Here is a 41173-nt window from a genome sequence, read left to right on the forward strand (position 1 = left end):
AAATAGTGGTAACATCTTAGTTTACAGGTTGAATAAAAAATAATGATATAATTTGCAAATAGAAAATAATTAAAAATAAGCTGTACAAAAATAATAAGACAGTGGCATAAAGAGAGTTTGGAAATAAGTCATTTCATTAAGACACTCTAAGAATAAAAAATAAAAAAACTCCTACCCAATTTATGCCCCGTACTTGGGGCGGAAATTGGCTCATCACGTCCTGTGATGAATTACGGAGTTTTTTTATTTTTTATTCTAAGATTGTCTAAAATTCATTCAAATTATTTCCAAACTCTCTTTATGCCACTGTCTTATTATTTTTGTACAGCTTATTTTTAATTATTTTCTATTTGCAAATTATATCATTATTTTTTATTCAACAATTTATTTATATTAAAAAAGTGCCAAAATGCTATAAATTATTAGAAAGAGTGTGTTAAATAATAATTTATGCATTTAGCACTTTAAAGCTTATTTATTATAATGAAAATTGATTTATCCTATCATTAAGTTGTTTGGCAAAGTTATTTAGCTCTTCTGCTAAATCTTTTATATAATTAAGATTTTCATTGGCTTCTACTGTAGAAGCTGTTATTTCCTCTGCAGAAGCAGATACTTCTTCTGTAACAGAAAGCACAGAATCCATAGAAGAATCAACTACATCTTTATTTTTATAAACTTCATCTATCTTTTTTACGTTTTCTTCAATAACTTCAGGCATTTTTTCTATAAAATCAATAACTTTTTTCAATGTATATTTAGTCTCATTAATGGTGCTTACTTGATTTTCAGCAACTTTTTCTGATTTTCCAACACTTTCTACAGAAATATTTATTACTCCTATTAATTCATTTATAAGCTCACTTATTTTATTTACTGCCACTGAAGTTTCATTAGATAATTTTTTGATTTCATCTGCTACTACTGCAAAACCCTTTCCTGCTTCTCCTGCTCTAGCAGATTCTATAGAAGCATTTAAAGCAAGAAGATTTATTTGATTTGATATTTCATCTATAGTACTTACTATTCCCACTATTGTATTTGATTTTTCTAAAAGATTTTGAATATTATTATTAGTTTCCTTTGAAACCTCTATACTTTCTTCATTTTTCTTTTCTAAATCTCCTAATACATTTATTATATTTTTATTTAAATCATTAGCTTCTTCAGCTTGATTTTGCATTGTAACACTATTTTCTTTAATTAAATTTACATTGTCTGATAAAATTTTTACAAATTCAACGCTTCTTTGCATTTCTTTAGCTGTATCATTTATACCTGCTGCTACTTCTTCCATGGCATCTTTTATGTTATTAGAATTTTCTAATGTATCATTACTTGAAGAATCTATAGTAGAAGTTTTTTCTTGTAAATTATTTGATATATACTTTATTGTAAGTAAAATATTCTTTATTTCTTCTAACATTTCATTGAAAACTGATGCTATATAACCCATTTCATCTTTATTATCAATATTTACTTTGCAAGTCATGTCCCCTTTTGAAGCTTTTTCCATAGAATTTACAATTTCATCAAGAGGATTTATTTTCTTTATAATTAAATTTCTTATTAATAAAAATGAAATTAAAATTATTAATATTGTTATAGATAAAATTACAAATAAAATTCTATAAGCAGGTTTATAAAAATCTTTATTATAACAACCTACATTTATGTACCAATCCCAAGGTTCAAAGTAACCTACTGCATTAACTTTAGGTTTTTCATTATTTTCACCAGGGTTTTTCCACCAAAAATGTATTATACCATGGTTTTTGGGATTTTTACCTTCATTAATTATAAGGTCTACTACATTTTTACCTTTAGCATCTACAACATTTGATATGTTCTCTCCTTCTTTAAAAGGATGCATTCTCTCTAAACCAGTACTATCAATAGCATACATATAAGCTTCAATATTTAACTCTAATTTTGAATTAAGACCTCTTGTTTTTCCATCACCTTGCTTATCGTTTAACATTTTAACTCTGATATTTCTTCAGCTTCTTCTCTAGTTAATTTTCCTTTTTGGACTTGAGTTTCTAAACTATCCATCATAGTTAACCCCATTTGTATTCTGTTTTTTAAAGCAGTTTCTCCTAGATTAGTAAGAGCTTTTTTAGCAGTAAAAAATGAAACACAAGCAATTATTAGTACAGAAAAAATTATCAAAATGAAAAAAGATAAGTAAGATAGTAAAAAACTTTTTTTTAATTCATTATTTTTTTTATTAGGTAAACCCTTGACCATATTATTCCTCCTAAAGTAAATTTATGTATAAAAAAATCCAACAATTAATTAAGAAATTAATTATTGGTCGGTTGCACCACTAACTCTAAATTCTCTAGGTGCCCAAAATACAGAGAATTCTTCACAGTTTCCAATTTAAATTGGTAAAATATTAAAATGAAATTACGCACTAATTATATCATGTAATTATTATGATTTCAATAAAAATATTGGAAATGTTTGTGTCAAGTTAAAGTGGGCAATTTTATTTTTTAAATTTTAAAAGGTATTGACTAAATTAGAAAAATTTAATAGAATGTATATAGCGTATATACACAGTATGTATACGATGTTCATATTATATAGAAACAGTATTTTAAATTATTAAATATAATGATAATATATTTTTAATGGGTAATCATTATGTTACATTTTGAAAGGAGATTTTATTATGGAAAATAAACCGAAAAGAGGATGTTTTTTAACAGGCTGGTTATGGATTGGACTAATAGGTAGCTTTTTTGGTATGTTTACAATTTTAACAAATTCTTATATGGTTAAAAGTATACCAGAAATGGTTAATATGCCACTTGCACAACAAATTCTAAATACAATTGTTTCAATTGTGTTTTTTGTAAGTATAATTGGAATTATGCGTTGGAAAAAAGTATATATATATGGATATGTAGCAGCAAGTTTGATTAGTTTTGTTTCTGCTTTTATTAATAATAAGTTTACAGTTGTGGTAGTTGCAAGTGCTGTAATAGGACTGATTTTAAATTTAGTAGTGGCTTATTTTATTATGAAACTTTTTAAAGAAATGGAAACTGAAGAAGAACAAGAAATTTAGAAAAGTATAATAAAAGCCTATAGTAGCAGTTTTATCTATGGGCTTATTGGGATTTGTGTATTATTAAATTAAAGTAAAAAACTTTAGGAAAGGTGAGCTATAATGAGTAAAAGAAAAAATAAGTTAAATAAAAAGCTTATTATTATAATTTCTTTAATTGTTTTTGTAATAGCTGTTCCACTAATAGCTTTTTTAGTACAGAAAAAGGGTGGAAAGGAAGTTAATACTCATATTATTTCAAATAATATTGATAATGCTACTATAATAAATGGAGTTGTATCTCCTGAAGATACTAATAGTATATTTTTAGACACTTCCAAGGGAAATGATTTTTCTATTAAGGTTAAAGAAGGACAATCTATTAAAAAAGGAGATACATTAATTGTATATAGTACTAATGCTATAGAAAGTAAAATATCTTCTATGGAATCTGAAATTAAAAATAATAAAGAGCAAATTAGAGAATTAAACAAAAGTGGTGCAGTAGCTTTAAAAGAGCAATCTAATATGCTTAAAAGTACTGTTAAATCTTTAGAAGATGAACTAAAAGAGCTAAGAAAACAAAAGGATTCGTACATTATAAAAAGTTCTATGGATGGAATAGTATCAGAAGTTAATAGTGGTAATAATAATCCAACTACTCCTATTATTGTTGTAGAAAGTAATAAAAAAATTATAAAGGGAGAATTAACTGAATATGAACTTCCTAATATTACATTAAGTACACCTGCATCTGTAAGCTTAAAGGCTTTAGGAGAAAAGTATTATAATAGTAAAATAATTAAAATAGCTCGCAATCCTTCAAATAATAGTGCTGAAGCTGCATCTAATCCTTTAGGAGGTACTGCCAAAATATCTAATTATGCTATTACATTTACTATTCCTAAAGATATAGAAGGAAAAGTGCAAAATGGATTTCATGCGTTAGTTAAACTAGGAAACACTGATAAAACTATTACCATACCTAAAAAGGCAGTTTATAAAGATGTAGATAAAAATCATAAAATGATTTGGATAGTTAAAGATAATAAGGCTTTATCAAAAAAGATAAAAGTTAAAGATAATGGTGCAGACTATATACTTTTAACGGATATAGAAAATGGCACAAAGGTTATAATAGATGCTCCTGAGAAATTAAAAGAGGGGGACGAGGTGACCTTAAAATAATGATAAGTATTAATAATGTTTATAAGTATTATGGTAAAGGAAAGGACAAGTTCCAAGCGTTAAAAGAAGTTAATTTAGAAATTAAAGAAGGCGAATTTGTTGCTATTATGGGTCCTTCTGGAAGTGGTAAATCTACTCTTATGAATATAATAGGACTTTTAGATAAAAACTTTGAAGGATCTTATAAATTAAATGGAGTTGAAGTTAAGGATTATAATGATGAAAAACTTTCTTTATTTAGAAATGAATCTATAGGTTTTGTATTCCAAAGTTTTAACTTACTACCAAAAATTAATGCCTATCGTAATATTGAATTGCCCCTACTTTATGGACCTAGAATAAGTAAAGAGGAAAAACAAAATAGAGTTTTAAAAGCTCTTGAAAATGTGGAACTTTTAACTCATAAAAAAAATCTTCCAAAAGAAATGTCAGGAGGACAAAAGCAACGTATAGCTATTGCAAGGGCATTGGTAAATAGACCTTCTTTTATACTTGCAGATGAACCTACTGGTGCCTTGGATTCAAAAACAGGAAAATCCATTATGGAACTTTTTACAAAGCTTCATAGAGAAGGAAAAACTATAATTGTAGTTACGCATGATAAAAATGTAGCAAGTTATGCAGATAGATTAATAACTATATTAGATGGAAAAATTCTTAAAGATGAGGTGTTAAAATGAAAAATTTAAAAGGTGTCTTAGAGATGGCTTTTTCCTCTATTATAGATAATAAACTTAGATATATATTAACTCTTATAGGTATTGTTTTAGGAATAAGCAGTTTAATTGCCATAGTTTCTTTAGGAAATGGCGTAGGAGATGATATTAAAGAATCTATAATGAGCAGTGATGGAACTCGTTCTATTTCTTTAACTTTTAATCCTTCAGAAAACTTTTCACCTATGGATAATACCAATGCTTTTAATGATTCTGTTATTGGAATTATTAAAAATGTTCCTGGTGTTAAAAGTGTAGAACAAGAATTTTCAGCTATTACAGAAATGAAAATTAAAGATAAATCTGTTGTGATTAGTGTAAATTGTACTCAAAAAAGTAACAATATTTCTATGAGCAAAATAATTGATGGAAGAAGTTTTAATAACCATGAATTTAATAAAGTTTCAAGAGTTTGTATTATAAACAAAACTTTAAAAGATAAGTTGTTTCAAAACGAAAAAGCTATAGGCAAAGTGGTGCAAGTTGCTGATAAACCAATGACTGTAATAGGCGTTATGCAAGAACAAGGAGCTACTTCATTTATGGATTTTGATAGTATCTACATACCAAGACCAACTTGGAGTATAACTTACGGAGATGATTCTGCTAGAAGTTTGAAAATAGCTGTTAAAGAAGATTATGACATGAAAGAAGTTTCTAAAAAAGTTGTGGACAAACTTAATAAAACTTCAAATTTAGATGGAAGATATGAAGTAGTTGACATGGAGAAAATAGCTAAATCTGTAGGCAAGGTAAGTTCTATTTTAACTGGTTTTATTGCTAGTATCGCTAGTATTTCTTTAGTTGTAGCAGGTATTGGTATAATGAATATAATGTACATGGCTATAATTGAAAGAACAAGAGAAATTGGCATAAGAAGAGCTCTAGGAGCTACTAGTAAAAATATTCTGTTTCAGTTTTTAATAGAATCTATAGTTATATGCCTTATAGGAGGAATAGTTGGAGTACTTTTAGGAATAGGACTAGCTAATGGAATAGCAGCTATAATAAAAATACATGCTAAAACTTCCTTTGGAATTGTAGCATTAGGGCTTGGAACAGCCATATTTATGGGTGTTGTATTTGGAATAAGTCCAGCACTTAAAGCAGCAAAGCTGAACCCAATTGACGCCTTAAGCTATGAATAATTGGAATTTTTTGGACCCTTGGGGTGTAATTATTACACCTCAGGGGTCCAAAAAATTCCAATTGCAATAATTCAAAAGGTATTGCAATAATTGCTTCAATATTATATAGTATTGAAATATAAATATTAAAATACTAAAAATATGGAGGATAAGTATGGAATTCAAAGAAGTTATAGCAAGAATTAATTTTTTGTATCATAAGAGTCAAGAAGAAGGACTTACAGAAGAAGAAAAATTAGAACAAAAAAAGTTAAAAACTTATTATATTGAAGTTATTAAAAATAATTTTAGGGCCCAATTAAATCAAGTTAAGAAGGTTAATAAGAAATAGTATTATTAAAAAAGCTGTAAATAGTATGAGAATTATATAAAGTATTAAACTAAGTTATATAGTTTGGTTCTATGTACAGCTTTATCTTTTTAGTTGAAAAATTTTCATTAAATGTATTAAAAAAGAAATAAAGTCTCTTAAATCATGGTTTTGCAAAATGAATTAATTTTAGGAAGTATAAACATAATAATGTATATAGAAGAAAGGTTGAATTTATATGAAGAACATATTCAGGATCTACAAAAGAGATGTAAAAAATGTAGTTTCTAATTGGGTAGCCTTAGTTGTGGTAATAGGGCTTATGATTTTGCCCGCTTTGTATGCTTGGTTTAATATAAAATCTTCTTGGGATCCTTATGGAAATACAAGAGGGATAGCTGTGGCATTGGTTAATGAAGATGAAGGTGCTGAATTTAGAGGTAAGAAAATAAATGTAGGGGAAGAATTAGAAAAACAATTAAAGAGTAATAAGAATATAGGATGGAAGTTTGTAGATAAAAAAGAAGCAGAAAAAGGAGTAATGTATGGCAAGTATTATGCTAGCATAAATATACCTAAGGATTTTTCTTATAAAATATTATCAATTGTTAGAGAAAAGCAACAAAAGCCAGAACTTATATATTCTGTTAATGAAAAAACTAATGCAGTTGCTCCAAAAATTACTGAAAAAGGTGTAAGTAGTATTCAAGCTCAAATAGGAAAAACTTTTGTTAAAACAGTAAATGGAATAATTTTTGATTTATTTAATAAGTTTGGAATTGAATTAGAAAAGGAAAAACCTCAATTAACAAAAGTCAAGGATTTGATATTAGAAGCAGACAGCAAAGTACCTGAAATAAATAAAGCTATTGATGAATTTTATAAAGGTGCAATAACCTTAGAAGATTTCATAAAAAGATTAGAAAAAGACATGCCAATTTTAGAAGAAACCATAAAAAAGAGTTCTGAAGTTGCAAAAGATGGAGAAGAATTTTTAACTAAAGGAAAAGAAGGAATAAAAAACTTATCTCCGTATATAAAACAAGATTTAATAATGTCAAAAGATATATGTGATGATGTAGAAATTTTAGCAGGTTATGCTGTAGATAGTATTTCTACTAATTCAGTTAGAACAAAAGAGTTTTTAATAAAAATTAACAACAAATATGCAAAAGCAGCATCTAAAATAGAGAATATTAATAAGGTTTTAGAATCTTTATATAATATTTCAAACAATAAAGTAATCTACAACATGATGAATAAATTAAATACTATTAAAGGAAGAATAAATAATCAAATAAACTTAGTTAATTCAGCTATAGCTGCTATTGATAGAGGAGAAAAACCTTCTGTAGATTTATTAAATAACATTAAAATAGGAGCTAGTGATATTAAAAAAGCTTTAAGCTATATAATAGATAATTATGATAGTGAAATAATTCCTAATATAAATAAAACTGCAGATAATTTAATTGTAATAGCAGATAATACATTAAAATTACTTCAATATGCTCAAAGGGACTTACCAATAGCACAAGACCTTATGGGAAAAGCTTATAAAGGAACTGAAAAAGGAATAGAAGATATAAAATTATTAAAAGAAAGAATGCCTGGTATTGAAAAATCTCTACATTCATTAGCAGAAAAACTTAAAAAATTAGACGATGATGAAAGTGTTAATGAAATAATAAAATTATTAAAAAATGATGCTAAAAAAGAAAGTGAGTTTTTAGCTAATCCTGTGGACATTAAAGTAAATAGGGTATTCCCAATTCCTAACTATGGTTCAGCAATGACACCATTTTTTACAACTTTATCTTTATGGGTAGGAGCTTTAATAATGGTTTCTATTATTTCAGTTGAACCTTTGGTATTAGAAGAGGGGAAAAAAATAAAGCCCTATGAAGCTTATTTTGGAAGATATCTAACATTTTTAACTATAGGTATTTTTCAGGCTTTAATAGTTACTTTAGGAGATATATTTATACTAAAAGTGTATGCTGTTAATAAGTTGTTATTTGTATTGTATGCATTATTTATAAGCATGGTGTTTTCTATGACTGTATACACGTTAGTATCTGTATTTGGAAATATAGGGAAGGCATTAGCAGTAATACTTTTGGTTTTACAAATATCTGCTTCAGGAGGAACTTTCCCAATACAAGTAACACCACCATTTTTTCAACACTTAAATCCTTTCTTACCATTTACTTATGCTATTAGTGGTATGAGAGAAGCAGTAGGAGGAGTACTTTGGAATCTTTTATACTATGATGCTGGAATATTATTAATATATTTTGGAGTATCAATAGTGGTGGCATTATTATTAAAGAAAAAGATAAATGCTTTAAACAAAGGATTTGTTGAAAAGTTTAAACACAGTGGCTTAGTAGGACACTAATGTTTTAGTAATCTATTAATAAGGACTTATAAAAAAATTTTCGTAAGAAAATTCATGCGATAGCATTTGGATTTATTGATTTTTTAGATTAATAACAGTACTTTATATTTTAAAATTATTTACGACGATAGCCATTTAGTTGTAAACTGTTATTACTTAAATTATAATTAGTGCATATATAAACTATAATTTAATACATACTTGTAAAATAAAGCCCACTAATTTAAATTATAAGTTATTAGAAAGAAAAATATAGATGTTTATTTTTTATAAAAATTTGATATAATATAAATAAGAAAGGCTTAGTGCGTCAACACTAAGCAATCCTTAGAACATTTATTTTGTTTTAGGGCTATTGAATAAAATTAATTAAATATTAATTAAGAAAAAGTGCTAATCTTGGTTGGATGGTGCACTTTTTTCTTTGCTTTTAACTTCTATGTGAATGCCAAGAAATTTAATCTTGATAATTAACTTAGAAACAAATAGATTATGTTTTAAAACTAATCTAATAATATAGATTGTAGCAAAACTTTTTATCATTAATTTTAGCATATTCAATACCACCCCCTAGCTATAGTGAAATAGTTCACCAATAGCCCAGGAGGATAAAACGTTCAAAACCTCCGTAGCCATCCTACTACGGCATTTCTATATTATAACTTGGATATTATACCACAATTATGTAGAATAAATATAGTGGTATTAAATGGAAAAACCTCATTTGTAGTAGGTACAGATAGCCTTATTATAAATAAATAATATTTTGGGTTTTATCCATTGAAATTACTTGGTCAGCGGTATTTTTACAGGATAAAATACCGTATCATAAGTAATCAAATATATTAAGTTAAGCAGAGAATGTTTTCAAAATATGTTGTATAATTGGAGAAGCTTAAATAAATATTAATCAAATTTTTAAGTATAAGGTAAAACTATAATTTAATACATACTTGTAAGAAAGTGCGACCTTATTTAATTAAAATCCAAATCTTTTGAAAAGTGATAATGGATGGAAACATTAAAATAAAGGAGTGGTGAGGTATGTCATTTAGTATTGTCCTTGTAATGTTCGCAATTATAGGCATAATACATGGAATAATTAAGAAAAATAAATCTTTAGGAATAGTTTCCGTAATTGTGTTGATTATGATTATTGCTGTATGGGTATATTTTTATAATAACCCTTATTAAATTTTAGAAAATAAATAACCCCAAATGCTACCGCATGAATTTTCTTACGAAAATTTTTTATAATCGTCATTAATAATATCCTACCTCTAACTTCGCAATAATTCTATTTTGAGGATTTTTCAACTTCTTTGTTAGATATACCTTTGTCGTAGCGTAATAAAAATTTATCTAAGTACATTTTTATTACTGCCATAATTGGTACAGCTAAAATCATGCCTATTGGACCATAAAGTCCTCCACCTAAAGTAACAGCAAATATTATCCAAAAAGGGCTTAAACCTACTTTTCCACCTATAAGTTTTGGATCTAGATACCATCCATCAAATTGTTGAAGTAAGAATAAAAATAAAAGTACAAATAAAGCCTTTATAGGACTAAAGAATACATTTATTATAAAACCTATCACCATACCAATAAAAGGTCCAAAATAAGGTATCATATTAGTTATTCCAACAATTAAAGCTATAAGTAGAGAATAAGGGGACTTAAGTAAGGTAAGTCCTATAAAAGCCAGTATAGCTATAATAGATGAATCAATGGCTTTGGTTCCTATATATAATCCAATCATGTAGTTTAAGTTTTTAAAGAAGTTTATAAATTTAAAACCTTTGTCCTCTTTTAATACAATATAAATAAATCTTTTGCCAGATTCTATGAATTTTTCTTTGTCTGCAAGAATGTATATGGATATTATAAATCCAAATACCCACTTTATAAAGTAGTTGGTAAAGGATAATGTTTTTGATATTAGTGCATTTAAAGTTGTAGATAATATATTACTTGCTTTAGAAATTAAAAAATCAGGTTTTAAGTCAAAATTTCCAGAGTAATTCATTAAATTATTTATTTCTTTATTAGTTAATATTTTATTAAACCATTCTTGGGATGCAGTTGCAAATTGTGGTATACTCTTTAAAATATCTAAAAGGTTAGAAGATATTTTAGGCAATAAGTAATTTATAAATAGAGAAAATCCTAATATAATCACTACATAAGTAAGCAATAAACTTATTCCTCTTTTTAATTTAAATCTTTTTTCAAAGCACTTCATTAAAGGATTTAGTATGTATGCTATTATAAATGCAAAAATAAATGGAGAAATTATAGAAATTATTTTGTTTAATGAAGTTAAAAATATTTGGTAATTGTTTATTAGTTTTATTAATATAAAGCTTATTACTACAGCTAATATTAAATCAAAATATTTAATTTTGTCTTTGTAAGTTTTCAAAACCGTCACCTCTTTTTACCAGATTTATTATAATTATAACCAAGTTTAAAGAAAAAGTATAACCAAGTTTAAGGAAAAAGGTTTAAATTTATTGTAAATTTTTAAAAATTCCACTTAGATAATATAAATCAAATAAAATATTTTGCTTTTAATTTATAATGTAAGCTATTTTGTATATAATAGAAATATGTTGTAATATTAAATTATTATTTTAAATATAGCTTAAAAGCCGTATTTGGTTATTGTATGAGGGGGAATAAAAATGGTAGATGAAGGAAAAATAAAAGAAGCAGTAAAAATGATAATTGAAGCTGTAGGAGAAGATCCAACTAGGGAAGGACTTTTGGAAACTCCAGATAGAATAGCTAAAATGTATAGTGAGATATTTTCTGGTATAGAGGAGTCACCTAAGAAGCATTTAAGTAAAGTATTTACAGTAGAAAGTGATGATTTAGTTATAGAAAGGGATATTAATTTTTATTCTATGTGTGAACATCATTTTTTACCTTTCTTTGGCAAAGCTCATATAGCTTATGTACCTAATGGAAAAGTGGCAGGTCTTAGCAAATTAGCTAGAACTTTAGAAATTTTTGCAAAAAGACCTCAACTTCAAGAAAGATTGACTTCTCAAATTGCGGATGCACTTATGGAAAATTTGAATTGCAAAGGTGTAATGATTATAGTAGAAGCAGAACATTTATGTATGAGCATGAGAGGAATTAAAAAGCCTGGAAGTAAGACTACAACTATGGTGATTAGAGGGATTTTTAAAGAAGATTATAAGCTTCAACAACATGTTTTAAATATTATAAATTTTAAAAGAATTGAAGATAGGGCTTAAATTCCTATGGAAAGATTTAATAGTATATTAAAACATGAAAAATTTAAAGAATATTTAAATAAAATAAATAATTTAGAAGTGGATAGAATACTATGTCACCATGATATACAACATTTTATTGATGTAGCTAGAATTATGTATATAATTGCTTTAGAAAATAATTTTCCTTTTAATAAAGATATAATTTATGCTTCAGCATTACTTCATGATATAGGAAGATGGCAGCAGTATGAGGAAGATATTCCTCATGAAATTGCTTCTTTTAACTTAGCAAAAGACATTTTAAAAGATTGCCATTATAATGAAGAGGAAATAGAAGAAATATTAATAGCTATAAAAAATCATAGAAATAAATATAATGAAAAAGGCTCTTTAAGTGAGCTTATTTATAAAAGTGATAAATTGTCTAGAATGTGTTTTAATTGTTTGGGACAAGAAGAATGTAATTGGTCAGAGTATAAGAAGAATAATGAAAATAAATTTAAATATTAATTTAAAGGGGGGAAACCGAATAAATTTATAATTCGGTGAAGAAAATGAAGATAGGAAATAAAGAATTTGAAATAGGAAAGAAAACTTACATAATGGGAATATTAAATGTAACACCAGACTCTTTTTCTGATGGAGGAAAATTTAACAGCATAGATAATGCTATAAAACATGCTAAGGAAATGATAGCAGAAGGAGCAGACATAATAGATATAGGGGGAGAGTCTACTAGACCTAATCATACTGCAGTATCAGAAGAGGAAGAAATTAAAAGGGTAGTGCCTATAATTGAAGCTTTGTCCAAGGAAATAGAAGTGCCTATTTCTATAGATACATATAAGAGCAATGTAGCAGAATTAGCTATTAAAGCTGGTGCTAGTTTGATAAATGATGTTTGGGGATTTAAAAAAGATAAAAACATTGCCAATGTAGCAGCTAAATATAATGTGCCTTGTTGTTTAATGCATAATAGAGAAAATAAAGATTATAAAAATTTAATAGAAGATATGGTAGAAGATTTAAAAGAAAGTATAGATATTGCTTTAAATGCAGGAGTTAAGAAGGAAAATATAATTTTAGATCCAGGTGTAGGTTTTGCTAAGACTCTTGATGATAATTTAGAAGTTATGAATAATTTAGAAAAATTTACGGAGCTAGGATATCCTGTTCTTTTAGGAACTTCTAGAAAATCTATGATAGGACTTACTTTAGATTTACCAGTAGATGAAAGAGTTGAAGGAACTGTAGCCACTACTGTTATAGGTGTTATGAAAGGATGCGATTTTGTAAGAGTGCATGATGTTAAGGAAAATTTAAGAGCTGCAGCTATGACAGATGCAATTGTAAGAAAATAATAGCAATGAATTTTAAGAGTAAATAATGTTACTAGAATTTAAAATGAATATTTTTATACAGTATAAATAAATTAAATTTTGTTATAAATGAAATTATAAAAAAGATAGTGGTGATAAAATGGACAAAATATATATTGAAGACTTAGAAGTATACGGTTATCATGGTGTAAATAAAGAAGAAAAATCTATGGGACAAAAATTTTTAATTTCCGTGGAAATATTCACGAATTTAAGAAAAGCAGCTTTAGAAGATAATATTGAAAGTACTATAAATTATGCTGAATTGTGTTATGAAATAGAGGAAGAATTTAAAAAAGAAAAATATGATTTAATAGAAAAGGCAGCGGAAAAATTAGCAAATTACATACTTTTAAAATATTCATCTGTAGAAAGAATTAAATTAAATATTAAAAAACCTTGGGCACCTATAGGAAAGCCTATAAAATATGCAGCAGTAGAAGTAGATAGGAAAATACATAAAGCCTATATTGGAATAGGTTCTAATATGGGAGATAAAAAGAAAAATTTAAATGAAGCTATAGAAATTTTAAATGATAATGAATTTATAAAAGTTACAAAGATATCTAAATTTTATACCACAAAACCAGTAGGATATTTAGAGCAAGATGATTTTTTAAATGGAGCTTTAGAAATTGAAACTTTAATGGAACCAGAAGAATTAGTAGATTTTTTACTTAATGTTGAAAAAAAGCTTAAAAGAGAAAGAATAATAAAATGGGGTCCTAGAACTATAGATTTAGATGTTTTGCTATATGATGATATGGTTTCATCTAATGAAAAAATAATATTACCTCATCCTAGAATGCATGAGAGAATGTTTGTGCTAGAACCTTTAAATGATATAGCACCTTATTTAATACATCCTTTACTCAATAAAAGAATATTTCAGTTGAAAAATATTTTAGAAAAATAAGTTTTAGGGGTGAATTGTTGTGGAAAAAAGAGTAGGTGTAGTTGGAATTGTTATAGAAGATAGAGAAAGTGCTACTAAAGTAAATTCTATATTACATGATTATAGTGAAATAATAGTGGGAAGAATGGGAATACCTTATAGGGAAAGAGAAGTTTCCATTATATCTTTAATTGTAGATGGAACATCAGATAATATAAGTGCTATGACAGGTAAATTAGGAAAAGTTCCAGGAGTAAATGTAAAATCAGCTATGGCAAAAAAATAGGAGTGAATTTATGAGTACTTATAAATTAATAGATAATATAGTAAATGGATATAAACCTAATTTAGAAGAAGTTAAAGGCATATTAGATTCTTCAAAAGATGAAACAGAGTATTTATTTAATGCTGCAGATAATATTAAAAAAGAAATTTATGGTAATGAAATTCATTTAAGAGGAATAATTGAGTTTTCTAATTATTGTAGATGTTTATGTGAATACTGCGGATTAAATGGAGAAAATAATGGTATTACAAGATATAGAATGGAATTAGATGAAATTATAGAAAATGCTAAAGAAGCAATAGATGCAGGTTATAAAACAATTGTACTTCAATCAGGAGAAGATTTGTGGTACACAAAGGATAAAATAACTTATTTGATTAAAGAAATAAAAAAATTAGGAGATATTGCTATAACTTTAAGTGTAGGAGAAAGGCATTATGAGGAGTATAAAGCTTGGAGAGAAGCAGGTGCAGATAGATTTTTAATAAAGCACGAAACAGCAGATGAGAAATTGTATAATAAACTTCACCCGCATTCTAGTTTAAAAAACAGAGTACAAGCGTTGAAGTGGCTAAGGGAATTAGGTTATGAAGCAGGAAGCGGTTTTATGATAGGACTACCTTATCAAACTACAGAAATTATAGCAAAAGATATACTTTTACTTAAAGAATTAGGAGTAGCTATGGCAGGCATAGGACCTTTTATACCTCACCCATTAACTAAGCTTGGAAATTTTCAAGAAGGCAGTATACTTATGACTTTAAAGGCAGTAGCTTTATCCAGAATAATAATAAAAAAAATAAATCTTCCAGCTACTACTGCTTTAGGAGTTTTAGCAGGAAACAAAGTAGTAGGAGATGGAGAAAGTGATTTTATAAATCCAAATTTACCTTTTAAATCAGGAGCTAATGTTTTAATGAAAAAAGTAGAGCCGTATAAATACAGAGCTTTATATGATATATACCCAAAAAAGCAGCCTAAAATTAAAACTATACTAGAAGAGAGAAAAGAAACAGAAGAATTCATAGAATCCATGGGATTTAAAGTAGGAAAAACCAAAAACCCTGAGTAAAAAATCTCAGAAAAAAGCAATAGGCACTATAGGTACTCAGCACTCTATAGAATAAGCTCTATAAACTCTTCAATAGAAAATTAGATTTTACGTGAAGAACTTTTCACTGTTTGAACGTAGTGAGTTTGAAAAGTTTAGTAAAATCTAATTTTCTATTGATTAGAGTTTAAGAGTGAAATTCTCCTAAGTGCTGAGTACCTATAGTGCTTATTGCTTTTTTCTGAGATTTTTTACTCAGGGTTTTTGGTTTTTCCTACTTTAAATTGGAAACTATGAATTCTCCATTATCACATTCCATGGCAGAAGACATTATTGCTACACCAGAGGCGCCAGATTCTATAACAGAAGAAACATTTTTATTGTTTATTCCTCCTATAGCTATTATAGGTATAGAAATATTGGATTTTATATTTTTTATAAAATCTAAACCTCTTGGCTTAAGACCTTTTTTGCAATTTGTTTCAAAAACGTGACCAGCTAGTACATAGTTTGCTCCTAATTTTTCTGCTTTTATAGCTTCTTCTAAGCTGTGAATAGAAACACCTATAGCACCTTTAAAGTCTATTTTTTCATTTTTAAAAGTATTAAAAGATAATTGAACACCAAAAGCTTTTGATTCTTTTGCTACTTCAATGTTATTATTAATTATCAGAGGTATATTATATTTATCTGTTACTTTTTTCAGGGATAAACATATAGATAAAAGCTCCTGTGAGGGTAAATCTTTTTCCCGAAGTATTATAGCATCAGCGCCTCCTTTTAAACATTGTTCTACTTTTTCGCATAAATTTCCACTTTTAATTAACTTTCTATTGGTAACTACATAAACTAAATTAGTCATTTATACATACTCCCAATCTTTAAATATTTTCCAATATAATTCTTAAAACAGCATTAGCTTGATGACTTGCTGCTATAGCTACTCTTGGAGCCATAAGCCCGCAGCCAGGTTTGCTTTCAGATACTTTATCACCAACTAAATAAAAATTATTCATTATTTTTTCTGTAACTATAGTGTTACTAGAAAAATATCCTGCCATACCAGAAGAAGCTATTATAATTTTATCCTTCATTTTTTGAAGAATAAAGTTTACAAGTAATGCTTTATATTTAGCATCATCTAAAGCTTCAATTACTATATCTGCATCTTTAAATAAAGAATTTATACTATTTTCATCTATAAATTCATTCCTTGTTTCTAGTTCTACATAGGGATTACAATTTTTTATTATATCTTTTATAGCTTCTGTTTTTTTCATTCCTATGTGTTTTATAAAATACTGTTGTCTATTTAAATTACTAGGTTCTACTACATCGTAATCTATTAAAATTAGCTTTCCTATACCTACTCTAGCTAAAAATATAGCAGCATTTGAACCTAAGCCTCCAAGACCAGCAATTGCCACAGTATATTTTTTTAGCTTTTCATGTACAAAAGGAGTGTGCCTAGATACAAGAGCACATTCTAGTTCTTCTTTAGAGGGCACTTCTCCTTTTTTAATTAAAACGATTTTATCATTTTCTTTTAAATTCACATTTTCTTTTATAGGAAAACTATTGTATATTACTATATCTGCATCCTTTTTTATATTGTGTTTTATATCAAGTACAGTGGTTTTTTCTGGCACATTATACTTTTTTTCATTTACATAAACTATCAATTTTAGATACCTCCTACAAAAGGGATTATTTTTACTAGGGAATCAAAGCATTTCTCATTTTATAATAGCTTTTAAAAGTAAATAAAAAACGCAAATTCATAGAGAATTTGCGAAGTTTAACAAATTACATCCCTACGTTAGCATTAACTAAATCAGGTTATGAGGGTAAAGGATAACATCCTACTCTCAGACTATCTATACAGTCTCCCCTAGTACTTGTTGCCCGAAATAAATATTTAATTATTCATACATAAATTAGCATAAAAATTCAGAAAAGTCAATAAGTAAAAAAAAGAGCTTAATTTTTCTTTTTACTTTACGAATACAAATAGTAGAGGATAATTTTAAAAAGAGAGGAAAAGCATATATGTTAAAAAATAAAAAAGCTTTAATTATTTCAATTCTTATTTTCATAGGTAGTACTGTAACAATAGGTAATAAAGTTCAGGCAAAATACATAGAAAGAAAGAGGATATGGGGAGAGGATAGGTATAAAACTGCTGTAGAAATATCGAAGGAGCATTGGAAGGAATCTTATTATGCAGTGTTAGTAAATGGAACTAACTTTCCAGATGCTTTAAGTGCAGCTCCTTTAGCTAGAAAATACGATGCACCAATACTTTATACAGATACAAATTATTTAAATATAAGTACAAGAAAAAGACTTATAGACCTTAAAGTAAGAAGGATTTTTATAATAGGAGGTAAAGGTGTAGTATCACAAAATGTAGAAAACGAATTAAATAATTTAGGATTTATTACAGAGAGATTTGAAGGAAAAGATAGATACGAAACTTCTACTAAGGTAGCAGAAAAGGTGGGAATTTCTAAAACTATATATTTAGCTACAGGAGAAGACTTTGCAGATGCTATATCTATAGCACCTATTGCAGCTAGAGATAAAAGACCTCTTCTTTTAGTTCCAAAGGATCATTTGCCTAATGTAACTAAGGAAGTTATAAAAAATAAAAAGTTTAGAAACACTTATGTAGTTGGAGACCATAATATAATATCCGATAATGTAGTTAAGGAATTTGATAATGTAGATAGAATAGCGGGCAATAGCAAATACGACAGAAATGCCAATGTAATTAATAAATTTAATGATGAATTACATTGTAAAAATATGTACATTGCTTCAGGAGAAAAATTTCCAGATGCTTTAGCAGGAGCAGCAGCTGCAGCTAAAGAAAAATCACCAGTTGTTATTATTAATCCTTGGGATACAAAAAAAGCTCAAGAGCTAATTCATGAAAAAAATGCAGAAAAAATAAAAATATTAGGAGGATACGGAGCAATACCAGATAGTGCTGTTACTGAAATAGCTGGAAATGAAGGTATAGTAGATGGCAGAGTGTCTTTTTCAGATGATGAATTAAAATGGGCAGTTGAAAATGAAGTAGGAAAACATTATGGTAATATATATAGGAGTGATGTGTTAAAAATAACTTCTTTAGAAGTATATGGAAGAGTAGAAAAATTAGATGGCATAGAAGAACTGAAAAATTTAAAAACTTTAAAATTAAATTATAGTAAAATAAAGAAATTAGAGCCTTTAACTAAATTAAATTGTTTAACAGAACTTGAATTAATTAGCGGAGAAATAGAAAATATAGATGAATTAAAAAAATGTTATAATTTAAAGAAATTAACTTTAAATGATAATAAAATAAAAGATATAACTCCTTTAGAAAACTTAGAAAATCTAGAGTATTTATATTTAGAAGACAATGAAATAAGAGATATAACTCCTTTGAGAAATTTAACTAATATTAGAGAATTAAGCTTAAAATACAATGAAATAATAGATATAAGACCTTTAGAAAATTTAAATAAAATAAGAATTTTATATTTAAACGGAAATGAAATATCAAACTACGATGCTATATCTAGATTTTATAAAAAATTAGATGAAAAAGATTTTTATCTAGAAGATTCAAACTCAGAAGATTATGATGATTTAGATGGTACTTCTGAGGAACAAATACAACTTTTTGAAAATAAGTATAACAATACTTATAATCCTTATAAAGTATTGTATCACTCTTGTAGTGACTACTATTTTGTAAAAGAGCTAAATAGATTATCTAAAATACGAAGTGAATTACTTAGAGAAATAGGAGATGAAGGCTTTACAATAAGCTTTAGAACTATAATAAAAGAAAGCTTAAAAAATACGGAAAATCAGTACAACTTAACAAATCAAGAATACAATATGAATAAAGAAATTAGAGATTTAGAACAACAACTTAGTATGGCATTAAAAGAAAAAGAAAAAAGAGAAATTAGAAATAAAATAAATGCAACTTATGCAGAATACAGATATAAATACTATAGTTCAAAATTAAATTACTTAGAAGAACAAAGAGAAAATTTAGAAAATAAAAAAGAACAGCTTATAAGAGAAAGAATTTACTCTAATGAAGATAAAATAGAAAATATAGAAGAAGATTTAAAAGACAATAAAAAAGAATTAAAAAAAGTAATAGATAAAAAGGATAAATATTATAAATTAAGAGAATTTTTTAATATAGTAGATTCAATATTATTTCAAGATTAGCAAAAAAGTGAGGTGTAATTTTGAATAAAAAGAAATTAACAGCATTAATAATAACAGCATTATGTATAACATCAGCAGCAAAGGTTTCTGCAGCACCTTCTGTAAAGAGAATTTATGGACAAACTAGATATGAAACTGCAGCAAGTATTTCTAAAGAAGGTTGGAAGGAAAAATCCAATTATGCAGTAATAGTAAATGGAGAAAACTTCCCAGATGCTATAACAGCAGCACCTTTAGCATCTAAATATAAAGCTCCTATACTTTTAACACCTAAAAATGAACTAAGTCCTTTTACTTCTGTAGAACTTAAAAGACTTGGAGTTAAAAATGTATTTATTATAGGTGGAAAAGGAGTAATATACCAAAATGTAGAAGACGGAATAAAATCTATGGGCATAAAGGTTACTAGATTAGGAGGAAAAACCAGATATGAAACAGCTCTTTTAGTAGCAGGAAAGGTTGGAAAATCCAAGCAAATTGCAGTAGTAGATGGCACATCTTTTGGAGATGCAGTATCTATAGCACCAATAGCAGCTTTAAAACAAATGCCTATAATATTAGCTCAAAAAAATTATATACCTGATGATGTAATGAAGTATTTAGATAAGCAAAAAAAGGCAGAACAAATTTATGTAATAGGCGGAAAAGACTTTATAAATGACAATTTAATTAAAAAAATTCCTAATAGTAAAAGAATAGCAGAAGGAGGAATGTATGATAAAAATGTTCAAATAATAAATGCTTTTAAAAATGAATTAAATTTAAATAACTTATACATAGCCTCTGGAAAAGACTATGCTGATGCCTTAGCTGGTTCTGCTTTAGCAGCACAAAATGCAGTGCCAATACTATTAGTAGATAATACTATGCCAGAACCTTCTAAAAGATTTTTACAATCTCAAGTTATAAATGAAATAGGAGTTTTAGGGGGACCAGCAGTAGTAAATAGTTCAGTAATACAATCATCTAAAGATTTACCATTAGAAGTAGCAGACGTTAATAATATAGTTAAAAATATATATCAAAATGAAGAATTTACACCACCTAAAACCATGATTATAACAGCATCAGATAATTCAAAAAAAGAAATGCCAGTTGATTGGAATCTAAAAAAAATAGACACTACAAAACCAGGCATATACACTTTTAAAGGTTCTATTGAGGATTATAACAAGGATATAATACTTACTTTAATAGTAAAACCTATACCAGACAAAATAGATGATATTAAAGCAGAAGCAGAAACTAGAAGCTCTTATAATTTACCAGACACAGTTACAGCTACTATGAGCGATGGAAGCTTAGGAGATGTGGATGTTAGCTGGGATTATGGAACTCAAAAGAAACCAGGAATTTATGAATTTTTAGGTACTGTAGATAGATATAGTAAGAAGATTAAGTTGACTTTAACTATTAAACAACAGTATGGCCAAAATATAAAAAGTATAAATAATTTAAAATATATAGTAGATAAAAAGTCTGATTTTACTTTACCAAGAGCTGTAACAGCTACAATGCAAGATAATTCAAAGAAAGGAGTAGCTATTAGTTGGGGAACTGAGAAGAAATATAAATACTATGATGGTGTATATATTTATGAAGGTATAGTAAAAGGATACAATAAAAAAGTTTCACTTATGCTTATAGTTAGAGATGAAAATGGTATAGATCCTAATGATCCTATATATCCAACTAAACCAGACGATCCAAACAATCCAACTAACCCAGATAATCCAGAAAATCCAGGTGAAAGCATTAAAAATATAGGTGAACTTGAACCAATAGTTCAAGGAGATCCATATCCAACTACAGTAATAGACCCTGATACAAAGAAACCTGCACAAGTTACTTGGACAAGATCTATAAATATTGATACTACATTTGTAGATGCTGACAATATAGATGATTGCAGAGTTGCTAAGGTTACCTTAGAAGGAACTATAGGAGGAAATAAAAAGGTTAAAGCTACAATTGGAATAATTCCTAAGATTTTAGGAATCACAACTGAGTATAATGGCACTAATATTGTACCAGCAGTTATACCTATAGAAAGTTCTGGAGTCTATGATATGTCTAATGCAACACAAAAGTTAAGAGCAGTTATAATTGGACCAGATGGACATACTAGAACAACTAAGAAAGTAAATGTGCTTTTATGGGATCCTCCATATATAGATATTGGAGATTCTCAAAATTACTATGTAAGAGCAACAATTAATCATTTTAGTAATCCTATTATGGTTACATTGCAAGTTAGACGTTAAGGTCTTTAATATAAAAGGAGCAGATGTAACTGCTCCTCTATATTAAAAATTAAGTTTAAAAGACTATGTTAATTATAAATATTAAATGGAGGGTGAGAAATGAAGAAAACCAAAGTGTTAGTTGCTATGGCAGCTATTATTGTTGGATTAGGTACTACTGTTTATGCGGAATTACCTAAGAATCCAAAAGGATCTATTATGGTAGGCAATCAAGTATATAGTATGGACTATGTAACAAAAAATATATCTGCTATTAATCAACAGTTAATGAATAATTTAAATGCTTTATTTTTTGTAGATAACGATGGAAATGCTAAAGATATATTTACTGGTTCCACATTATCAGAGGAACAAATAATATTAAGAGTAGGTAATACATTAACCAATTATGACCCATATGGAAACACTACTAAATATGTAGCAGGTTCAGATAATAAGTATGTGGATACTAAAATATCAGATGGTTCATCAAATGGAAATTTAATTTTAGATATTACCTATAAGAATGTTCCGACAAGTATTGGCATGCAATTAGTAACTTTAAGAGTAAGAAATATATTCGGCATAAAAGATGCTACTTACTATTCAATAACAGAAGGTAGGACTACTAATGTCGGTATTAATAGTTCTAATATTGTTTATTTAAATGATTTTGTAACTTCTTTAAGTGTTGGGGGCAGTGGAAAAACAATAACTATATATGATAGCAATAAAAATCCTGTAGCATATGGAACTTTTAGTTTAGATAATAATTCAACAATTGCAGTAGAATTACGTTCTACTGGAATTAGCACAGATATATTAGGTGTATCTGGCAATATTTCATCCAATATTATTAACAATGGGTTTGTAGCAGTAGATTCAGACAGAAGCTGGATTTATTATTCTAATTCAGCAGATAAAGATAAGATTTATAAAAAAAGTGTAGATGGTACACAAGATTGCTTAATAAGTGATGATAAAGCAAAATATATAAATGTAGTTGGAAATTGGGTATATTATAGTAATTATAATGATGGAGGAAGAATATATAGAGTAAGAATAGATGGGACACAAAGAGAAAAAATAAGTAATGACATGGCATCTTGTATAAATGTTGTGGGAGACAAAATATACTATATAAATCATTCTGATGGCGGTAAAGTATATTTGATGGATTCAAAAGGAAATAAAAAAATATCAGGAGATTCTGCAAAATATTTAAATGTTGTAGGTAATACAGCATTTTATAGCAGTATTTCATCAGGAAACAGGTTATACAGAATAAGATTAGATGATCCTGCTTTTCCATCAGAAAGGTTAAGTGATATACCTGCAAACTATATAAATGCAGTAAGTCCAAATAATGTTTATTATACATCAGTAGATGGAAAACTATATAATAACAGAGGAGTTAAAGATTCAGATTATCCAATGAATATTATAAGTAATGTGGTTAAAAAAGGAAGCAAGGATTCTGCAATGACACCTGTTCAGGATAAAATTACAGAAATATTTGTAGACAAAGAAGGTAATGTTTATTATAGCAGTTTCATAGATGGAGGAAAGCTATACAAAGCTGATAACCATGGAAATGGATATAAAATTTCTGATGATGCAGTGGAATATATAAATGTAGCAGATACAGATAGTGAAAATAATCAAAATAAGGGATATATATATTATGTAAAATCAGGTAAAATGAGCAGAATACCTATAGAGTTAGATGGTTCTGTAAAAGGAGAGCCTATTAAAAAGCCAAAACTAGATGACAAAGTAGTTAAGGTTAATGAAATTCCTTTAATTACTATAGATGATATATCAAAATTTAATTTTCCAGATAGGGTATCAGCTATAATGAGTGATAACAGTATAAAACAATTAGTAGTAAATTGGGACAAGAGTAAACCTTCGATAAAAAATGGAGTGTACACTTATTCAGGAACAGTTTTAGGTTACACAACAAAGGTTAATCTACAAGTGGCTATTGGTTCAGGTATGCTTGATCCTAACAATGTTCAAATTACAAATGTTGTAGGAAATAAAGATTATGTTAAGGTTTTAAATCTTGAACCGAATGATATCATAAGTGTGTATGATGGAATTTCACAAAAACCAAAGGTGGCAAAAGCTGGGCAAAATGGAGTAGCAATAATAACAGGATTAAATTTAGATCCATTAGGCGGAAGTGTTTCTGTAACTGTAACTAAGAAAGATAAAGCAGAAGGTGGAAAACTTTTAGTTCCTTATAAACCAGAAGCGCCTTCAGGTTTTGTAGTAGATGCTGAAAATAACACTATAAATGGATTAAAAGCTGGACAAAAATATATAGGATATTTATATGATGCTTCTATAATAGATGATAGCAAAGTTAATTGGGATAGTAGTGGGGATGGAAAACCTACATCGGGCAAGGTTTTACCAATTAAGTTTGATATCGATGTAAAGATTGATGGTACAGTTAGTATGAAACAGGACACTTCTGATGTTAAATTTGAAAATAAGATAGAAGGAAATTCTGGAAGTGATATGATTTTAAGACTTGTTAAGCCGGGAGATGGAGATGATAATAATAGTGAACCTTCAGAACCTATAAGAATAAGTAGGGCTAAAATTCCAGAATATGTAGGAATAGATTACAAAGCAGGAGTTATACTTGGAACTGATACAAGTATGCAGTTTGCTTATGCTAATGATGAAGGGAAAAATCCACCAACAGATTTAGAACAATGGAATAATTGTAAATCAGGAATAACACCTGTAATGATAAATAGTTATATGCAAGTATGGGTTAAAATTAAAGGAAGTGGAACAGTAATAAGTAGTAAACCTAAAGCTTTTGCATTATTTGCACCACCGATTTTAACAGGTGTAACTGAAGGGGAAACTTATTCAGGGAACAAAAAACCAACGCCAACTTGGGATGCAAGTAATACTAATATAAAAGCTTCTGTAAGAATATATGATCCTAATAAAGATCCGCTTGAATGGACAGAAGTTACAGGTTCTGGAATTACGAGTGGACAAGAATTAAATATTGATTCTACTGAGAAAAAAGATGATAAACAGGTATTTAAATATGATGTTGATAAAGTTTATGCTGTAGTTTTAACAGAAACTAAAACTGTAAATGGTAGAAGTGGAACTGCTGTTACTGTAGTTAAATTTAAAGTAAATAATGCAGAACCTGCACCAGCACAGATTGTAATAAAGGAAAATAAGGGAATCACATTAGAAACTAAAGATAAAAAGAAAGTAGATGTTTATTATCAAGTTACTCCAAATTGGAACAATAATTTTGGAACAGAGGTAGATGCAAGACTACAAAGAGTAGAGTTACCTTACTACAAGAAAAACGGTGATATTTATTATAAAGATAGCACAGGTGCAGAAGAAAATGTTGAAATTGAGGAATTAAAATCAAAGGTAATAGTAAATAGTGATTTTACTGCTTCAGAACAAATTCCTGTAAGACAGGGACTTACTATTACACAAGAAGGATTATATAAAATGACAGCAACTGTTAAAAATATGGAAACAGGGGCAATAACCTCTACTGATAAATACTTTATTATAGACAGAACACCTGTGGAACCAGCTAAAATCCATATAACTAATAAAGGAGCAGATGGTGGAGTATTGGCTAATGAAGGTATATATAAATCAGTAACTCCTCTTATAGTAGCAGACTATACTAAAGTTGATGCTAAAGTTGAACTTATAGGCATAAGCGGTTTCCCTGTAGAGGTAGCTTTAGCTCCTACTAATCACACAACAAAAACTATTGATATTAATGGTGTTTATACACTTAAAGTTACAACTACAAATAAATTAAATGGTGCAGAAGATAGCACAAGTAGTGTAGTTAACTTTACAATTAAAAATGATGCTAGCATAAAGGATGCACCAGGTGTTACATTCTCATTTACTAATAATGTGTTAAATGACTCAAAAACAACTATGGAATATAGTTTAACTGGTCCGAGCGGATATAAGCAAATTCCAAAAGATAACTACGTACTAACAACAGATGAAATAGAAAGTTTAAATCCTCAATATGGAATTTGGGTAAGATACAAAGCAGATAATGATATTCCAGCTTCTGTGGCTAAAGTTATACCGGTAATAAAAGATTCAGCAGATAAACCATCTGGAATAACATTTAGTTTTACTGATGGAAAATGTTCAGGATTTGCTACAGATACTACATCTACAAATTACCAATATAGAATAGATGGTGGACAATGGACTGGATTTAAAGATAATGTTGGAACATTACAAGATAATGATAAAGACAAAGTAACTGCAATGTTTGAGGTAAGAAGAAAAGCATATACTATTACTACTACTAGTGTTAATCATTTTGCATCAGATCCGTATAAAGTTAATTTAATAACAAATAATACAATTCCAAATGTTTCATTTGCATCAGATGCAAGTGTTGGTATGATTAAATTAGATGGTACTGAAGCTGGAATGCAATATAGTTTAGATAATGGAACTACATGGAATGATTGTTTAGCAAAAAGTACAGAGGTAAATTCAAAGGCAGGTCAAAATATATTAGTTAGATATAAAGGAACAGGTAATACATTACCTTCAGCATCCATTACTTTAACAATAAAAGAAGAGAATATAGGAAAAGGAGTGAATGCAGTAGTACCAGCTATTACAACAGATTTAACAGATAAAACAACACCAAAAGGAACATCAGTGACATTAGATGCCACAGCAACAGTAACTGATGGTGGAACAGTAAGCTATCAATGGTATAAAGCAGATGATTCAATGAAAAAAAATGCAACAAAAATAACTGGAGCAACAGGTGCAACATATAGTGTGCCAGTAGACACTGCAGGAACATTCTACTATTATTGCGTAATAACTAATACTAATAATGCTGCAACAGGAACAAAAACAGCAGAAACAATAAGCACAGTATCAAAGGTAGAAGTAACAAACTAGTTTACTTGGTAAATTTTTTTCAAGAACAAGTAATAAAATAAATTTGAGAAGGAATGCTAACGTTCCTTCTCAAATTTAGCAAATATGCATAACTATTTGTCATTAACAAGAATAAAAAATAATAACTAGGGGTGTAGTTATGGCTAATATATTGGTTGTTGACGATTCAGCTATAATGAGGGTAAATTTAAGATCTGTATTGACTAGAGGTGGACATACTGTTATAGCAGAGGCAGAAGATGCACAACAGGCTTATTTAGAATATAAAAAATGCCACCCAGATTTAGTTACTATGGATGTTAATATGCCAGGTATGAGCGGAATAGAAGTAACTAGAAAAATTTTAAAAGAATATCCTAAGGCAAATGTTATAATTGTAAGTTCTTTAGAGCAAAGAGATTTAGTAATAGATGCTCTAGAAGCTGGAGCTAAGCATTATATATTAAAACCAATTACTTCAGAAAAACTTTTAGAGAGAATAGATGCTGTTTTAAAAAATAAATATGAATGTGAAAAAGCTCCTACAATTGAAGAAAAAATAAAAGAAATGAAAGAACAAAAAAAGTATTTTTCTATAAAAAATGAAAAAGGAGTTTTTGTAGTTAAAATAAATGAAGATATAGATTTAAAAGGATTAGAGCTTTTAGATACAGCTATATCTGGTTTATTATTTGTAGAGCCTTTGGATATTGTTTTTGATTTTGATGAAATTGAAACAATAGGTATGGATATTTATCAAGGTATAGTTGAGCAAACTAAGAAATTATTTGAAGCTAAAGCAGCAGTAAAGGTTATAGTTAAAAATAAGGTTTTAGCTAAATTTGTAAAAAACAATACAATAAATGCCTATGCTAAAGTTTATATAGAAACCCCTAATGAAAATAAAGATATTCAATCTAAGCAAACAGATATGTCTAATAGCAAAAAACAGTTAGAGGAGGGGGAAAATGAAAGTTCTAAATAAAAAAATAATAAAAGTGTTTTTAGGAACTTTTATATTTTTGTTTTTTATAGTAGGTAAAGCATATGCTATGGATAAAGTAATGGAAAGTGAAACTATAAATGATGTTAATAAAGTTTGGACTGTTAAGTTTAATAAGGCAATAGATTTCACAAGTACTAAAAGGAACATATGGGTGTCTAGTTTAAAAAACAATGTTATAATAACAGAAAATATTGAAAAAGTAGATGATAGAACAGTAAGAATAAAGCCACCTGTAAATGGATACAAAATAGGAGAAAGCTATAAAATTGTAATAAGAGATTCTATTAAACCTAAAAAAGGAAATGGATTAAAAAAGCAGGTAGCAAAGGAGTTTAAAGTTGTAGAAAAGAAAGAATTTACAGCTAGTGCTAGTGTAATGGTTTCACCTTATATGCCTATGTTTAAAGGTGTGAAAATAAAATGTGATACTATGCCAGAAATAAAGAAATTTAAAGTAGAAGATTATGATACTTTATATGAAATGGGAAAAGATAATGTTATGATTTTAACTGGATCTAATGTTAAAATAGTTTTTTATAAAGAAGATGGAGTTACAAAGGTAGGAGAAGGAACTCTTGATGTAAGTAAAGATAACGATAATGCAGAAATAGTTTGTCAATAGAATTATTATATTAAATTAAGATACACATAGTTAATTATATGGCTATGTGTATTTTTATGTGTTAAATTAATGATGAAATCTAAATATTTTAATTTTTAGTCAATATTTTCATGCATAATTTCCATAATTATTTTGAAATATCTATAATGTAAATTTACTTTTTTATAATACATATTTAAAAGAAAATAAGTAAGTAGTAGTCCTAATACAGCAAGTATTTTTCCAAAAGCCTCCTTTACAACTATAGTAGCTAAAATTGTGTAGACTGCGGAAAGTATGGAAATTGATATAGTTAGAAAAGAAAAATATCTATCTATGTCAGATATTTCATCCTTCAATTTTAGATTTAAAACACTTTTTTGATAATGGCAATTGTATCTTAATTTAATTTTATTTATTAAACATTGATCAATGCAATTAGATTTTATGCATCTGAAAATTTCTTTATCTATTAATTCAGGATAATTACTTTTATACAAAAAATACATTTAATCATCATACCTTTCTAAAATTTATTTTATATTTTTATTATACTACAGTTTTTTCGCAGAGTTTATCTAATATAACAAATAAAGCGTTTAGAAATGCAATAAAAAAAGCATTAAAAATGTGATAAGATATAAATTAGTATTAACTTAATATATCAGATGAAAGATTTATATTAAATATTAATCCTTAAGAATATTTAGATTATAAAATAACCATATGCACAATTAATACAGTTAAAAATATAGCATTTCAAGCAGATTTACTTGCTGTAATGTCCATACTTGCAGGAGAAAAATTTACAAATAATTTAGTTAAAAAGTATGTAAGGAGGGATATGCTTATGAATTCACCTATATATAATGAATGGGTAGAAGAAGAGAGAAGAGAAGCGGCAGAAAAGGCAGCCAAAGAAGCAGCTAAAGAAGCAACTAAAGAAACTACAAGAAATCTGATTAAAGAAACTATAGATGAAAAATTTGATATTGTACCAAAGTCTATATATGATAAACTTGCAAAAATAGATAATATAGATGCTTTACAATCAGTTTTTAAAAAGACATTAAGGATAGATTCAATAGATAAACTTGAAAAATTACTTGATATAATTTTAAAATAGCTATTATGCTTTATAAAAGAAAAACTCTAAAAATATAATAAATAATTTTACATTAAAAATCTGTGTACTTGTAAATGCACAGATTTTTAATATTTACCAATTACTCACACACATAGTCAAACCCAATAACAATATGGTATAATTACTATTAGTTTAATATTTTTCTATTTATTATATTTCAATAGAATAAAATGGAGGTGTACTATGAAAAAAGCAATAATTTCTTCTTTATGCACACTAGCTTTAGCATTTAGTATAAATACTACATCAAAAGCAGAGGGCATAAAACAAACTAGGATATATGGTATGGATAGATATGAAACATCTTCAAAAATAGCTACAGCTTATAGTAAAGATGAAATAAATAGTATAGTTGTAGCCAGTGGAAGGAATTTTCCTGACGCTTTATCAGGAAGTGTGTTGTCTAAAAAATTAAATTGTCCTATACTTCTTATGGATAAAGATTTTAATAATAGCAAGGTTTCTGTAGAGTATATAAAAACTCATTTAAATAAAAGCGGTACAGTATACATACTTGGTGGAGAAGGTTCTATAGAAGGTAGTTTTGTAAAACATTTAAATTCTTTAGGATATAAAAATATAGAAAGACTTTATGGTAAGGATAGGTTTTTTACAAACAAAGCTATTGTAGATTATTTAAATGTTAAGGAAGGAACTCCAGTAATATTAGCTAATGGAAATAATTTTCCTGATGCATTGAGTGTATCTAGTGCTGCAGCTTGCAAGGGGTATCCTATTGTATTAACTAATACAGATAATATACCTAATGCTGGAGAAATTTTATTAAAGAATTTGAAACCTTCCACCGTATATATAATAGGAGGGGTTGGTTCTTTTTCAGATAAGAATGTTTCAAATTTGAAAAATATGCTTCCTTATTTAAATGATAAAAATTTAGTTAGAATTCAAGGAAAAGATAGATATGAAACTTCTATGAATGTATGTAAGTATTTTTCTTTAGATAGCAATGCTGTTTTTATAAGCTCTGGAAGGAATTTTCCTGATGCTTTGTCTGGAAGTGCTTTAGCAGCTAAATATAATTCTCCTGTATTGTTAGTAGATGATAATCATATAAGACCTCAAAAGGCTTATTTAGATAGCAGTAAATATAATTTGCAGTTTATGTTAGGGGGATTAGGTTCTGTAAGCTATTCTTCACAAAATATATTAGGTGGTAATGAGTACTTTAGTGAAAAGGCACAGCAGCAAGAAGGTGCTATATCTATAAGTCCAAGACATGTTTATTATGATAATGATGGAACTTTGGTTATGGAAGCTTATGTTCATAATGGTTTTAACTATGATGTTCATGATATAAAAGTTAGTGGAATAGAGCTTAAAGATAGAAATGAAGAAATAATAACTTCAGGATATTTTGGAGTGTTAAATAATTTAACTTTAAAATCTGGGGAAACAAAGTTTTGGATTTTTAGATTTTTAGGTAATACTACTAAAGTAAAAAATGCAGATATAACTTATTTGCAGTGGAAAACCATTTATGAATATTCAAAATAAGTAATATTAAAAAAATAAGGGGAGGGTGTTTTATAATGCTTTTTAATAAGAAATTTTTAAATGCGGCTGTTTTAGGAATAGGATTAAGTTTAGCTTTTTCTTTTTCTAGTGTAAAAGCAGCTTCAGTAAATAGAAAAGGTGGAGGGGATAGATATACCACAGCAGAAAAGGTAGCAGAAGAAATTTTCAGAAGTTCTGACAATGTAGTACTTGTAAATGGTACAGGCTATGCGGATGCAGTAAGTGCTACACCTTTAGCTAAAAATTTAAAAGCTCCAATACTTTTAACAAAGGGAGAAACTTTAGAGAAAGATGTATTAGATACAATTAATAAATTAGGTGCTAAAAATATTTATATAGTTGGCGGAGAAGGCGTTGTTAAGGAAGAAATAGTTAAAGAATTAAAGGACAAAGATTTTAATGTAGAAAGATTAGCAAAAAAAGGTGGAACTAGATTTGATACTAATGCAGTAGTTGCAAGAGAGATTATAAAGAGAACAGATGCTAAGGAAGCTATATTAGTAAATGGAAAAGATGGATATTCAGATGCTTTAAGTGTAGCTTCTATAGCAGCTAAATTAAATGCACCAGTACTTATAACTAGTTCTAGTGGAATAGATAAATCAGTAAAAGATGTAATTGAGGATTTTGATTTAAAGGTACAAGCAGTAGGAGGAGAAGCTGTAGTGCCAGATTCTATTGTAAATGCTGTTAATGGTACAAGAATTGCCAAGGGTGCAAATAGATTTGAAACAAATTTAGCAGTATTAAATTATTACAAAGACCAACTTGAGTTTGACAATATATATTTAGCTTCTGGTGGAAATGATAGTGTTAAAAACTTTGCGGATGCACTAGTAGCTTCAGCAGCTGCTGCTAAAACAGGATCACCAGTGGTTTTAGGGGGACTTGGTGCTAATGAAGCTCAACAAAAGGCAGCTAATGATTTCATTGAATACAATATGAATAAATATACTAATATTATAATTATAGGTTCTACAGGTGTTATAAAAGAAAAAGTGGAAAAGGATTTAAGTACTATATCAGAATACATAAATAGTAAAGATTTTATGGTTATTGGTATAGAATAATAAATTATTAACTGTGCAATAGTTTTTTGATTAGGCTGTTGACAATGTATTTTGTCAACAGCTGTATTTATATTAAAGATATTTTAACATTAAATGGTTGTTGATTTTATAAATTGGTAATATTATAATATTTACCATAGATTATATATTAGGGAGGGTATACCCAATGAGTAATAGTAAAAGAAGAGAAGTAAAGACAGAACTTTCTTTACTAGGCAAATATAATGATATAATTTCAGATGTACATAAACAAGTGTTAGAAGAAGAAATATCACAGCTTCCTCCAATAAAAGAAGGAGAAGTAAGTGTTCATGGAGTATATGCTTATGATACAGGAGAATATATTGAAGTAAAAGTATATATAAGAAACGGCTTAAATAAAAATATTAACTTTACAGAAGTGCCATTTTTATTACTAAACAATAAAAATGAAGTGTTAGCTCGTGAAACATTTAATTTGGAGAAAGTAGGATTAGTTCCAGCTGGAGGGGCAAGACCTTATAAATTAAACTTTCATAAAGATAATTTATTAGTAGATAAAATTCCTATAGATGATTGGAAAATAACTTTTGATAAAGAAGTACAGGCTACAACTTATGTTTCTGTTGAATATGAAAACCTTCCAGAGAATATGCCAGAAGAAAGCAAAAAAGTGTATTATGAATTTTTAAATAATTTATCACCTTTAAAACAAGGAGATATAACACTAGATAGATTTAGTATAGGTATAAATAAAGAAGGAAATATATTAGTTACTATTGTAATAAGAAATGGTTCTAATAAGCATATATCTGTAGAAGAAATTCCTGTAACAGTAACAGATAAAAATAATATTTTAATGGCTTCAAATGTATTTAAAATGGACAACTTATCTATATTGCCTTGTAAAGCTAGAATATGTCATTTTGTTTTTCCTATGGATGTTAAATTAGATAGAGACATGGATTTAAGTGACTGGAAAGTTTACTTTGAAGCAGCAAATAAAAATAATACAGAAAATATATACAAATAATTTTGGAGGTACACTTTTATGACTAATAAAAAAAAGGAAGTGAATTTAAAACTTTCTTTAAAAGATAATGATGAAGATATAGTTTCGAGCGTTCAAAAGGAACTATTAGAAGAAGAATTAAATGAATTAGTGCCAGTAAAAGAGGGAGATATAAATGTAGCTGGAATTTATGCTTTTGATACAGTAGAAGGATTGGAAGTAAAAATATATATAAGAAATGGATTTTCAAAAAAGATAAATTTTGAATATATTCCTTTTAGTTTAATAAATAGTAAAAATGAAGTACTAGCTAAGCAAGTGTTTGATTTAAGAGACTTTGGAGATCTAGAGCCTTATTCAGCAAGACCTTATAAATTATTATTTGATAAAGAAAATATATTTGTAAATAAAATTCCTACAGATGATTGGAAAGTTGTTTTTAATACTAATATAAAAGCAGTGAAATATGAAAAATTTGAATATGAAAATTTACCTAAAGATATGAAACCTGAAGTAGTTCAAGTATTTAATAATTTTTTAGGAAATCTTCCTAAAATAGAACAAGGACAAGTTAGTCTTTCTAAATTTAATGTAGGTATAAATTCAAATAACAATATAGTAGTTACTTTAATTATAAGAAATGCAGCTAACAAAGTTGTAGAAATAGAAAAATTACCTATAACAATAAAGGACGCTGAAGGCAATATTATTGCGTCTACTTCTTTTGATACAAAGGGTTTGAAAATAAATCCTAAAAAAGCAGTATTACACAATTTTGAATTTAACACTAAAATAGAAAACCAAGATGAAATAAATTTTAAAAAATGTAGCGTGGAATTTAATGCTTAAAAGTCAATGAAATAAAATATGTTGTAATAGTAGTGAATTTGTGGCTGTATAAATTTTACTCTATTAATTCTTACTGTATAAAAGGCTATTTTACGTGAAGAACTTTTTCACTGTTTGAGCGAAGCGAGTTTGAAAAGTTTAGTAAAATAGATTTTTATACAGTTTAGAATTAAAGAGTGAAATTTCTTAAGCCACAAATTCACTACTACTACAGCATATTTTATTTCATTGACGTTTAAGCAATAAATTCCACGTTACATTCTTTAAAATTTATTTCTTATCTAGTTTTAAAAGTGTAATAATTTACTTAGTAAAGGGAATATTTATTATTAGTCATATATTTGAAAGGTTGGATGTAGTGTGACATTTTATTCTTTATTTATTATAGCAATTGCTTTATCCTTAGATGCTTTTGGAGTGGCTTTAAGTGTTGGATTAGATAGAAAAGTGGCATTAAAAAATAAAATATTATTTTCTTTATCCTTTGGTTTTTTTCAATTTCTTTTTTCTTACATAGGATCTTATGCAGGATTTTTATTTAATACATATATAGCTTCTATGCCTAAGCTAATAGGAGGAGTAGTAATAACTATAGTGGGTATTGTAATGTTTAAAGAAGGATTTGAAAAAAAATCTGAAAATATATTTTTAAATCCTAAAATGTATTTTATATTAGGTATATCTGTAAGCATTGATGCTGTAGTTATAGGATTTACTGTATTGAATAATATAATTAATAATTTAATTGTGTTTAAATATACATTGTTTATAGGATTAGTTACATTTATAGTTAGTGGAATTGCTTTTATTATATCTAAATATTTAAATAAAGTAGACATAATTAGCAAGTATGCTGATTTTATAGGTGGGATTATATTAGTTATATTTGGGCTAAAAATGATTATATTTTGATAATTATAGGTAAGTACACTTAATATTGTGATATAATAGAAACAAGGTGATTTTACATGGAGGCTAAAGAAATATTAAAAAATAATTGTATAAAAATAACTAAATCAAGAATAAATATACTAAAAATACTTATGGAAAATGAAGATAGCATAAGTGTAGAATATATATTTGAAAAGTGTAAAAAAAATCATGTAACTATAAATTTATCTACAGTGTATAGAACTTTAGATCTTTTTGAAATTAAAGGCATTGTAAGTAAATTTGATTTAGGCAGTGGACGATATAATTACATAATAAAAGAACAAAATCATAAGCATAAATTAGAGTGTAAAATATGTCATAAAGAAATAGAAATAGATTGTCCTATGCAACAAATTCAAGAATTAATAAAGAATAAAACAGGCTTTACTATTATGGATAATGAAATAAATTTAAAATTAAAAGGTATTTGTAAAGACTGCAAAGTTAAAAACAAGTAATTAATTTGAATTTTTATATATTTTTTTTATTTTCCAAATTTGATTTTGATTTTTTTCTAAAAATAGATTATAGCTAACATTTCTTCTAGGAGTCTTTTTTGATATACCTTCTATTTGAATTACTGCAGTTTTACCATCAGAAAATTTAATTTGTGAACGATTTATACCATAAATTTTATATTTATTAAAAAAGCCTTTAGTTAAGTAATTTTCTGCAGCGTAATTTATATTTCTACATTTATAATAAGTATATTTGTATTTAATTATAAATATAGATATTGTAAATATAAAAAATATAATAACTTTTTTTTTCATATAATTATCTCCCTTACAATATATTCCATAAACATAATACTATATTTACCATTAATTGTAAATAACTAAATTATAAAAGAGGTGTATAAAAATGGATTTTTCTTCTTTGGTTTTAATGGAAAAAGATAAAGAAACTAATTTTTTAGTAAAAGAAATAGCTAGTTACTCAGTAGGAGATGGAGCAGAATATATTAAAAAGATGTTCTATGATGGAGAACTAGTAAATGTATATTTTGATACAGACAAAGATGTAGAAGATTGGGAATACTCTGCTATATTTGATTTATTTAATAAAGAAGACTTTATTAAAAATAAATATAATATTGAAGATATAGAAGATGAATATAATCCTACTTGGAAAGTGACATTTAAATATGAGGATGACTATAGTATAATGGAAAGTAAATTACAGAAATTATGTTTAATTATAAATGAGGAAATTAAAAATGTATTTAAAAGTATAGAGGGAAAAGAAGAATATTATAAATAAACATTTGAGGAGTAATTAATATGAGACTTGAGTTTATTAATAGAGTAAAAGAAAATGATATTTTAGGTAAAAGTATATTAACCAGTGATGGTAAAATTTTATTAAGAGGCGGCATAAAACTAACAGAAAATTATATAAAAAAGCTAAAAAGTATGGGAGTATTTTATATATATGTAGAAGATGATAGATTAGATGATATAGAAGTGGAAGATGAAAAACTTACTGAATTAAAACAAGTTACTATGAAAAGTATGTCTAATGTAGTAAAGGGTATACATTCTTGTAGAGGTAAACAAATAAGAGAATCTTTAGTATCTATAGAAGAACTAATAAATTATATAATTGATTTAGGCGATGTGAATAAAAGTTTATATGATATAAAAACTTACGATAATTATACATACCTTCACTGTTTAGATACATGCGTTATGGGAGCTTTTTTAGGAATTTCTTCTGGATTAGATGAATATGAATTAAGAGAATTAGGAATAGGTGCTGTTTTGCATGATATAGGTAAAACAAAAGTTCCTATTAAAATAATAAACAAAAAGGGAAAATTAACTGATGAGGAATTTAATGAAATAAAAAATCACACAATATATGGAGGAGAAATGCTAAAAAAAAATTTTATAATGTCTTATCCTATAATAGATATAGTAGAACAACATCATGAAAGAATAGATGGGAGAGGATATCCCTATGGATTAAAAGGAAATGAAATTTCAAAATTTGCAAAAATAGTTTCTATATGTGATGTGTATGATGCAGTAAGTACTGATAGATCTTATAGAAAAAGATTTGGTCCCAATGAATCTTATGAATTAATATTATCAGGAGCAGGAACAAGTTTTGATAAAGATTTGGTACAAAATTTAAGGAAACATTTGCTATTTATCCTTTAGGCTGTGGAGTGAAATTATCTAATAAAGAAGAAGGATATGTAGTTAGGCAAAATGAAAATTTTCCAGATAGACCAGTGGTGAGAATTTTAGGAAATACTTATTCTTCTTCTTTTTATGAAATAGATCTTCTAAAAAATCCAAATATAGTTATAGAATCTATTATATAAATAAAAGTAAAGTAGGTAGAATACATGGAATTTTTTATTAAAAGTATTATAGAAAAGTTATGTTCTATATATAAATATGCTGTAATAGAATTAAAATCTAATTACGGATTAAGCAGCATCTGGGCTGCTATGAAAAAAATAGATGAAAAATTAGTATTTATGGTGTTTGTATCTTTAGAAAATGGTGAAAATATTGATGAATATAATTTAAAGAGAAGTTTAATGGCAGAATTTAATACTACTAATATAAAAGTAGTAAAAGTATTTTTAAGCCAGAATTTAAAATTAGAAAATGGAACATTAGTAGGTATTGAAAATTTTAATTGGGGTATTGTAGCTAATTCTTCTTTACTTGTAAATTATATTCAAGGAAAAATGTTATTTTACTCTTCAGATGTTGAAAGTTTTGCATTAGAATTTAATTATGCAATGAATTATATTAATTATGAAAAAATGAAATTAAAAGAGAGAAAAAAAGAAACTCTACCCAATGTTACAAAATTTTTAATAATAACAAATGTGTTTTTATATATAATAACTGCTCTGCTTTCACAGAATTTATTTTATAGTAATATAAATGTGCTTATTTTTTTAGGTGCAAAAGTAAACACTCTTATAATTCAAGGAGAATACTATAGACTATTTACTTGCATGTTTTTACATGGAGGTCTTCTTCATATAACATTAAATATGTATGCTTTATATGCCATAGGACCTTTTATAGAAAAAGCTTTTGGTAAAGTAAAGTACATTATAATTTATATTACATCTGGAATTATGGCATCTATTTTTAGTTTTTACTTTTCTAATGGAGTATCTATAGGAGCTTCAGGAGCTATATTTGGGCTTTTGGGAGCATCTTTAATTTTTTCTTTTAAAATGAAAAATCAAGTAGGAAAAGGTTTTATGAAAAATATTATATCAGTTATAGTTGTAAACTTAATAATAGGATTTTCTATAGCTAATGTAGATAATTTTGGACATTTAGGAGGTCTTATTGGCGGAATTATAACTTCTTTCTTATTGTGGGGAGTTAAAAGTAAAAGTGAAACAAATGAAAAAACAGCTTAAAAAAATTATACAAAATTAAAGGAGTAGTAGTGTAATTGCCACTGTATTGAATAAGCTCTATAAATTTCTCACTTTAGAAAAACCATTTTGCGTGAAGAACTTTTCACTGTTTGAACGCAGTGAGTTTGAAAAGTTTAGCAAAATGGTTTTTCTAAAGTGTAGAATTTAAGAGTGAAATTCACTTTAAGTGGTAATTACACTACTACTCCTTTAATTTTGTATAATTTTTTTAAGCTGTTTTTTCATTTGTTTCACTTTTACTTTTAATATTTTTTATTCCTTTTATGTCTTCGTAGTATAGTGTTTCTTTTGATAAAAGTTCAGTAGTTAATTTTTCTAGTATATTTTTTTCTTTTAGTATTAATGATTTGGTTTCTTTATATAGAGTATCAATTAAGTTTTTACATTCTTTTATTATATTATCTTGGTTCATGTTTAGAGATTGTAGTTCTTCCATGTTTAATAGACCTAGTGTATCTCCCATACCGTAGCGGCTTACCATGTTAAATGCTATATTAGAGCTTTGCTTTAAATCGCTGTAAGCTCCTGTAGTTATATAATCCTTTCCAAATATTATTTCTTCTGCAGCTCTACCACCTAGCATTACCATTATTCTCTTTTTTAAATAGTCTTTATTTTGATATAGAGAATCTTCAGGTATGCTTAAAGTATATCCCCCTGCACCTTTTGTACTAGGTATTATTGTAATTTTTGATACTTTTTCTTTTGGAAGTAATTTAAGAGATACAAGAGCATGTCCTGCTTCGTGGAAAGCAGTTATTTTTTTATCTTTTTCTTTAATAAAGTCTCTATTTTTCTTTTCATATCCTGCTATTACTATAGAAAAAGCTTTATCTAAGTGATAATTTTCAATAAACTCACTGCTTTCTTTACAAGCTAAAATAGCAGATTCGTTTACTAAGCTTTCAATTTTAGCTCCAGAGAAATAAGCAGTTTTTTTAGCCCATTCTTTAATATCTATATCTTTTACAGGTTTGTTTTTTAAGTGTAAACATAGTATTTTTTCTCTTGCAGATATATCTGGAAGAGAAATTTCTATATGTCTATCAAATCTTCCTGGTCTTAAAAGAGCTGGGTCTAGTATGTCCAATCTATTAGTAGCAGCTATAACTACAATGCCTTCTTTTTCATTAAATCCAGACATTTCAGTAAGAAGAGCATTTAAAGTTTGATCTCTTTCTTCTGAACCACCACTATTAGAACCTTGTCTTTTTTTACCAATAGCATCTATTTCATCTATAAATATAACTGCTTTACCATTATTTCTTGCTTTTTTAAAAAGTTGTCTAATTCTGCTAGCACCAACACCTACATACACTTGTATAAAATCAGATCCAGATAATGCATAAAAAGGAACTCCAGCTTCTCCAGCTACTGCTTTTGCTATAAGAGTTTTACCTGTACCTGGTTCACCATACAGAATAATACCTTTAGGCATTCTTGCACCATAAGAAGTGTATTTTTCAGGATTTTTTAGAAAATCTACAATGTCTTTAACACTTTCTTTGGCTTCTTCATTACCAGCTACATTTTCAAAATTAAGATTATTATTTTCTACAGAAGCAATTTCCAGGGAATCTACAGAACGTATACCTTTAGAAGCTATTTTTGAAGACTTTATAAGCATTGTAATTAAAACTGCTAAAGATATAATTAAACTAGATATTGATAAAGAAATTTTTAAATTTGTAGGAGATTTTTCTAACACGGTTACATTTTTTTTCAATAATTCTTCTTTAAAATTACTTGTTCTTGGATTATCTGTTTCGTACATAGTTCCATCTTGCAACTTAACATTTATTTTTGGAGACTGTGTTATATAAACTTTAGAAATTTTTTTCTCATTTAAGTCCTTTAAAAAGTTAGTGTAATTTCTAAAATTATCCTTTGCAAGTAATGTGCTACTTACAATTAAAAAAAACAAGGATAGTATAGCTGTAATTAATGGAATAAACAAATATTTATTTTTAATTTTATTCATGTAACCATCCTTTCTAAAAAAATAAAAGTTTGTTTTGCATAAGGTAATATTATTATATTTTTAAAATTAAGTCTAATAAAATTCATAAATTTTGCTAAAGTAATTTTTGTAATAGATTCAAAATATATGATTAAACCTAAAAAAGAACAAATAAAATAATTAATATACTTTGCAGATAAAAAATAATTAAAAATAATCTGTATAAAAATAATAAGCTAAGCCTCATAAAGAGAGTTTGGAAATAAGTCATTTCATTAAGACACTCTAAGAATAAAAAATAAAAAAACTCCTACCCAATTTATGCCCCGTCCTTGGGGCGGAAATTGGCTCATCACGTCCTGTGATGAATTACGGAGTTTTTTTATTTTTTATTCTAAGAGTGTCTAAAATTCATTCAAATTATTTCCAAACTCTCTTTATGAGGCTTAGCTTATTATTTTTATACAGATTATTTTTAATTATTTTTTATCTGCAAAGTATATTAATTATTTTATTTGTTCTTTTTTAGGTTTAATCATATAAAAAT

34 protein-coding genes, 2 pseudogenes and 2 riboswitches are annotated in these 41173 nt (G+C 27.2%); of the genes and pseudogenes, 28 read left to right on the forward strand and 8 right to left on the reverse strand.

The genetic code is table 11. The features are described from left to right. Nucleotides 1–478: 478 nt before the first annotated feature. Both CLOACE_RS11990 and CLOACE_RS12150 read right to left on the reverse strand, forming a co-directional pair. A complete protein-coding gene (locus CLOACE_RS11990; RefSeq protein WP_479723169.1) occupies nt 479–1516 on the reverse strand; it encodes a methyl-accepting chemotaxis protein in 1038 nt (345 codons plus the stop codon). A 165-nt stretch (nt 1517–1681) separates the two neighbouring features. After that, a pseudogene (locus CLOACE_RS12150) lies at nt 1682–2250 on the reverse strand (cache domain-containing protein); the annotation flags it as partial. Between the two features lie 56 nt (nt 2251–2306). Next, nucleotides 2307–2391, reverse strand: a riboswitch (cyclic di-GMP riboswitch). 289 nt (nt 2392–2680) lie between these two features. Here CLOACE_RS12150 and CLOACE_RS07305 point away from each other — a divergent pair. The 7 genes from CLOACE_RS07305 (at nt 2681) to CLOACE_RS11785 (ending at nt 10015) form a co-directional block, all read left to right on the forward strand. Next, nucleotides 2681–3079, forward strand: a complete 399-nt coding sequence (locus tag CLOACE_RS07305; protein WP_070110450.1) for a hypothetical protein — start codon at nt 2681–2683, stop codon at nt 3077–3079. A gap of 102 nt (nt 3080–3181) precedes the next feature. Further along, nucleotides 3182–4246 carry an efflux RND transporter periplasmic adaptor subunit gene (locus CLOACE_RS07310; protein ID WP_070110451.1) on the forward strand — a complete coding sequence of 355 codons (1065 nt, stop codon included), beginning with the start codon at nt 3182–3184 and terminating at the stop codon, nt 4244–4246. Further along, nucleotides 4246–4926 (forward strand): ABC transporter ATP-binding protein, encoded by a 681-nt coding sequence (locus CLOACE_RS07315; protein ID WP_070110452.1) that lies wholly within the window; start codon nt 4246–4248, stop codon nt 4924–4926. Before CLOACE_RS07310 ends, CLOACE_RS07315 begins: the two co-directional genes overlap by 1 nt. Continuing rightward, nucleotides 4923–6110, forward strand: coding sequence for an ABC transporter permease (locus CLOACE_RS07320; RefSeq protein ID WP_070110453.1), 1188 nt, complete (start codon nt 4923–4925; stop codon nt 6108–6110). Before CLOACE_RS07315 ends, CLOACE_RS07320 begins: the two co-directional genes overlap by 4 nt. Before the next feature lie 154 nt (nt 6111–6264). Next, on the forward strand, nt 6265–6441 hold the full coding sequence (locus CLOACE_RS07325) for a DUF896 domain-containing protein (protein ID WP_084027579.1): 177 nt from the start codon (nt 6265–6267) through the stop codon (nt 6439–6441). A 217-nt stretch (nt 6442–6658) separates the two neighbouring features. Continuing rightward, on the forward strand, nt 6659–8821 hold the full coding sequence (locus tag CLOACE_RS07330; RefSeq protein ID WP_070110454.1) for a YhgE/Pip domain-containing protein: 2163 nt from the start codon (nt 6659–6661) through the stop codon (nt 8819–8821). A 1044-nt stretch (nt 8822–9865) separates the two neighbouring features. Continuing rightward, nucleotides 9866–10015: a hypothetical protein gene (locus CLOACE_RS11785; RefSeq protein ID WP_175429448.1), complete on the forward strand. Its 150-nt coding sequence runs from the start codon at nt 9866–9868 to the stop codon at nt 10013–10015. Between the two features lie 103 nt (nt 10016–10118). On the opposite strand, the gene CLOACE_RS07335 is transcribed toward CLOACE_RS11785, so the two are convergent. Further along, a complete protein-coding gene (locus tag CLOACE_RS07335; protein ID WP_070110455.1) occupies nt 10119–11246 on the reverse strand; it encodes an AI-2E family transporter in 1128 nt (375 codons plus the stop codon). A 262-nt stretch (nt 11247–11508) separates the two neighbouring features. On the opposite strand from CLOACE_RS07335, the gene folE reads away from it, so the two are divergent. The 6 genes from folE to hydE all read left to right on the forward strand — a co-directional run bounded on the left by folE (nt 11509) and on the right by hydE (nt 15701). Next, nucleotides 11509–12087: a GTP cyclohydrolase I FolE gene (gene folE / locus CLOACE_RS07340; RefSeq protein ID WP_070110456.1), complete on the forward strand. Its 579-nt coding sequence runs from the start codon at nt 11509–11511 to the stop codon at nt 12085–12087. A gap of 6 nt (nt 12088–12093) precedes the next feature. After that, nucleotides 12094–12579: an HD domain-containing protein gene (locus tag CLOACE_RS07345; protein WP_070110457.1), complete on the forward strand. Its 486-nt coding sequence runs from the start codon at nt 12094–12096 to the stop codon at nt 12577–12579. Nucleotides 12580–12623: 44 nt separating this feature from the next. Continuing rightward, entirely contained in the window at nt 12624–13430 is an 807-nt protein-coding gene (folP, locus tag CLOACE_RS07350; protein ID WP_070110458.1) for a dihydropteroate synthase, read from the forward strand. Between the two features lie 118 nt (nt 13431–13548). After that, complete coding sequence (gene folK / locus CLOACE_RS07355) at nt 13549–14364, forward strand: 2-amino-4-hydroxy-6-hydroxymethyldihydropteridine diphosphokinase (RefSeq protein ID WP_070110459.1); 816 nt, start codon at nt 13549–13551, stop codon at nt 14362–14364. Nucleotides 14365–14383: 19 nt separating this feature from the next. Continuing rightward, nucleotides 14384–14629: a TM1266 family iron-only hydrogenase system putative regulator gene (locus tag CLOACE_RS07360; protein ID WP_070110460.1), complete on the forward strand. Its 246-nt coding sequence runs from the start codon at nt 14384–14386 to the stop codon at nt 14627–14629. Between the two features lie 10 nt (nt 14630–14639). Then, complete coding sequence (gene hydE / locus CLOACE_RS07365; RefSeq protein WP_070110461.1) at nt 14640–15701, forward strand: [FeFe] hydrogenase H-cluster radical SAM maturase HydE; 1062 nt, start codon at nt 14640–14642, stop codon at nt 15699–15701. A gap of 253 nt (nt 15702–15954) precedes the next feature. On the opposite strand, the gene CLOACE_RS07370 is transcribed toward hydE, so the two are convergent. After that, entirely contained in the window at nt 15955–16542 is a 588-nt protein-coding gene (locus CLOACE_RS07370; RefSeq protein WP_070110462.1) for a thiamine phosphate synthase, read from the reverse strand. 19 nt (nt 16543–16561) lie between these two features. Next, nucleotides 16562–17362 carry a sulfur carrier protein ThiS adenylyltransferase ThiF gene (thiF, locus tag CLOACE_RS07375; protein ID WP_070110463.1) on the reverse strand — a complete coding sequence of 267 codons (801 nt, stop codon included), beginning with the start codon at nt 17360–17362 and terminating at the stop codon, nt 16562–16564. Nucleotides 17363–17474: 112 nt separating this feature from the next. Then, nucleotides 17475–17583: riboswitch (TPP riboswitch) on the reverse strand. A gap of 146 nt (nt 17584–17729) precedes the next feature. Between thiF and CLOACE_RS07380 the strand changes: the two genes are divergently transcribed. The 5 genes from CLOACE_RS07380 to CLOACE_RS07400 all read left to right on the forward strand — a co-directional run bounded on the left by CLOACE_RS07380 (nt 17730) and on the right by CLOACE_RS07400 (nt 28737). Beyond that, nucleotides 17730–19922 carry a cell wall-binding repeat-containing protein gene (locus CLOACE_RS07380; protein WP_070110464.1) on the forward strand — a complete coding sequence of 731 codons (2193 nt, stop codon included), beginning with the start codon at nt 17730–17732 and terminating at the stop codon, nt 19920–19922. Nucleotides 19923–19942: 20 nt separating this feature from the next. Then, complete coding sequence (locus tag CLOACE_RS07385) at nt 19943–22186, forward strand: cell wall-binding repeat-containing protein (RefSeq protein ID WP_101495404.1); 2244 nt, start codon at nt 19943–19945, stop codon at nt 22184–22186. A 99-nt stretch (nt 22187–22285) separates the two neighbouring features. Further along, complete coding sequence (locus CLOACE_RS07390; RefSeq protein ID WP_070110466.1) at nt 22286–27130, forward strand: DUF5050 domain-containing protein; 4845 nt, start codon at nt 22286–22288, stop codon at nt 27128–27130. A gap of 139 nt (nt 27131–27269) precedes the next feature. Continuing rightward, nucleotides 27270–28094, forward strand: a complete 825-nt coding sequence (locus CLOACE_RS07395) for a response regulator (protein WP_070110467.1) — start codon at nt 27270–27272, stop codon at nt 28092–28094. Beyond that, entirely contained in the window at nt 28078–28737 is a 660-nt protein-coding gene (locus CLOACE_RS07400; RefSeq protein WP_070110468.1) for an Ig-like domain-containing protein, read from the forward strand. The genes CLOACE_RS07395 and CLOACE_RS07400 overlap by 17 nt, the downstream gene beginning before the upstream one ends. 95 nt (nt 28738–28832) lie before the next feature. Here CLOACE_RS07400 and CLOACE_RS07405 read toward each other — a convergent pair whose 3' ends face one another. Beyond that, a complete protein-coding gene (locus tag CLOACE_RS07405; protein WP_070110469.1) occupies nt 28833–29225 on the reverse strand; it encodes a hypothetical protein in 393 nt (130 codons plus the stop codon). Between the two features lie 341 nt (nt 29226–29566). Here CLOACE_RS07405 and CLOACE_RS07410 point away from each other — a divergent pair, with 341 nt between their 5' ends. The 7 genes from CLOACE_RS07410 to CLOACE_RS07440 all read left to right on the forward strand — a co-directional run bounded on the left by CLOACE_RS07410 (nt 29567) and on the right by CLOACE_RS07440 (nt 35700). Further along, the gene (locus CLOACE_RS07410) at nt 29567–29842 is read left to right on the forward strand and encodes a hypothetical protein (RefSeq protein ID WP_070110470.1); all 276 of its coding nucleotides are present in this window, start codon (nt 29567–29569) and stop codon (nt 29840–29842) included. Between the two features lie 204 nt (nt 29843–30046). Further along, nucleotides 30047–31378 (forward strand): cell wall-binding repeat-containing protein, encoded by a 1332-nt coding sequence (locus tag CLOACE_RS07415; RefSeq protein ID WP_070110471.1) that lies wholly within the window; start codon nt 30047–30049, stop codon nt 31376–31378. 35 nt (nt 31379–31413) lie between these two features. Continuing rightward, nucleotides 31414–32469, forward strand: a complete 1056-nt coding sequence (locus CLOACE_RS07420; RefSeq protein WP_070110472.1) for a cell wall-binding repeat-containing protein — start codon at nt 31414–31416, stop codon at nt 32467–32469. Nucleotides 32470–32635: 166 nt separating this feature from the next. Then, entirely contained in the window at nt 32636–33481 is an 846-nt protein-coding gene (locus CLOACE_RS07425) for an SLAP domain-containing protein (RefSeq protein WP_070110473.1), read from the forward strand. A gap of 18 nt (nt 33482–33499) precedes the next feature. Beyond that, a complete protein-coding gene (locus CLOACE_RS07430) occupies nt 33500–34309 on the forward strand; it encodes an SLAP domain-containing protein (protein WP_070110474.1) in 810 nt (269 codons plus the stop codon). Between the two features lie 360 nt (nt 34310–34669). Then, a complete protein-coding gene (locus tag CLOACE_RS07435; protein WP_070110475.1) occupies nt 34670–35221 on the forward strand; it encodes a manganese efflux pump MntP in 552 nt (183 codons plus the stop codon). Nucleotides 35222–35277: 56 nt separating this feature from the next. Beyond that, nucleotides 35278–35700, forward strand: a complete 423-nt coding sequence (locus tag CLOACE_RS07440; protein WP_070110476.1) for a Fur family transcriptional regulator — start codon at nt 35278–35280, stop codon at nt 35698–35700. Here the strand turns inward: CLOACE_RS07440 and CLOACE_RS07445 are convergent, their stop codons facing one another. Continuing rightward, nucleotides 35701–36015, reverse strand: a complete 315-nt coding sequence (locus CLOACE_RS07445; protein WP_070110477.1) for a hypothetical protein — start codon at nt 36013–36015, stop codon at nt 35701–35703. A gap of 91 nt (nt 36016–36106) precedes the next feature. Here CLOACE_RS07445 and CLOACE_RS07450 point away from each other — a divergent pair, with 91 nt between their 5' ends. The 3 genes and pseudogenes from CLOACE_RS07450 (at nt 36107) to CLOACE_RS07460 (ending at nt 38645) form a co-directional block, all read left to right on the forward strand. Beyond that, nucleotides 36107–36505 carry a DUF6762 family protein gene (locus CLOACE_RS07450; protein WP_070110478.1) on the forward strand — a complete coding sequence of 133 codons (399 nt, stop codon included), beginning with the start codon at nt 36107–36109 and terminating at the stop codon, nt 36503–36505. A gap of 20 nt (nt 36506–36525) precedes the next feature. Continuing rightward, nucleotides 36526–37574 (forward strand): annotated as a pseudogene (locus tag CLOACE_RS07455) (HD-GYP domain-containing protein). 24 nt (nt 37575–37598) lie between these two features. Next, nucleotides 37599–38645: a rhomboid family intramembrane serine protease gene (locus tag CLOACE_RS07460; RefSeq protein WP_070110479.1), complete on the forward strand. Its 1047-nt coding sequence runs from the start codon at nt 37599–37601 to the stop codon at nt 38643–38645. Between the two features lie 229 nt (nt 38646–38874). On the opposite strand, the gene CLOACE_RS07465 is transcribed toward CLOACE_RS07460, so the two are convergent. Then, complete coding sequence (locus CLOACE_RS07465; RefSeq protein WP_070110480.1) at nt 38875–40647, reverse strand: ATP-dependent metallopeptidase FtsH/Yme1/Tma family protein; 1773 nt, start codon at nt 40645–40647, stop codon at nt 38875–38877. Between the last annotated feature and the right edge of the window lie 526 nt (nt 40648–41173).

This window comes from Clostridium acetireducens DSM 10703 (genome assembly GCF_001758365.1).
GTDB lineage: Bacteria > Bacillota > Clostridia > Clostridiales > Clostridiaceae > Clostridium_C > Clostridium_C acetireducens.

Bases quoted from the DNA above. Each gene is read 5' to 3' on its own strand.
- CLOACE_RS07400 (WP_070110468.1), top strand. From the start codon at position 28,078: ATGAAAGTTCTAAATAAAAAAATAATAAAAGTGTTTTTAGGAACTTTT.
- CLOACE_RS07395 (WP_070110467.1), top strand. From the start codon at position 27,270: ATGGCTAATATATTGGTTGTTGACGATTCAGCTATAATGAGGGTAAAT.
- CLOACE_RS07325 (WP_084027579.1), top strand. From the start codon at position 6,265: ATGGAATTCAAAGAAGTTATAGCAAGAATTAATTTTTTGTATCATAAG.
- CLOACE_RS07305 (WP_070110450.1), top strand. From the start codon at position 2,681: ATGGAAAATAAACCGAAAAGAGGATGTTTTTTAACAGGCTGGTTATGG.
- CLOACE_RS07330 (WP_070110454.1), top strand. From the start codon at position 6,659: ATGAAGAACATATTCAGGATCTACAAAAGAGATGTAAAAAATGTAGTT.
- CLOACE_RS07445 (WP_070110477.1), bottom strand. From the start codon at position 36,015: ATGAAAAAAAAAGTTATTATATTTTTTATATTTACAATATCTATATTT.
- folE (WP_070110456.1), top strand. From the start codon at position 11,509: ATGGTAGATGAAGGAAAAATAAAAGAAGCAGTAAAAATGATAATTGAA.
- CLOACE_RS07370 (WP_070110462.1), bottom strand. From the start codon at position 16,542: ATGACTAATTTAGTTTATGTAGTTACCAATAGAAAGTTAATTAAAAGT.
- CLOACE_RS07425 (WP_070110473.1), top strand. From the start codon at position 32,636: ATGAGTAATAGTAAAAGAAGAGAAGTAAAGACAGAACTTTCTTTACTA.
- CLOACE_RS11785 (WP_175429448.1), top strand. From the start codon at position 9,866: ATGTCATTTAGTATTGTCCTTGTAATGTTCGCAATTATAGGCATAATA.
- CLOACE_RS07405 (WP_070110469.1), bottom strand. From the start codon at position 29,225: ATGTATTTTTTGTATAAAAGTAATTATCCTGAATTAATAGATAAAGAA.
- CLOACE_RS07415 (WP_070110471.1), top strand. From the start codon at position 30,047: ATGAAAAAAGCAATAATTTCTTCTTTATGCACACTAGCTTTAGCATTT.
- CLOACE_RS07410 (WP_070110470.1), top strand. From the start codon at position 29,567: ATGAATTCACCTATATATAATGAATGGGTAGAAGAAGAGAGAAGAGAA.
- CLOACE_RS07310 (WP_070110451.1), top strand. From the start codon at position 3,182: ATGAGTAAAAGAAAAAATAAGTTAAATAAAAAGCTTATTATTATAATT.
- CLOACE_RS07390 (WP_070110466.1), top strand. From the start codon at position 22,286: ATGAAGAAAACCAAAGTGTTAGTTGCTATGGCAGCTATTATTGTTGGA.
- folP (WP_070110458.1), top strand. From the start codon at position 12,624: ATGAAGATAGGAAATAAAGAATTTGAAATAGGAAAGAAAACTTACATA.
- CLOACE_RS07345 (WP_070110457.1), top strand. From the start codon at position 12,094: ATGGAAAGATTTAATAGTATATTAAAACATGAAAAATTTAAAGAATAT.
- hydE (WP_070110461.1), top strand. From the start codon at position 14,640: ATGAGTACTTATAAATTAATAGATAATATAGTAAATGGATATAAACCT.
- CLOACE_RS07380 (WP_070110464.1), top strand. From the start codon at position 17,730: ATGTTAAAAAATAAAAAAGCTTTAATTATTTCAATTCTTATTTTCATA.
- CLOACE_RS07315 (WP_070110452.1), top strand. From the start codon at position 4,246: ATGATAAGTATTAATAATGTTTATAAGTATTATGGTAAAGGAAAGGAC.
- CLOACE_RS07440 (WP_070110476.1), top strand. From the start codon at position 35,278: ATGGAGGCTAAAGAAATATTAAAAAATAATTGTATAAAAATAACTAAA.
- CLOACE_RS07450 (WP_070110478.1), top strand. From the start codon at position 36,107: ATGGATTTTTCTTCTTTGGTTTTAATGGAAAAAGATAAAGAAACTAAT.
- CLOACE_RS07465 (WP_070110480.1), bottom strand. From the start codon at position 40,647: ATGAATAAAATTAAAAATAAATATTTGTTTATTCCATTAATTACAGCT.
- CLOACE_RS07320 (WP_070110453.1), top strand. From the start codon at position 4,923: ATGAAAAATTTAAAAGGTGTCTTAGAGATGGCTTTTTCCTCTATTATA.
- CLOACE_RS11990 (WP_479723169.1), bottom strand. From the start codon at position 1,516: ATGGAAAAAGCTTCAAAAGGGGACATGACTTGCAAAGTAAATATTGAT.
- folK (WP_070110459.1), top strand. From the start codon at position 13,549: ATGGACAAAATATATATTGAAGACTTAGAAGTATACGGTTATCATGGT.
- CLOACE_RS07420 (WP_070110472.1), top strand. From the start codon at position 31,414: ATGCTTTTTAATAAGAAATTTTTAAATGCGGCTGTTTTAGGAATAGGA.
- CLOACE_RS07430 (WP_070110474.1), top strand. From the start codon at position 33,500: ATGACTAATAAAAAAAAGGAAGTGAATTTAAAACTTTCTTTAAAAGAT.
- CLOACE_RS07460 (WP_070110479.1), top strand. From the start codon at position 37,599: ATGGAATTTTTTATTAAAAGTATTATAGAAAAGTTATGTTCTATATAT.